Source organism: Comamonas sp. MYb69 (assembly GCF_037479315.1).
GTDB lineage: Bacteria > Pseudomonadota > Gammaproteobacteria > Burkholderiales > Burkholderiaceae_C > Comamonas.
In genome coordinates, this window is the sequence record NZ_JBBGZG010000002.1 from 430,891 (window position 1) to 486,995 (window position 56,105).

Here is a 56,105-nt window from a genome sequence, read left to right on the forward strand (position 1 = left end):
GCGTGAGCCAACCTGCAATGGTGGGGTTGCTGGAGCCCGCCTGGGTCAAGCCGGGGAACCAGGCTGCCGCGTACTGGCGCGCAGCCACAACTTCGATCGCAACCAGGCTGGAGAAGGCGATCAGGGTGATGAACCCCATCATGTAGCCGAGCAAGGGGCCGTGCGAATACACCGGGTAGCGCACCACACCTCCGGCACGTGGAAGCGCTGCGCCCAGCTCGCAATACACAATGCCCAGCAGCAGCACCGCGAACCCACCCAGCAGCCAGGAAAAAATCCCCGCAGGGCCGGCGATGGCCGATACATGGCTGGCAGCGAACAGCCAGCCCGAGCCGAATATGGCCCCCAAACCGATGAAGGTCAGGTCTGTGAGCGACAGCTGTTTTTTGAATTTTCCATTTCTCAGCATAGTGTCTCCTTCTGTGATTTGTGCTTGCGCCGGATGGAGCTGCAATGAACGATCCGCTGCACAATCCTCGCCCCCACGGGACGGATCCGAACCGACCGGGTTCCTATTCAGCCCAGCGCAGGGAGTTTTGGACAGACTTCTTCAGGCGCCATGTGGCGGGTAATGCATGCGGAGTAACTCTTCTCCATATGAAAATAGAATTTGATCATTTGATATTCAAATGCCTTTTGGCGCTAAAGGCATTTAGACATTGCGAGCGGACAGAGGCTGTTTAAAATCAAAACCTGGTATTAACCCTGAGGATTGATGCATGGAGGGTTTGCTGAATTATTCAGTGAGATGGCCCGGTCGTGCTTGATGGTTATGCATCTGAAATATGACGAAATTGGCATAGTCAAAGGCATGTTCGCACATGCGCTATGGCCTGGTAGAGCTTGTCCATGGCGGATTGTGGGTGCGTGTACGCATTGACCTGGCGAGCATAGACCGCGCATAATTTCGCTGCATGGCAGGCAACCGATAACGAGAGCGCTTCATGCAGAAAATCATCGACATGCTGGGTGGTGAGGCTATTTCTCAGCGATCCGAAAATATCGAGCAGATGGTTTTAAACCTGCTGCCGTTTTTGCCTGTGCTGGATGCGGTGCCGAATGCTGTGATATTCATCAAAGATACCCAGGCGCGTTATCTTTTGGCCAACCGCACCTTGGTGCAACGCTGCGGTCTCAAGCAATTGGCACGCTTGATTGGTAAAACCAGCGCTGAGGTTTTTCCCGCACAAATGGGGCCCGGGTACACCCAGCAGGACACCCGTGTCCTGAAGCAGGGAGCCATTCTGGAAAATCAACTGGAGCTGCATCTTTTCAGCAGCCGGGAGCCCGGTTGGTGCCTGACGTCCAAAAGACCGCTGCGCAATGGCCAGGACGAGATCATCGGCTTGATGGGGATTTCGATGGATTTGCCATCAGCCAGCGGGTCGCACCCGGCCTACCAGCGGTTGGTTGCTGTTGATGAGCACATTCGCAAGCATTTCAGTGACGCGGTGAGCATGAAGGAGCTGACAGGCATTGCCGGTATGTCGGTTGCCCAACTGGAGCGCTACTGCAAGCGCGTCTTTCATCTGACCCCAAGGCAGATGATCCACAAAGCCCGCTTGGAGCACGCACATGGGCTATTGAACACCGCGCTGCCAATCACGGACATCGCTTTGCAGTGCGGCTACACCGACCACAGTGCATTTACACGGCAGTTCAAAATGCTGACAGGGCAGACGCCCCGGCAATACCGAGAGAACCGTGGGCGCAACGCAGCTGCGTAGGCGCAGGCCATGGTTTTGCGCACTGGACGCGCAACCCAATGGCTGAGTACTTATCCGGGTAGCCGTCTTGATGGGCGGTATCTCACCCGGCCCCAAATTCCGAAGGGTTGTCGGCTGAGCACGCGCGAATGCTTGCTACGCAGGCTGACACCAGCCCTGGTCTGTCGATGCCTTGCCAGTTGGGAAGGGGCCAAAACAAAGCCGCCTGGGCAATTTGCGCAGGCGGCTTGCGTGCTTGTGGAGCAGAGTTTTTAACCTACAACGCTCTTTTTGCAGTGGATGCTGTTACCAACAGCAACCATCACACATCAATATTCCCCGCCCGCAGCGCGTTGGTCTCGATAAAGTCGCGGCGTGGCTCGACCTCGTCGCCCATCAGCATCGTGAAGACGCGGTCGGCTTCGATGGCGTCGCCGACCTTGACCTGCAGCAGGCTGCGGACTTGGGGGTCCATCGTGGTTTCCCACAGCTGCTCGGGGTTCATCTCGCCCAGGCCCTTGTAGCGCTGGCGGGCGGTGGTGCGTTCGGCTTCGCTGATGAGCCACTGCATGGCCTGGCGGAAGTCGGTCACTTTTTCCATCTTGGCTTTTTCGCCTTCGCCACGGGTGACCTTGGCGCCTTCGGCGAGCAGACCGTGGAAGTTCTGGGCTTCGGCGGCCAGCGCCGCGTAGTCCTGGCCTTCGACAAACTCCTGCGTCAGGATGGAGCTCTTGATGTTGCCGTGGTGGTGGCGGCTGATGCGCAGGATCGGCTTTTCGGTGTGCGGGTCCAGCTCGCCGGTGACCTCGGCGGGCACGCCGGTCGTGGTCAGCTCGCGCAGCTTGGCTTCGAGCACCGGGGCACAGACCATGGCGTCGTCCAGCGTGTCGAGGCGAATCTGCACGCCGTCGGCGATGGCGCGCAGCGCTTCGGCGTCCAGGTAGGACGAGAGGCGGTCGATGACGGTTTCGGCGGCCAGGTGCATGCCGGCCAGGCGGCCCAGCTCTTCCCCATCGATGGTGCGCGGGTTGGCACCGCCGGTGCTAACGCTCGCGCCTTGCAGCGCCACGCGCAGCAGGAACTGGTTGAGGGCAGGGCCGTCCTTGAGGTACAGCTCTTCCTTGCCGTTCTTGACCTTGTACAGCGGCGGCTGCGCAATGTAGATGTGGCCGGCTTCGACCAGATCGGGCATCTGGCGGTAGAAGAAGGTCAGCAGCAGGGTGCGGATGTGGGCGCCGTCGACGTCCGCATCGGTCATGATGATGATGCGGTGGTAGCGCAGCTTGGCGAGGTTGTAGTCGTCGGTGCTGCTCTTGCCCGAGTCTTCGCTCACCTTGCCGATGCCGGTGCCCAGCGCGGTGATCAGGGTGACGATTTCGCTGCTGGAGAGCAGCTTTTCGTAGCGGGCTTTTTCCACGTTCAGGATCTTGCCGCGCAGCGGCAGGATGGCCTGGAACTTGCGGTCACGCCCTTGCTTGGCCGAGCCGCCTGCGGAGTCACCCTCGACGATGTAGATTTCAGACAGCGCCGGGTCTTTTTCCTGGCAGTCGGCCAGCTTGCCGGGCAGGCCCATGCCGTCAAGCACGCCTTTGCGGCGCGTCATTTCGCGGGCCTTGCGGGCGGCTTCACGGGCGCGGGCTGCTTCAACGATCTTGTTGCAGATGATCTTGGCGTCGTTGGGCTTTTCTTCGAGGTACTCGGTCAGCAGCTTGCCGACGATGTCCTCAACCGGTGCGCGCACTTCGCTGGAGACCAGCTTGTCCTTGGTCTGGCTGCTGAACTTGGGCTCGGGCACCTTGACGCTGAGCACCGCGCACAGGCCTTCGCGCATGTCGTCGCCGGTGACTTCGACCTTGGCCTTCTTGGCCAGGTCATGGTCGGCGATGTACTTGCCGATGACGCGGGTCATCGCCGCACGCAGGCCGGTCAAATGGGTGCCGCCATCGCGCTGGGGGATGTTGTTGGTAAAGCACAGCACCTGCTCGTTGTAGCCGTCGTTCCACTGCATGGCCACTTCGACACCGATCTCGGTGCCAGGAATGCCGCCATAGGTCTCGGCCGGGCGGCTGCCTTCGGCGTGGAACACGGTGGGGTGCAGCACTTTCTTGGTGCCGTTGATGAACTCGACAAAGCCCTGCACGCCGCCGGCGCCGGAGAAGTCGTCGTCCTTGCCGTCGCGCTCGTCCTTGAGGCGGATGCGCACGCCATTGTTCAGGAAGGACAGCTCGCGCAGGCGCTTGGCCAGGATCTCGTAGCGGAACTCGTAGTTTTCCTTGAAGATTTCCTGGTCGGGCAGGAAGTGCACTTCGGTGCCGCGCTTCTCGGTGGCCCCCACAATGCGCATCGGCGAGACTTCGACGCCTTCGACCACTTCAATCAGGCGGTTTTGCACAAAGCCGCGCGAGAAGTCGATCTGGTGCACCTGGCCTTCGCGGCGCACGATGAGCTTGAGCTTGATGGACAGCGCGTTCACGCAGGACACGCCCACGCCGTGCAGACCGCCCGAGACCTTGTAGCTGTTCTGGTTGAACTTGCCGCCGGCGTGCAGCTCGGTCAGCGCGATTTCAGCGGCCGAGCGCTTGGGCTCGTGCTTGTCGTCCATCTTCACGCCGGTGGGAATGCCGCGGCCGTTGTCCACCACCGACAGCGAGCCGTCGGCATGGATGGTCACCAGGATGTCGTCGCAATAGCCGGCCAGCGCCTCGTCGATGGAGTTGTCCACCACTTCGAACACCAGGTGGTGCAGGCCGGTGCCGTCCGAGGTATCGCCGATGTACATGCCCGGGCGTTTGCGCACAGCCTCCAGCCCTTCCAGGATCTGGATGGCGCCTTCGCCATAGCCGCTGGCATCGGGGCCTGGCGTGCTGGGGGATTGTTCCGGCTGGTTTTCTGCGGTCATGAAGCTGCCTTGGTACTGCACTGGCGGGCGCGGCGCCCTGCCATGTCTTTGAATCAAATAAATCTCGGTGCTGCGCCGGCCTGCTGCTGCAAACCGGCGCGCGGGTCGTCTGCGTGGCTTACATGCGCATCGGCATGACCACGTACTTGAAGGTGTCGTTTTCCGGGTTGGTGATCAGCGCCGAGTTGTTGTTGTCGGCAAAGTCGATGCGCACCATGTCCTGGCCCATGTTGGAGAGCACATCGATCAGGTAGGTGACGTTGAAGCCGACTTCAACGGCCGGGCCGCCGTAGTCGATATCGAGCTCATCCACCGCCTCTTCCTGCTCGGCGTTGTTGGCTGCAATGCGCAAGGTGCCGGGCTCGATGGTCAGGCGCACACCCTTGAACTTGTCGCTGGTCATGATGGCCGTGCGCTGCATGCTGGCCAGCAGTGGTGCGCGGCCCAGCGTGATGCTGTTGGGGTGGTTGCGCGGGATGACGCGGTTGTAGTCGGGGAACTTGCCCTCGACCAACTTGGTGACGAACTCCATGCCGGCAAAGGTGAAGCGCGCCTGGTTGCTGGCGAACTGCATCTCGATGACGGGCTGGTTGTCGCCGCTGGCGTCCGACAGCAGGCGCTGGAGTTCCAGCACGGTCTTGCGCGGCAGAATCACTTCCTGCTTGGGCACTTCCACATCCAGGGTAGCACTGGCAAAGGCCAGGCGGTGGCCGTCGGTGGCCACCAGGCTCAGCGTGTTGCCTTCGGCCACGAACAGGATGCCGTTCAGGTAGTAACGGATATCCTGCACGGCCATCGCGAACGAGACCTGGCCCATCAGATCCTTGAGCACCTTTTGCGGCACGCTGAACACGGGGCCGAACGAGGGCGCCTCCTGCACCAGCGGGAAGTCTTCCGCAGGCAGGGTCTGCAAGGTAAAGCGGCTCTTGCCGCCCTTGAGGATCATCTTGGACTGCTGCGTCTCCAGGCTCACGGTCTGGTCGCTGGGCATGGTCTTCAAGATGTCGATCAGCTTGCGGGCGCCCACGGTGGTGGTGAAGTCACCCATGTCACCACCCAGCTCGGCCGTGGTGCGGATCTGGATTTCCAGGTCGCTGGTGGTCAGCTGCAGCGCATTGCCGGTCTTGCGGATCAGCACGTTGGCCAGGATCGGCAAAGTGTGGCGCCGCTCGACAATACCGGCGACCGACTGCAGTACTGCGATGACTTTGTCTTGTGTGGCCTTCAGAACAATCATTTCAACCTCTTGTCAAATTGCGGTGTTGTTGTGGACGGCAGTTGTGCACGGAGCCCCCTCTGCACCTGTCCCATTTGCCATTGTGCCTGCGGCAGGCAGGCAATTGGCGAAATCAAAAAATTCCATCGGCTAGCCCTTGAGGGTCTGCTCAAGCACGTGCAATTGCTGGTTCAGCTCGGTCAATTGCTGGCGCTCGCCGCCGATCTTGCGCACCGCGTGCAGCACGGTGGTGTGGTCGCGGCCGCCAAACAGCTCGCCGATTTCCGGCAGGCTTTTCTGGGTCAGCTCCTTGGCCAGGTACATGGCAATCTGGCGCGGGCGGGCAATGCTGGCCGGGCGCTTTTTGCTGTACATGTCGGCGACCTTGATCTTGTAGTAGTCCGCCACGGTCTTTTGGATGTTCTCCACACTGATCTGGCGGTTCTGGATCGACAGCAGATCGCGCAGCGCCTCGCGCGCCAGCTGGATGGAGATTTCCTTCTGGTTGAAGCGCGAGTAGGCCAGGATCTTGCGCAGCGCGCCTTCGAGCTCGCGCACATTGGAGCGCACGTTCTTGGCCACGAAGAAGGCCACTTCCTCGGGCATCTCGGTGCCTTCAACGCGCGACTTGTTGATCAGAATCGCGACGCGCATCTCCAGCTCGGGCGGCTCGATGGCCACCGTCAGGCCCGAGTCAAAGCGCGAGACCAGGCGCTCGTGGATATTGGCCAGACCCTTGGGATAGGTGTCGGAGGTCATCACGATGTGGCTCTTCTTGGCCAGCAACGCTTCAAAGGCGTTGAAGAACTCTTCCTGCGTGCGGTCCTTGTTGGCGAAAAACTGCACATCGTCGATCAGCAGCAGATCGAGCGAGTGGTAGCGCTCCTTGAACTCGTCAAAGGTGCGGCGCTGGTAGGACTTGACCACATCCGAGACGAACTGCTCGGCATGGATGTAGAGAACTTTGGCGTCCGGGTTGTCGGCCAGCAGCTTGTTGCCCACGGCATGCACCAGGTGGGTCTTACCCAGACCGACGCCGCCGTAGATGAACAAGGGGTTGTACAGATGTCCGGGCGAGGCCGCCACATGCATGGCCGCCGAGCGCGCCATGCGGTTGGCGGTACCTTCGACCAGCGTGTCAAATGTGAGCACCGGGTTCAGGCGGTTGCGGAAGTTGCCGCTGGCATTGCCGGTATCGCCCTCGGCGCTGCTGGCCTGAGCCGCATGGGGCGCGGGGCTGGCGTCGCTGATCTGGATGCTGTTGCGGTACTGCTCGGCCGCGTTGGCGGCAGCCTGGCCGGGGTTGCGGCTCGCTGGCCCGTAGGACGGCCCCAGGCCCATGCCCGACGAGGTACCGCTGCCCTGGGCAGATGCGGCCAGCGCCCCCCCGCTGCGCACCGGCGGGCGCACGACGGTGCGCACAGCGGCATCGCGCTGGGCAATGGCCAACTCGATGGCCACGGGTTGTCCGTAGGTTTCCTCCAGCATGGCGGCCAGGCGGCCGGTGTATTGGGCGCGAATCCAGTCAAGCTTGAAACGGTTGGCCACATAGAGCGTGACCTTGGACAAGTCGTCCGACACGACAGCGGTCAGCGGCTTGATCCAGGTGTTGAACTGTTGCTCGGGCATTTCTTGGGCGAGTTGCTCTACAACTGCACGCCACAAACCTTGGCCCAGGCTGGCTTCATCCATTGTTATCCCACGGAAAGATTCATCCCCCACGCTATTGTTGTTGTGGATAAGGGGGAAGGTTGATCGGCTGCCTATTGTAGCTTGTGCAAAAGTTATCCACACAACGGACTGGTCTGCACAAACCCCATGCTCGGGTTTCCTCGATGGGCTGGCCGCAGACTTGGCAAAAGTCTGCGCATATTACAGAAAAAACCGAGGACAAAGCCAAGTAATTGCCAAGGACAGTAAACACTGCGATAATTTGCGGTTTCCCTGCATGTCAGGGCGAATTTTACGCGCGTGTCCGTCCGCGCTGGCAGCAGGCCTTGTGCCCTTGCCATGGGGGTGGTCCGCACTATTTCACCGGTGTTGCGCTTGAGCAGGGCTTGAGCTTGGTTGCTTTTGTGTTCATTTATGGATGCAAGCGGCCAACAAACCGGAACCAAGCCTCTCTAGGAATTGCATCATGAAACGTACTTACCAACCTTCCAAAGTTCGCCGCGCCCGTACCCACGGTTTCCTCGTCCGCATGAAGACCAAGGGTGGCCGCGCTGTTATCAACGCACGCCGCGCCAAGGGCCGCAAGCGTCTGGGCCTGTAAGGCTGACAGGGTGACGGGCACCTTCCGGGTGCCAGGTAGTGCACCAGTGGGTGACACTTATGCATCGCCTTAAGACTCGCCCTCAATTCCAAGCCGCCATGGCAGGCGGCACCATCGCCCGTACAGCGCACTTTGCGCTGCACAGGCTGGTGTTGTCTGCCGACGCCTCGGGCAGCGCCGCTGCCCCATCAGGGCCTGGTGACCCACCTGCAAAGGTTGGGGCACAGGCTCTTTTTGCGTTGGAGGCGGCCTGGCTGGGTGCCATGGTGCCCAAGCGCTGGGCGCGCCGCGCGGTCACCCGCAACGCCATCAAGCGGCAGATCTATGCCGTCGCCGCCTTGCATGAGGCGCAGCTGCCTGCCGCCGCCCATGTGGTGCGCCTGCGCAGCACGTTCGACCGCAAGCAGTTCATCAGCCCCAGCTCCGACCTGCTCAAGCAGGCGGTGCGGGCCGAGCTGATGCAGCTGTTTGCCCGGGCGCACAAGAACAGCCAGCCGGCCAAAGCCGAGCGCGGCGAAGGCGCCAAGGCGCTTAGCGTATGATGCAACGCTTGCTCATGGGTTTGGTGCGCGGCTACAGGCTGCTGCTGAGCCCTTGGCTAGGTTCTGCCTGCCGGTTCGAGCCCACGTGCTCTGCCTATTCATTGCAGGCGCTGGAACAGCACGGTGCTGCCATGGGCAGCTATTTGACGGTGCGCCGCCTGGTGCGCTGCCATCCCTGGTGCGAGGGCGGCCATGACCCGGTCCCCGCGCATCCGCGCTGGTTCAGTCGTCTGGTGACTCCCGCCGATTCATCCTCTTCCCCCTCTGAGAAGTCTTCATGAACGATATTCGCCGCACCATCTTGTGGGTGATATTTGGTTTCTCCCTGGTCCTGCTCTGGGACAAGTGGCAAATCCACAATGGTCGCAAACCCACATTCTTCCCCACACCTGAGGTGACGGCCCAGGCGCCTGCAGATGCAGTCAGCACCGACAACGGTCTGCCCGCTGCCAGCGCCGCCAGCCCTGCGGCTGCTGCGAACGCCAGCAACGTGCCCGGCACGGCTGCTGCAGATGCGGCAGCCCCTGCTGCGGCACGCGAGAAGCTGACCGTGGCCTCCGACCTGCTGCGCCTGACCTTCGACAGCGAAGGCGCATCCTTGGTGGGTGCCGAGCTGCTCAAGTACGCCGACCAGGACGACAAGACCAAGCCTGTGAAGCTGCTCGACGAGAGCGCCAACCGCGTCTACGTGGCCCAGACCGGTCTGATCGGTGGCAACTTCCCGACCCACAAGACGGCGATGACCCTCAAGCCCGGTCCGCGCGAGCTGGCCGAGGGCCAGAACGAGCTGAACGTGGTGTTCGAGTCGCCGGATCTGGGCGGCGTCAAGCTGGTCAAGACCTGGACCCTCAAGCGCGGCGACTACGCCATTGGCCTGAAGCAAGAGGTGGTGAACACCGGCTCGGCCGCAGTCAACCCCCAGCTGTACCTGCAGCTGACGCGTGATGGCAACAAGCCCGCTGGCGAATCCTCGTTCTACTCGACCTTTACCGGCCCGGCCGTCTACACCGAAGCCAAGAAGTACCACAAGGTCGACTTCAAGGACATCGAAAACGGCAAGACCGACAGCGTGGACAAGGCAGCGGACAACGGCTATGTGGCCATGGTGCAGCACTACTTTGCCAGCGCCTGGCTGCTGCCCCAGGGCACGCAGCGCGACATCTATGTGCGCAAGGCCGGCACCAACCTGTACTCGGTTGGCGAAATCACCCACCTGGGCGAGATCGCTCCCGGCCAGAGCAAGGCCATCGATGCGCGCCTGTTCGTGGGCCCACAGATCGAAAAGACGCTGGAAGCCATCGCCCCTGGCCTGGAACTGGTCAAGGACTACGGCTGGGTGACGATTCTGGCCAAGCCGCTGTACTGGCTGCTCGACAAGCTGCACGGCTTCATCGGCAACTGGGGCTGGTCGATTGTGGCCCTGGTGATGCTGCTGAAGATCGCGTTCTACTGGCTCAATGCCAAGGCCTACGCATCGATGGCCAAGATGAAGGCGATCAACCCCCGCATCATGGAGATGCGTGAGCGCCTCAAGGACAAGCCCCAGCAGATGCAGCAGGAGATGATGCGCATCTACCGCGAAGAGAAGGTCAACCCCATGGGCGGTTGCTTCCCGATCGTGATCCAGATCCCCGTGTTCATCGCGCTGTACTGGGTGCTGCTGTCGTCGGTGGAAATCCGCAACGCGCCCTGGATCGGCTGGATCCATGACCTGTCGGTGCCCGATCCGTTCTTCATCCTGCCTGTGCTGATGACCCTGTCGTCGCTGCTGCAGACGGCGCTGAACCCCGCACCACCCGATCCGATGCAAGCCAAGATGATGTGGATCATGCCGCTGATGTTCAGCGTGATGTTCTTCTTCTTCCCGGCCGGTCTGGTGCTGTACTGGCTGACCAACAACTTGCTGTCGATTGCCCAGCAGTGGATCATCAATACCCGCATGGGTGTGCCACCGCAGTTCAATCTGCCGAAGTTCAAGTAGCCAGCATTTGTCAATGCAGGGATTGCCTAGGCGGGCATTCCCGGATACACCTCCCAAACGGTCGCATTAGCGACCGTTTTTTCGTTAGCATGAGTTGTTTGAAAATGTGTTCAACAAAATAGGGGTTCAGGTATGGCGAAAGTATCGGTTTTTCGACCTAGCGCGCTGGCGCTGGCAGTGTTGGTCTGTGCAGGCGCGGCCCAGGCGGCCACCTTGCGCTGGGCAGGTGCCAACGACATCCTGACCCTGGACCCCCACGCACAGAACCACCAGACCACCCATGCTTTCCTGCAGCAGGTCTATGAGCCGCTGGTGCGCTATGGCAAGGATTTCCAGCTGGAGCCCGCACTGGCCACCAAGTGGACCGAGGTGAGCCCCACCCAGTGGCGCTTTGAGCTGCGCAAGGGCGTTAAATTCCACGACGGCGCAGCCTTCACTGCCGATGACGTGGTGTTCTCGCTGACCCGCATCATGACCCCGCCATCGAACATGATGAGCGCCACCCAGAGCATCAAGGAAGTCAAGAAGGTCGATGACTTCACCGTCGATCTGATCCTCAAGGGCCCCAACCCCATCCTGCTGCGCGAGCTGACCGAGGCGCGCATCATGAACAAGGCCTGGGCCGAGAAGAACAACGCCGTCAAGACCCAGGACTACGCCGGCAAGGAAGAAAGCTACTCCAGCCGCAATACCAATGGCACCGGCTCCTTTGTCGCCGTCAGCTGGCAGCCCGATGTCAAGCTGACCCTGAAGAAGAACGCCGCCTGGTGGGACAAGCCCACCGGCAACGTCGACGAGATCGTCTTCACCCCCATCAAGTCGGCCGCCACCCGCACCGCGGCACTGATCTCCAACCAGGTCGACTTCATGGTCGACCCGCCGCCGCAAGACCAGGACCGCATCAAGAAGACCGCCGAGTTGAAGCTGCTCGAGGGCACCGAGAACCGCACCATCTACCTGGGTCTGGACATCTTCCGCGACGAGCTGCCAGGCGCTGGCACCCCGGGCAAGAACCCGATGAAGGATGTGCGCGTGCGCAAGGCCATGTACATGGCCATCGACACCGACGGCCTGCACAAGCGCACGATGCGCGGCATGTCGATCACCGCCGGCACGATGGTGGCACCGATGGTGCACGGCTGGAGCAAGGAGCTCGAAGAGCGTGCCGCCAAGTACGACGTCGAAGGCGCCAAGAAGCTGCTGGCCGAAGCGGGTTACCCCAATGGCTTCAACCTCAAGCTCGAATGCCCGAACGACCGCTATGTGAACGACGAGGCGATCTGCCAGGCCGTCACCGCGATGTGGACCCGCATCGGCATCAAGACCAGCCTGCAGGCGACGCCGATGGCGCAGTTCGTGACCCGCGTGATGAACTCCGACCCGAACGCCTACCTGTTCGGCTGGGGTGTGGCGACCTTTGATGCGCTCTACTCGCTCGACGCGCTGATCCACAGCAAGGGCGCAGCGGGCGGCGGCGTCTACAACGGCGGCCGCATTGCCGACAAGGAGCTGGACGCCAAGATCGACGCGATGAAGACCGAGACCGACACGGCCAAGCGCGATGCCTTGATCAACGACGCCTTGAAGATGACCAAGGACAACTTCTACACAATCCCCGTGCACCACCAGATCTTCCCCTGGGCGATGCGCAAGGGTATCGAGACCGTCTACCGCGCCGATGCGCGCCCCATCCCCGCCTGGACCACGGTCAAGTAAGCGTCTCGCTGCACACTCCAACCACCCCAAAGCCTGCGCCAGCAGGCTTTTTTCATGGGGCGGTGCGAAGTGCGGTGAACCAGGCCAATAGCCTGGCGGGCATGCCGCCGGCCTGGTCGCCCGATAATGTGGGGCTTGCTCCACTCGCGCCAAAGACCTGCCCATGCTTGCACGCCACCACGATCCGATTGTTGCCATTGCCACTGCCCCCGGGCGCGGAGCGGTGGGCATTGTGCGCGTATCGGGCAAGGCGATTGCGCCGCTGGTCGAGCGCCTCTGCGGCAAGGCTTTGAAGCCGCGCGAAGCCACCTACCTGCCCTTTAAAGCAGCAGACGGGCAGGCCATTGACCAGGGGCTGGCGCTGTACTTTCCCGCGCCGCACAGCTACACCGGTGAGGATGTGCTGGAGCTGCAGGCCCACGGCGGCCCGGTGGTGCTGCAGCTGCTGCTGGCCCGCTGCCTGGAAGCCGCGCAAGCGGAGGCTGATAGTGGCCGGCCGCTGCTGCCCGGCCTGCGCCTGGCCGAGCCGGGGGAGTTCACCGAGCGCGCGTTTCTGAACGACAAGATCGACCTGGCCCAGGCTGAGGCGATTGCCGATTTGATCGACGCCAGCACCGAGGCGGCCGCGCGCAGCGCCAGCCGCTCGCTGACCGGCGCCTTCTCGCAAGAGGTGCACCGCCTGCGCGATGCGCTGGTGCACCTGCGCATGCTGGTTGAGGCCACCCTGGATTTCCCCGAGGAGGAAATCGACTTTCTGCAAAAAGCCGATGCCTATGGCCAGCTGGACCAGCTGCGCGCCACCGTGCAGGCCGTCATGCAGCGCACCCGCCAGGGCGCCTTGCTGCGCGAGGGCATCAAGGTGGTGATCGCCGGCCAGCCCAATGCCGGCAAAAGCTCCTTGCTCAATGCGCTCGCTGGCGCCGAGCTGGCCATCGTCACCCCCATTGCCGGCACCACGCGCGACAAGGTCACGCAAACCATCCAGATCGAAGGCGTGCCCCTGCATGTGATCGACACCGCCGGCCTGCGCGAGAGCAGCGACGAGGTCGAGCGCATCGGCATTGCCCGCGCCTGGGAAGAAATCGCCGCCGCCGACGCCGTACTCTTCTTGCACGACCTGACCCGCATGGCCCAGGCCGACTATGCCCAGGCCGACCGCGAGATTGCCGCCACCTTGCAGCAGCAGCTGCCTGCCAATGTGCCCGTGCTGCAGGTCTGGAACAAGGCCGATGCGCTGACCCCCGACGAGGCGCACCGCCAAAGCGCCGAGGCCGCCGCCCAGTTCAGCACCCCGGCTGCTGCCGCTGCGGGCGAGCAGGCCCCGCTGGTGCTGTCAGCCAAAACCGGCGTGGGCCTCGACACCCTGCGCCAGCAACTGCTGGCCATGGCCGGCTGGCAGCCAGCCGCCGAAGGCACCTACATCGCCCGCGCCCGCCATGTGCAGGCGCTGCAGCAGGTCGAAGAGCACCTCGATATCGCCCATGCCCAGCTGCATGTGGACAGCCCCGCGCTCGACCTGCTGGCCGAAGAGCTGCGCCTGGCGCAGCAATCACTCAATGCGATCACCGGCGAGTTCACATCGGATGATTTGCTGGGGGTGATTTTTTCGAGCTTTTGTATTGGCAAATAAGCCAGCTCGCCCGCCTAGTGCGGTGCGCTAGCGGTGCTTTCTGCAGCAGCCCCCCGAGGCAGCACCAGCACCGCCTCCAACCCGCCCCCATCCGCCTCGCGCAGCAACAGCTCGCCCCCATGGGCCTGCGCCACCGTCTGCGCAATCGATAGCCCCAGCCCCACGCCGCCGGATGCGGCATTGCGGGAGGGCTCCATGCGGTAATAGGGCTCCAGCACCCTTTCGCGCTGTGCGGCGGGGATGCCGGGGCCATGGTCGCGCACGTGGATGCGCAGCTGCTGGCCATCGTCGTCGATGTGCAACTGCGCATCGCCGGCATAGCGCAGCGCGTTCTCCACCAGGTTCTGCAGGCCCCGGCGCAGGCTTTGGGCGTAGCCGGTGTAGGGCTGCAGCGCCCGGCCGCTGACGGGGACCGGCAGGCCGCTGGACTCGTGCATGTCCTGGGCCACGCCATGGACCAAAGCATGGATGTCCATGGTCTGGCGCGGGCCGCTGGCATGGGCGCCGGTGAGCATGTCCAGGGTGGAGGCGACCATGTGCTCCATCTCTTCGAGGTCCTTGCGGAACTTGGCGCGCAGGGCGTCGGGTTCGAGCATTTCGGCGCGCAGGCGCAGCCGGGTGATGGGCGAGCGCAGGTCATGCGATACAGCGGCCAAAAAGCGCGTGCGCTCGGCCAGACCTTCGTTGATCTTTTGCTGCATCGCGTTGAAGGCCTGGGCCGCCTGCTGCACTTCGCGCGGGCCCCGCGCATCCATCGGCGGGCTGTGCAGGTTGCGGCCCAGTGCCTCGGCGGCGGCAGCCAGGCGCTGCAGGGGGCGCATGGCCAAGCGCACCGCAATGAGGGCGACGGCCACAATCACCAGGCTGCGCAGCAGGTAGACGCGCAGCACATAGTCGGCCAGCGCCTGCAGCGGCTGCACCGGCTGGCCGATTTCGCCTTCCTGCGCGTCGATCTGCAGCCACTGGCCATCCTGCATTTGCAGCAGCAGGCGCAGATGGGCTTCGGGCTGGTCGGCCAGCAGCACCGGGTGGCGGCGGCCGTCTGCGTGGCGCTCGCCCAGTAGCGCGAGCTGCTGCAACTGCAAGGGCACGGGCTGGCCCAGGCGCTCGCTGATGACCTGGGCCACCAGGGCTTGGGCTTCGGGGTAGGGCGAGGGCGCGGTGGTGGCGCCTGCGCCGTCTACCAGCTGCAGCTGGTAGCGGCTGCCCTGCCACTGCGCAACCAGCGCGGCACGCTGCTCCGGCGGGCTGGCCTGCAGCAAGGCCAGCGTATCGGCAGCGCGTGCCGCCACCAGGCGCAGGGGCACTTCCAGCAGTTGGCTGCGGCGCATCTCCCACCAGATAGTGCCGGTCATCGCCTGGGCGGCCAGCATGCCGATGACCAGGATGGCGGCGATGCGGCCGGACAGGGTCTGCGGCCACAGCCGCGCCAGCCACGATAGCCCGTTGGGACGCCAGCGGCCCTGGCCTGGGGTGGCAGCGGCGGTGTTCACGCCAGCGTCTCGACCTCGCAGGCGAGCACATAGCCGGCATTGCGCACGGTGCGCAGCAGCTGGGCCTGGCGCGGCTGGGGCTCCAGGTGCTGGCGCAGGCGGCTGATGCAGACATCGACGGCGCGGTCCAGCGCCTGGCGCTCGCGGCCAAAGGTGTACTCGGCCAGGTAGTCGCGGCTCAGGGTGCGCTGCGGGTTCTGCGCCAGCGCGCAGAGCACGCGGTAGTCCGACTGGGCCAGGCTGATCAGCAGGCCATCGGGGTCATGCAGGCTGCGGCTTTGCATGTTCAAGGTCCAGCCGGCAAAGCGCAGGGTGGCCAGGTGCTCGGGCTCGTGCATCGATGCGGGCACCTGGCGCGTGCGCCGCAGCACGCCAGTGATGCGGGCCAGCAGCTCGCGCGGGTCAAAGGGCTTGGGCAGGTAGTCGTCGGCGCCCATCTCCAGCGCCAGGATGCGGTCCATCAGCGCGCCACGCGCCGTCAGCATCACCACGGCGATGGGGGTGCGCTCGCGCAGGCTGCGGCACAGCGCCAGGCCATCGACGCCGGGCAGCATCAGGTCCAGCACCACCAGGTCAGCGCTGTGGCGGGCCAGCCAGTCCCACATGCCCTGGCCATCGGCCACGGCAGCCGCCTGCATGCCCTGGGCGCGCAGGTAGTCGCAGAGCAGCTCGCGGATCTCGGGGTCGTCATCGACCACCAGGATGCGGGCCTTGCCGGGCAGGCTGGCGGGGGGCGGGGGCGTCACGGTTTTCTCCGGATAAGTAATGGATTGTGTTGGAGGGCGGGGCGACAACATGGCATTGCAAATCAGGCGGGCGGTGGCAGCTGGGCAGCTGCCGCGCTGATTAGAGTGGCGGCTCACTGATCAATAAGAACGATTTTCATTCTAGTTTGTTGTGACCATGACCGCATTGAAGCTCTCCCCGGCACTGCCAGGTGCAGGTGCATCCGCTGCCCGGATTCCGCCCCGTTTTTGTACTGCTGCGCAAGCGGGCATGCGCCTGCGCGCGCTGGGATTGGCGCTGGGCTTGGGCCTGGCCACCAGCCTGGCGCTGGCTGCCCCAGCGCAGCCTGCAGCAGAGGCCGCAGCCGTGCAGGGCACGACGGTGGTGGATATCGTTGGCCGCACCGTGCAGATCCCCGCCAAGGTGGACCATATTCTGCTGGGCGAGGGCCGCTTTCTGTATGCGCTGGCGCTGATGGAGGGCGCTGAGCCCTTGAAGCGCATTGTGGGCTGGCAAGGCGAGCTGGCCTTTGCCGACCCCAATGGCTGGGCGGCCTACCAGCAGCGTTTTGCGCAGATCACGCAGATTCCGCTGATCGGGCGCACGTCGGAGGACAGCGTCAGCTATGAAAAATCGGTCTCGACCCAGCCCGATATCGCCATTTTTGGCCTGGGTGGCCATGGCCCGGGCCGCCAAAGCAGCCTGGTGCAGGCGCTGGAGAAAGCCGGCGTGCCGGTGGTGTTCATCGACTTCCGCGCCCAGCCGGTGCGCAATACCGCCAAGAGCATCCGCATTCTGGGCCGGGCGGTGCAGCGCGAGGCGCAGGCCAATGCCTATGCCGATTTCTACGAGACGCATTTGCAGCGCGTGCAATCCCGCGTCAAGGACATCCCGGCGCAGCAGCGCCCGCTGGTGTTTGCCGAGCTGCTGGCCGGTGTCTGGGATGGCTGCTGCCACACTGCCGGCAAGGGCAATGTGGGCGAGTTCATTGACGCCGCTGGCGGCATCAACATCGCGGCAGGCAAGATCCCCGGCGCGATTGGCGATCTGAACCAGGAGGCGCTGATCGCGCAGGACCCGGCCGTTTACATCGCCACTGGCAGCCGGCCCCAGGGCAGCCGCCCCATGGTGCGGGCGGGTGAAGGGGTGAGTGCCGCGCAACTGGGCAGCAGCCTGCGCGAGCTGACCCAGCGCCCCGGCTTTGAGATGCTGAGCGCCGTGCGCGCGGGCCGCGCCCATGGCCTGTGGCACAACTTCTACGATGCGCCCACCAATATCCTGGCGATCGAGGCCATGGCCAAGTGGTTCTACCCCGAGCGCTTTGCCGATGTGGACCCGCAGGCGACGATGGCCGAGATCAACCAGCGCTTCTTGCCGGCGCTGCCGATGCAAGGCGCGTACTGGGGGGATATCGCCCCGCTGAAGGCCAAGCCATGAGCGTGGCTGTGCCGCCGCTGGCCACAGGCGCGGCAGGGCTGGCAGGCGCTGCCAGCCCTGGTGTCGATGCGGCCCAGGCCGGCCAGCGCGCCCAGGCCTACCGCCGCTTGACGGGCTGGCGCCTTTTGGTGCTGGCGCTGCTGGCCGGCGCGATTGTCGCGGCCTTGCTGTTTGACTTCACCACCGGCCCCTCGGGCCTGGCGCTGCCGCAGCTGCTGCGGACCTTGTACACGCCCGATGCCGCGCCGCCAGCGCTGCGCGTGATTGTCTGGGACATTCGCCTGCCCTACGCCTTGATGGCAGTCGCCGTCGGCCTGGCGCTGGGCCTGGCGGGTGCCGAGATGCAGACCGTGCTGGCCAATCCGCTGGCCAGCCCTTTTACCTTGGGGCTGTCGTCGGCCGCTGCCTTTGGCGCAGCGCTGGCGATTGTGCTGGACTGGAGCCTGCCGGGCGTGCCCGCATCCTGGGCGGTGCCGGCCAATGCCTTTGTGTTTGCAATGGCCTCGGCCTTGCTGCTCGATCTGGTGGCCCGCTGGGGCGGCATGAGCGCCACCGGCGTGGTGCTGTTTGGCATTGCGCTGGTGTTCAGCTTCAATGCGCTGGTGTCCTTGCTGCAGTTTGTGGCCACGGCCGAGGCCTTGCAGGGCCTGGTGTTCTGGACCATGGGCAGCCTCTCGCGCGCGACTTGGCCCAAGCTGGGTGCGCTGGCCTTGGCCCTGGTGGTCGTGCTGCCGCTGTCGATGCGCAATGCCTGGCGGCTGACCGCGCTGCGCCTGGGGGAAGACCGCGCGGCCAGCTTTGGCGTGGATGTGCGGCGCCTGCGCCTGGGTGCGCTGCTGCGCATCAGCCTGCTGGCCGCCCTGTCGGTGGCCTTTGTCGGCAGCATCGGCTTTATTGGCCTGGTCGCGCCCCATATTGCGCGCCGGCTCGTGGGCGATGACCACCGCTTTTACCTGCCGGCCTCGGCCTTGACCGGCGCGCTGGTGCTGTCGCTGGCCTCCGTCGCTTCCAAGGCGCTGGTGCCGGGCGTCATCGTGCCGGTGGGCATTGTCACCTCGCTGGTGGGCATTCCCTTCTTTTTGGCCATTGTGCTGCGCACCCGGGGACGGGCATGAGCGCGGGCGGTTTGCAGATCAGCGGACTGCAGGTGGCCTATGGCCGGCGCGTGGTCATCCCCTCCTTGTCGCTGGCCGATCTGCAGCCGGGCCAGGTCACCGTGGTGCTGGGCCCCAATGGCAGCGGCAAATCGACCTTGTTGCGGGCGCTGGCGGGCCTGACCCGTGCCAGCGGCCAGGTGCGCCTGCACGGTGAAGCGCTGGACCAGGCCAGCCTGGCCGAGCGCGCCCGGCGCGTGGTCTACCAGCCCCAGGCCTTGCCGGCGGCCGTGCATTTGCGCGTGATCGAATCGCTGATGGCCGCGCGCAAGGCCTCGCCCCACAGCCTGCAGGCGGGTGCGGAGCCGGCCCAGGATGCGGTGCTGCAGTGCGCGGCGCTGCTGCAACTGCTGGGCATTGACCACCTGGCCATGCGCCACCTCGATGAGCTATCGGGCGGGCAGGCGCAACTGGCCGGTCTGGCGCAGGCGCTGATCCGCCAGCCCCAGGTGCTGATGCTCGATGAGCCGCTGTCGGCGCTGGATTTGAACCACCAGTTCCATGTGATGGAACTGGTGGGCGAGCAGACCCGCCGCTGCGGCATGGTCACGCTGGTGGTCCTGCATGACCTGGGCCTGGCGCTGCGCCATGCCGACCGCGTGCTGGTGCTGAAAAACGGCGAGCTGCAGGCCGATGGCCTGCCCAGCGACGCGATCAACCCCGAGCTGCTGGCCCGTGTCTATGGCGTGCGGGCCCGTGTCGAGCCCTGCTCGCGCGGCATTCCGCAGGTGATGGTGGATGGCCTGCTGCGCTGAGCGGCCAGAGGGATCCACCGCCTGCTTCTTCTTTCTCAACCACCCAAGCGATCCACCATGACATTTTCCTTGCACCATCTTGCCCTTTGCGCCGCCATCCTGGGCGCCAGCAGCGCTGCCTTCGCACAGCCCGCCACGCCCGCCACGGCGCCGGCCCCGGTCTGTGAGGCCCATGTACAAGGCCAGCCGGGCAAAAAGTTTGACCTGACCGAGCTGCGCGTGAGCAAGCGCTGCGCGCAGTTCACCGTGCACCTGCTGCACACCGGCAAAAAGCCCTGGCAGGAAGCGGGCCACAACTGGGTGCTGACGCGCAGCCAGGACACCGAGGCGGTGATCCGCGAAGGCCAGCGCTCAGGCCCCGAGCGCGCCTGGCTCAGCCGGGGCGATGCCCGCGTACTGGCTGCCACGCAGATGCTGTCGGGCGGCGAGCATGCCTCCGTGAGCTTCCCGGTCGAGCGCCTGCGCCAGGGCGAGGACTACACCTATTTCTGCTCCTTCCCCACCCATGCCGAGCCGATGCGCGGCAAGCTGGTCGTCATCGACTAAGAGCCGTTAACACAACCCTTGATACGTCGTTGCCCTGCCTTGTCGTACTACAGTACTGCCTGCGGCAGGACGCCTAGTCGGGGGCGCCTAGTCTCAACCGCAAACCTTCGGTTTGCTGGATCGTGTTACCGGCTCTAAACCGCTGAACCAGCGGCCCAGCCTCAGCTGGGCATGCGGTAGGCCAGCACCTTGAGCGCCCGGTCGGGCGAGACATCGGCAAAGATCGCCGGGTTGGCCACCTGCTCGATGAACTCCAGCTCCGGCGCCAGCGCGGCCATCTGGTCTTGCAAGAAGGCCAGCGGCAGCTCGGGGGCGTTGAGGCAGAGCAGCGCAAAGCCGCCGGGCGCCAGCAGATCGGGCAGGCGCTTGATCAGGCGCGCGTAATCCTTGGTGGCGACAAAGCTGCCCTTTTGGTAGCTGGGCGGGTCCATGATCACCAGCTGGTAAGGCCCGGTGCGGGTGATCTTGCCCCAGCTGCTGAAAATGTCATGGCCCCAGAACTGGCCACCTGCGAGCTGGTTGAGGCGGTGGTTCTGCTGGCCGCTGGCCAAGGCCGCCTTGCTCATGTCGATATTGACCACCTGGCCGGCACCCGCCTGCAGCGCCGCCACCGAAAAGGCGCAGGTATAGGCAAACAGGTTGAGCACGGTGCAGCGCTCGGGATCGGGCTGGCGCGCGATGAACTGGCGCACCCAGCGCCGGCCCTCGGCCATGTCCAGAAACAGACCATGGTTTTGCCCGCGCAGCACATGCACCAGGTAGCGGGCATCGTCTTCCTGCACCGTATGGGGCTCGGGCAGGCTGCCCTGGACCAGGCGGGTCTCGGCCGCGCCCAGCGCCCGGCATTGGTAGACCCAGGTCAGCGCCTCGCCCGTGTAGAGCTGCTGCCAGCGCTGCTGCAGCGCATCGCCCACGCTTTGCAGCGCCTCGTCGGCCAGCGGCGCAAAGCTGGTCAGCACCACCGCCGGTGGGTACAGGTCCAGCGACAGGTGTTCGCAACCGGGAAACAGGCCGCCCCGGCCGTGGAAGAGGCGTTGCGCCTGCTGGCTTGCGGGCATGGTGGCGATGGCCTCTAGTAATGCATGCATGGAATCTGAAAAACGTCTAGGAGAGAAGGTGGGAGGCGGCGTGCTTGGTCAGGAATTGTGGGCTGGGCGATACTTCTTACAAATTTTTGCCCCGCCGCCCAGCCATTGTGCAGCCACTCGGTTAGATTTCTTGGATTAGGAATTTCGATAGATCACTGGTGGATCCACCGCCAGGATTGCGGAGGAGGATTTCATGTTCAGTAGCGCCAATGACATCAAGCCCCTGGTAACAGCCATTAACAACTGCCAGGATGAGGAAAGCATGATCAACCCGCTGACGGCTGCGCAGTGGGAGATCCTGGCCCCGTACCTGACGCAGACCCAGCTGGCGGCATCGCAGGTGCTGTTTCAGCAAGGCACGCAGGAGCGCACCCTGTTTTTCATCGAAAGCGGCAGCCTCAGCGTGCATTTCGAGGACGAAAAGCAGCGCATTCGCCTGGCGATCGTCGGCGCGGGCTCCATTGTCGGCGAAGGCGCGTTCTTCTCGCACCAGCCGCGCAATGCCACTGTGCAGGCGGTGGCCGGTTGCCGCCTCTGGGGGCTGTCGAGCATCCGCTTCACCGAGCTGTGCAACCGCCAGCCCACGGTGGCCGTCGCGCTGGCGATGGCGGCCGGATCGGTGCTGGCCAAGCGCCTGGGCAACCGAAAACGCCGCGTCGCCGCAACATAAAAGCTTGGCATTGGTCAAATCGCGCGCGCTTTTCTGACCAGGGTATGCAATACTCCTTCCTACAATTACAAACGCCTGTTGCGTGATGAAACGGGTGACCATAAGAGAGTCGCGGATGCAGACGCAGCCAACCCCAGGTTTGCGGGCCTGCAAGGCGGGATGCGGCCAGCCAGGCCATATCCCCCAAGGCCTGTGTCTGCGGCTCAAATTCTGATCAGGGTAGGGAGTGGCATGTCTATATTTGCCAAATGGTTCAGTCGACCAGAAAAAAAATCGGCTTTTGCGCCCCTGGGGCCGCAAACCATGTTTGCCGAACCGCTGGGTGTGAGCCAGCACGATATGCTGGCCGCCCAGAGCCCCTTGGTGGCCGCCAAGCCCATGGCTGCGGCACCGCAGCACGACAGCGCAGCGCCCCGCCCCGGAGAGCGCTCGGCCCGCCGGGAGATGGTGTATTCGGCCGTGCGCGAATCCATGGTGCGCTCGGGCATTCTGTCGGCAGGTTACAAATTCAAGGTGCTGGCGCTGGACAAGCGTGCCACGCAGTTCATCGTGATGGTGGACCTGGCCCAGCAGCACTGCGCCTCGCCCGACAAGCTCACCCAGATCGAGGCCTTGATCGCCTACTCGGCCAAGACCCGTTTCGAGATCGTGATCACCTCGGTCTACTGGCGCCTCAATGCCCAGCTGGGTGCCACCAGCTCCAAGGCCCCCAGTGTGGTCACCGCGCCCCAGCCGGCCGTGGTGCCGGTGCCGCTGGGCATGGACCCGGTCGATGAGGCGGAGATTGCCGCCTTCAAGAAAGCCTTGCTCGAGGCGGCGCTGAACCCGGTGCCTGCGCTCGACGGTGCATCGGCTGCAAACCGCGCTGCCACTAGCGCAGCGCCCCGGCCCGCGCCCATCGTGCCGCCTGCGCGCAGCGCCGCACACAATGCCCAGATCGCCCGGGAGGCCGCGCAGCGCGGCGGTGCGCCCGCGCCCACGGCCGACACCAGCTTTGGCGGCCTGAGCAATACCCAGTACGGCGATCTGCACTGAGAAGATATTCGCAGCCTCTGGCGCGGCGCGAAGAGACTTTGCGCGGGTCCTTGGCCGCTCTTTGCTGAGGTGCGAAGGCCGGATGGCCGCAGTCAGTGCCCCGCAAAATCCACCAGCGTGAACAGCGGCAGACCCGCGTCGGTCAGCCGCTTGGAGCCGCCCAGCTCCGGCAGGTCGACAATCGCTGCGCCCTCCATCACCTGGGCGCCCAGCTTTTCCAGCAGCTTCTTGCCGGCCATCATCGTGCCGCCAGTGGCAATCAGGTCGTCGACCAGCAACACCTTGTCGCCGGGCTTGACCGCATCGGCATGCAGCTCCACGGTGGCGCTGCCGTATTCGAGCTCATAGGTTTCTTCGACCGTGGTGAAGGGCAGCTTGCCCTTTTTGCGGATCGGCACAAAGCCCACCTTGAGCTGGTAGGCGATGACCGCGCCGAGGATGAAGCCGCGCGCATCGAGCCCGGCCACCACATCGGGGCGCATGTCGCGTGACATGTAGCGGTGCACAAAGGCATCGATCAGCACATGGAAGACCTGCGGGTTCTGCAGCAGCGGGGTGATGTCCCGGAACTGCACGCCCGGCGCTGGCCAATCGGGAACGGTGCGGATATGGTGACGCAAAAAGGCGTTGACGTCGGGAGCGTGCATGGTGGGCGGGCAGAAAAGGGGAGGAGCCGCCATGGTAGTCCAACTGCGGCAGCAGCAACCGGCGCCCGGCGCAGGTTAAGCATGTTTGGCAATGACCTGCGCCCGCCGGGGCGCGGGCGCTCCGATAAAATCAGCCTCCATGAGCACCCTACAGCCCAAGCGCCCCGTGGAAGCGGCGCAGATTCTGCGCCTGGCGGCGTCTACCTTTGCGATCGAGGCCGAGGCCATAGCGGCACTGGCGCAGCGCCTGGACGACAACTTTGTCCAGGTCGTGCAGCGCATGCTGGACATTCCCGGGCGTGTGGTGGTCACCGGCATGGGCAAGAGCGGGCATGTGGGGCGCAAGATTGCCGCCACCTTGGCATCGACCGGAACGCCAGCATTCTTTGTGCACCCGGGCGAGGCCAGCCATGGCGATCTGGGCATGGTCACGGGCCAGGACCTGGTGCTGGCCATCTCCAACAGCGGCGAGAGTGGCGAGATTTCCGTGCTGCTGCCGGTGCTCAAGCGCCTGGGCGTGCCCGTGGTGGCGATGACGGGCAACCTGCAGTCCTCGATGGCGCGCCATGCCGACTGGGTGCTCAACACCCAGGTCGACAAGGAAGCCTGCCCGCTGAACCTGGCCCCCACGGCGAGCACAACGGCGCAAATGGCGATGGGCGATGCACTGGCCGTGGCGCTGCTGGATGCGCGCGGCTTCAAGGCCGAGGATTTTGCCCGCTCCCACCCCGGTGGCGCGCTGGGCCGCCGCCTGCTCACCCATGTGGCCGATGTGATGCGCACGGGCGATGCGCTGCCCACCGTGCTGCCCAGCGCCAGCTTCAGCGACCTGATGCGCGAGATGAGTGCCAAGGGCATGGGGGCCGCTGCCATCGTCGATGCGCATGGCCTGCTGCAGGGCGTGTTCACCGATGGCGATCTGCGCCGCCGCATTGAGGCCGGTGCCGATTTGCGCGGGCTGACGGCCGCTGAGGTGATGCATGCCACGCCGCGCCAGATATCGGCCGACGCACTGGCGGCCGACGCTGCCGCGATGATGGAGGCCCACCGCATCACCAGCGTGCTGGTGACCGATGCGGCCCAGCGCCTGGTGGGCATCGTGCATGTGGGCGATCTGATGCGGGCCAAGGTGATCTGATGGCCAGCACATTCACCTTGCCCGCCATCACCCCCGCCCAGCACTGGCCCGCTGAGCTGCTGCTGCGCGCCCAGGGCATCAAGATCGTGTTTTTCGATGTGGATGGCGTGCTCACCGATGGGGGCCTGTACATCAGCGAGCAGGGCGAGACGCTCAAGCGCTTCCACACGCTCGACGGCCATGGCCTCAAGATGCTGCGTGAGGCCGGCATTGTGCCGGCCGTCATCACCGGGCGCGATTCGGCACCGCTGCGCCACCGCCTGGCGGCGCTGGGCATCGCGCAGGTGCGCTATGGCACCGAGGACAAGCTGCCCGCCGCCCAGGCCATGCTCGAGGCGCTGGGCCTGGACTGGCACCAGGCGGCTGCGATTGGCGATGACTGGCCGGATCTGCCGGTGCTGCGCCGCTGCCGGCTGGCCTGCGCCCCCGCCAATGCCCACCCCGAAGTGCTGGGCGTGGCACACTGGGTAACCACCCGCCAAGGCGGCGCCGGTGCCGCGCGCGAGCTCTGCGACGCCGTGCTGGCCGCCTGCGGTGCCTATGTCAACCTGCTCGATCGGTACGGACAATGAAATCTCGCCTGCGACGCCTTATCGACCTGTCGTCCATCTACCTGCCGGTGATCCTGATGGGCCTGCTGGCGCTGGGCACCTGGTGGCTGGTGCGCAATGCCCCCAAGCCCCAGAGCGTGCGCGAGCAGGTGGTGGCCGGCCACGAGGTGGATTACTACATGAACGACTTTTCGGTGCGCAGCTTTGACGGCACCGGCGTGCTGACCAGCGAGATCCAGGGCAAGAAGATGCGCCATTACATGGACACCGACACGCTGGAGATCGACACGGCCACGATGCGTGCCATCCGCCAGGATGGCTCCACCACGGTGGCCACCGCCAACCGCGCGCTGTCCAATGCCGATGGCTCCGAAGTGCAGCTGTTTGGCAATGCCAAGGTGGTGCGCAGCAGCAACAAGCCCGGTGCGCCGCAGATGGAGTTCCGGGGCGAGTTTCTGCACGCCTTTGTCAATGAAGAGCGGGTGAGCTCGAACAAGCCCGTCGAGATCATCCGGGGCCAGGACCGGTTCACGGCCGACTCGATGGTCTTCAACAACATCACCCAGGTCGCAGAGCTCAAGGGCCGGGTCAAGGGCGTTCTGCAGCCCGCACGCTGAGCGCCGCATGTCCACCCCCCTGAGCGACGCACCGCTGGTGCTGATCACCGGCGCCTCCAGCGGCATCGGCCAGGCGCTGGCCTGGCGCTACTACCAGGCCGGTTACCGCCTGGCCTTGGTGGCCCGCCGTACCGCGCTGATTGCGGACTGGGCCCAGGCGCAGGCGATGGACGCCAGCCGCTACGCCATCTATGGCGCGGATGTGGCCGACCAGGACCAGACCATTGCTGCCTGCATGCAATGCCTGCAGCAGCAGGGCCTGCCCGATGTGGTGGTGGCCAATGCCGGGGTGAGCTACGGCATCGACACGGCCGAGCGCGAGGACCTGGAGGTCATGGCCCAGACTTATGCGACCAATGTGATTGGCATGGCCGCGACCTTCCATGCCTTTGTGCGGCCCATGCAGGCGCGCGGCAGCGGCAAGCTGGTCGGTATTGCCAGCGTGGCCGGCATACGCGGCCTGCCTGGCCATGGCGCCTACTGCGCCAGCAAGGCGGCGGTCATCAGCTACTGCGAGAGCCTGCGGGTGGAACTACAGCGCAGCGGCGTGCAGGTGGTCACCATCTGCCCGGGCTTTGTCGCCACGCCGCTCACCAGCCACAACCGCTATGGCATGCCCTTCCTGATGCAGCCCGAGGCCTTTGCCGACCAGGCCTTTGCGGTGATTGCCAAGGCGCGCAGCTATGCCGTCATCCCCTGGCAGATGGGCTGGGTGGCCAAGCTGTTGCGCTGCCTGCCCAATGCCCTCTATGACCGCGCGCTGGCCAACCGCCCGCGCAAGCACCGCCACCGCGAGCGGGTGCAAGAGGCGCCACCGGGTCAAGACTGAAAGCAGGTCCTGAGCCGGGCATGAAAAAAGCCCCTGGCGGGGCTTTGTCGTTGCGGTGCGGCACAGCGCCGGGCTGTGCCTGCAGGCATCAATAGTCGTCGTTGTTGTCGTAGCCTTGGTTGCCGCCGCGGTTGCGCGAACCATTGCCGTAGGGGCTGCGGAAGCCGCCATCGCGCTCACCGCCACGATCGCCACCACCAAAGTCGCGGTCATTGCCGCCACGGCCGCCATCGCGACCACCGCGGTCGCCATAACCACCGCCGCCACCGCCGCCGCCGTAGCCGCCGCGATCACCGCCGCCGCCACCGCCGTAACCACCACCACCGCCGCCGCCGTAGCCACCGCCACCACCGCCGCCGTAGCCACCGCCGCCGCCGTAGCCACCGCCACCACCGCCGCCGTAGCCACCACCGCCGCCAAAGCCGCCACGGTTACCGCCGCCGCCGCCAAAGCCACCACCGCGTGGGCCGCCAAAACCACCACCGCCGCTGCGGGGAGGACGGGGCTCCATGGGGCGTGCTTCGTTCACGACCAGATTGCGACCGCCCAGGGGCTGACCGTTCAGACCGTTGACCGCAGCTTGGGCTTCTTCATCGCTGCCCATTTCTACAAAACCGAAACCCTTGGAGCGACCCGTGTCGCGTTCCATCATCACCTTGGCGCTGGTTACGCTGCCAAACTGACCAAAGGCCTGTTCCAGATCGTTGTCGCGAACCTGGTATGGCAAATTACCGACGTAAAGCTTGTTGCCCATTTGAGGGACTCCTGATAACTCTTAAATAATGCGATCGCGCCCTGTAGAACACCGGTCATCTATCGCAGTAGCCCAATGGAGGAATGCTCCATCCTTTATTTTCTGGCATAAAAACCGAGAATGGCATAGTTGTGCCCCTCAGTTGTGGCGCAGAAGCTGCAACCAGATGCAAAAAAGGCCTCAAAGAGGCCTTTTTTCCGGGAAAACCCGTCATCTCACTGTCAAAACCTCTCAGAGGTTTTGGATGCGATGTGCTTAGTAGCTGCCGCCACCGTAGCCACCACGGCCACCGCCGCCGAAGCCACCGCGATCACCACCGCCGCCGAAGCCGCCGCGATCACCACCGCCGAAACCACGGCCACCACCACCGCCGCCGAAGCCGCCGCTGCGTGGAGGACGTGCTTCCATTGGACGTGCTTCGTTCACGACCAGGTTACGACCGCCAAAGCCTTGGCCGTTCACGCCTTCGATAGCAGCTTGTGCTTCAGCGTCCGAACCCATTTCCACAAAGCCGAAGCCCTTGGAACGGCCGGTGTCACGTTCCATCATGACCTTGGCGCTGGAGACGGTACCGAATTGGCTGAAAGTGCTTTCCAGATCGCTGTCACGGAAAGAGTAAGGCAGGTTGCCCACGTAAAGTTTGTTGCCCATTTGAGGACTCCGAAAAAAGTAAAAAAAGCGATGGAGCCTGATGCAATCAACAAACCTGTGACAACTTCCAAGACGGATCACCGCGCGCTCTAGTGTACCCGGGGGCACATTGAGCTTCACCATTATGGGTGAATCGCCTTACGCTGTGTTGACAGTTCCCGCAACCAGCCCTTGGTATTTTCCCTGGCGGGCGTAGGTGTTGCGGCGCAACATCGCTTTTGGGCGTATGATGCGCCAGTCTTTGGGGAGTAGCCTGCTGGGCGCGCGATGCGCCGCAGAGTGTGCGTCAACAAACTTGGGCCTTCGCGGCCTATGGCGTACACGGCATCTGGTGATGAGGATGCTGGGCGAGACCATTGACCACGTTGCGATCCAATGCCGGAGTCGCGATGCGGTCAATGCTGTCTTGCTATATCCGGCTGCAATAACGATCCCCACTCCATGGAAGCCTTTCTCCTCTCGACCGCTGTCGTTGCCCTTGCCGAAATGGGCGACAAGACACAGCTGCTGTCCCTTGTCCTCGCTGCCAAATACCGCAAACCCTGGCTCATTGTGCTGGGCATCTTTGTCTCGACGCTGGTCAACCATGCGCTGGCCGGTGCCGTTGGCGCCTGGATCACCACGATGCTGGGCCCCGATGTGCTGCGCTGGATTCTGGGCGTGTCCTTTATCCTGATGGCCGGCTGGATGCTGATCCCCGACAAGATCGACGAGGACGAAGCGGGCAAGAGCAGCGGCCGCTGGGGCGTGTTCGGCACCACGGTGCTGCTGTTCTTCCTGGCCGAGATGGGCGACAAGACCCAGCTGGCCACCGTGGGCCTGGCCGCCAAGTACCCCGCTTCTTATTACTGGGTGGTTGCTGGCACCACGATCGGCATGATGCTGGCCAATGCGCCGGTGGTCTGGTTTGGCGACAAGATCACCAAGAAACTGCCGATCCGCTGGATCCACCGCGTCTGCGCGGTGATCTTCCTGGTGCTGGGGGTGGCCGCGCTGTTCACGACGATGGACTGATAGCGCTGGCGGCGCTTGCAACACTGCAACGCCCTAACTAAATAAATAAAAGGGCTGGGGATCTTGCGATCTCGAGCCCTTTTTTGATGGGGCTACGCCCCAAGCTTCAGCCTCAGTCCAAGGTCATCAAGCTGGCATTGCCGCCGGCCGCTGCGGTGTTGATGCTGATGGCATGCTCGGCCAGCAGGCGGAACAGCGGCACGCTGCCATCGGCGGCCTGGGCGGTGATCGGCACGATGGCGCCGGCGCGGCCGGCCAGGCGGCTGGCCGTGGGCAGCCAGCCGCTGGCCGCATCGACGATCAGCGCATCAAAGGCTTCGGACTGCACAAAGGCCTGCTCGCTGTGCGCAGACAATTGCACCGAGGCACGCACCGAGGTAGGCAGCTGGGCCAGCAGGCTGGCGTGGCTGCTGCCCGCGGGCCACACGGCGGAGGAGCCAGCAGCGAGCACGGCAGCGAGCTGGGCCAGCAGCAGGCTGCTAGTGCTGGCTACGCAGCCCACGCGCGCACGGCCGCTCAGCACATACAGATTGCGCTCCCCGGTGGGGCCGGGCAGCTCGGCCGCAAAACCGTTGCCGGTATGGGCGGCATAGCGCTGGCACAGCGCTGCCAGATCGCCCTGGCCTTGCTGGCTGGCCCAGCTTTGCAGCGCCTCCAGCGCAGCGGCGGGGGCGGCATCGGCCTGTTCCAGGCCGTGGGCATTGCCGCGCTGGCCGGCGCGGGCGGCCGGGGCCTCGCTACCGGCCATGCGCGGCAGGTGGGCCAGCGCATCCACGGTGGCCGTGGCCGGCATGCGGCTGAGCAGGCGCAGCATGTACAGCGGGCCGCCGGCCTTGGGGCCCGTGCCCGACAGGCCTTCGCCACCAAAGGGCTGCACGCCGACGACGGCGCCGACGATGTTGCGGTTCACATAGATATTGCCGGCATGCGCGGCATTGACCACCTGGTTGATGGTCTCGTCAATGCGGGTGTGCAGGCCCAGGGTGAGCGCGTAGCCGGTGGCATTGATGTCGGCCAGCAGCTGGGGCAGGTTCTCGCGGCGGTAGCGCAGCACATGCAGCACCGGGCCAAAGACCTCGCGCTTGAGCTCGGAGAGCTGGCCGATGGCGATCACCGTGGGCGGCACAAAGGTGCCTTGCGCGCTGGCGCCGCTGTTTTGCCAGACCTGGTGGCCAGCGGCCTGCATGCGGGCAATGTGCTGGTCGATGACGCCCTTGGCCTCGGCGTCGATCACGGGGCCGACATCGGTCTTGAGCTGGCAGGGGTTGCCCAGCTGGAGCTCCTGCATCGCGCCGCGCAGCATGTGCAGCAGGCGGTCGGCCGCTTCTTCCTGCACGCAGAGCACACGCAGCGCCGAGCAGCGCTGGCCGGCCGAGTCAAAGGCCGAGGACAGCACATCGACCACGACCTGCTCGGCCAGCGCGGACGAATCCACGATCATCGCGTTCTGGCCGCCGGTCTCGGCCACCAGGGTGACGGGCTGGCCTTGGGCATCGAGGCGCTGGGCCAGCGTCTTTTGCAGAATGCGAGCCACCTCGGTCGAGCCGGTGAACATGACGGCCTGCACGCGGTGGTCGCCCACCAGGCGGGCACCCACGGTCTCGCCGGTGCCCGGCAGCAGCTGCAACACATCGCGCGGCACGCCGGCCTGCCACAGCGCCTGCACGGCGGCAGCGGCGATCAGCGGGGTCTGCTCGGCTGGCTTGGCCAGCACGGTGTTGCCGGCGGCCAGCGCGGCGGCAATCTGGCCGCTGAAGATGGCCAGCGGGAAGTTCCAGGGGCTGATGCAGACCACCGGGCCCAGCGCCTGGTAATCCGCCTGGCCCCAGCTGCGCACCTGGGCGGCGTAAAAGCGCAGAAAGTCCACGGCCTCGCGCACCTCGGCAATCGCGTTGGCGCAGGTCTTGCCGGCCTCGCGCACCAGCACACCCATCAGGGTGGGCATATGGGCTTCAAGCAGGTCACCGGCCTGGGCGAGGCAATCGGCGCGCTGGGCGGGCGGGGTGGCCTGCCAGCGGGCGGCGGCGGCCTGGGCGGCGGCCAGTGCAAACTCCACCTGCTCGGTCGATGCCTGCGTGACCGTGCCGACCTGGTCGCTGTGGTCGGCCGGGTTCAGCACCGGTTCGCTGGCCTGGGTGGAGGCGGGCGCGCCATCGGCCAGCATCGGCTGGGCATGCCAGGCCATCTGGGCGCTGGCTTGCAGGTCTTGCTGCAGCGCACGCAGGCGGTTGTCGTTGGACAGGTCGAGCCCTGCCGAATTGCTGCGGCTTGCGCCATACAGCGCGCGCGGCTGGGCAATGTGCGGGTTGGGCAGGCCCAGCTGGCCTTCGCTCTGCGCCCATTGCTGGGCGGTGGTCACGGGGTTTTCCACCAGCTTGGCCAGGGGGATGTCCTGGTCGGCAATGCGGTTCACAAAGCTGGTGTTGGCACCGTTCTCCAGCAGGCGGCGCACCAGGTAGGCCAGCAGGGTTTCATGCGTGCCCACCGGGGCATAGATGCGGCAGGGGCGGCCCAGGTTTTCGCTGGCGTTGCGGCCCACGACCTGCTCGTACAGCGGCTCGCCCATGCCGTGCAGGCACTGGAACTCATACTGGCCGGGCTGGTAGCGGGCCGGGTCGGCCAGGTGGTAGATGGTGGCCAAGGTGTGGGCGTTGTGCGTGGCGAACTGGGGGTAGACCGCATCGGGCGCGGCCAGCAGTTGGCGTGCGCAGGCCAGGTAGGACACATCGGTATAGGCCTTGCGGGTGTAGACCGGGTAGCCTTCCAGGCCGTCGATCTGGGCGCGCTTGATCTCGCTGTCCCAGTAGGCGCCCTTGACCAGGCGCACCATCAGCCGGTGCTGGCTGCGGCGGGCCAGGTCGATGATGAAGGCCAGCACATAGGGGCAGCGCTTTTGGTAGGCCTGCACGACAAAACCGATACCGGCAAAACCGGCCAGCTCGGGCGCAAAGCAGAGCTTTTCCAGCAGGTCCAGCGACAGCTCCAGGCGGTCGGCTTCTTCGGCATCGATATTGAGACCGATGTTGTAGCCCTTGGCCAGCACGGCCAGCTGCAGCACCACGGGGTAGAGCTCGGCCATCACGCGGTCGTACTGGGCGCGGCTGTAGCGCGGGTGCAGGGCCGACAGCTTGATCGAGATGCCGGGGCCTTCGTACACGCCCCGGCCATGGCTGGCCTTGCCGATCGCATGGATGGCGTTTTCATAGTCGCACAGGTAGCGCTTGGCGTCGTCGCTGGTCATCGCCGCTTCGCCCAGCATGTCGTAGGAGTAGCGGAAGCCCTTGGCCTCCAGGCGCTCGGCGTTCTTCAGCGCCTCGCCAATCGTCTCGCCGGTGACGAACTGCTCGCCCATCATGCGCATGGCCATGTCCACGCCCTTGCGGATCAGCGGCTCGCCGCCCCGGCCAATGAGGCGGGTGAGCGACTGGCCCAGCGAGCCTTCGCTGTGCGTGGCCACCAGCTTGCCGGTCAGCACCAGGCCCCAGGCAGCGGCATTGACGAACATCGACGGGCTCTTGCCCACGTGGGCCTTCCACTGGCCGTGGGCGATCTTGTCGCGGATCAGCACATCGCGGGTGGCCGTGTCGGGGATGCGCAGCAGCGCCTCGGCCAGGCACATCAGCGCAATGCCTTCTTGCGACGACAGCGCAAACTCCTGCAGCAGGCCTTGCACCAGGCCAGCGCGGCCGCTGTCGGCCTTGCGCTCGCGCAGGGTGCGGGCCAGTTGCAGCGCCAGCGCATCACCCGCCTGGGCAATGGCGGCGGGCGGCGTGGCCTGGGGCAGCAGTGCTTGCAGCGCTTCGGTCTCGGGCTTGCGGTAGGCGGCGGTAATGGCCGCGCGCAGCGCCGAGGCGGGCTGCAAGGCCGATACCAGCTCATTAAAAACAGGAGCGCTTGCGCCAGATGGGCTGCTTTCTGCGGCCGAAAATGGCGAGGTGGTGGAGGGCTGGTTGTCAACAACGGCGTTGGCAGTCATGGCGGGCTCGGTTAGCAAGTAAATAGTGAATGCCGCCAGTGTGATCGTTTGTGGTTTGAATTTCTCTCCATAATAGGCCCCATTCATAGTGAAAAATTCAGCCCATGACCGCCATCATCGACCCGCCGGAGGACCTGGATCGCATCGATCTGCGCATTCTGGCCGTGCTGCAGCGCGATGGCCGCATCTCCAACCTGAAGCTGGCCGAGGCGGTGTCGCTGTCGGCCACGGCCGTGCTGGCCCGCGTGCAGCGCCTGACCAAGGAAGGCTATATCACCGGCTACGAGGCGCGCTTGAACCCGCAAAAGCTGGGCGCGGCGATGCTGGTCTTCATCGAGGTGCTGCTGGACCGCACCACCCCCAATGTATTTGACGAGTTCAAGGCGGCGGTGCAGGTGCGGCCCGAGATCATGGAGTGCCATATGGTGGCCGGCGGCTTTGACTACCTGGTCAAGATCCGCGTAGCCGATATGAACCACTACCGCCACTTTGCCGGTGAGGTTTTGTGGCAGCTGCCCGGCGTGCGCGAGACCCGCACCTACGCGGTGATGGAAGAGGTCAAAAGCTCCAACCGGCTCTACCTGGGCGGCAGCTGATGCAGCACATCTGCGGCCGATTTGCAGTACACTGAGATTTCACGGCGCCGATTTGCTTCAGCTTGCGGGCGCTTTATAAATCCAGCTAAAGACTCGGTAGGCGACTGCATTCCATCGACCCGGCCTCGTTTTTAGCGTTGCCGGGTTTTTTATGTCATTCGTTGCGACACCCCAATCAATGCATTTCCCGGAGGCGCTTCCGCTCCAAAGTGGCGCCTCCATCCGCGACTACCACCTGGCCTACGAGACCTACGGCCAGCTCAACGCCGACCGCTCCAACGCCATCCTGGTCTGCCATGCGCTCAACGCCTCGCACCATGTGGCCGGCCACTACGAGGGCCAGCCCAAGAGCGAGGGCTGGTGGGACAACATGATCGGCCCGGGCAAGCCGGTCGATACCAACCAGTTCTTTGTCATCGGCGTCAACAACCTGGGCTCCTGCTTTGGCTCCACCGGGCCCATGCACCGCAATCCGGATGCAGACAAGGACACGGACCAGGTCTATGGCGCCGATTTCCCCGTCGTCACGGTGGAGGACTGGGTCAATGCCCAGGCACTGCTGCTCGACCGCCTGGGCATCACGCAACTGGCCGCCGTGCTCGGCGGCAGCCTGGGCGGCATGCAGGCGCTGTCCTGGACCTTGCAGTACCCCGACCGCATGCGCCATGCGGTGGTGGTGGCCAGCGCGCCTTGCCTGTCGGCCGAGAACATTGCCTTCAACGAGGTGGCGCGCCGCGCCATCGTGACCGACCCGGATTTCCACGGCGGCCACTTCTACCGCGAGGGCGTGATCCCCAAGCGCGGCCTGCGCATTGCCCGCATGATCGGCCACATCACCTACCTGAGCGACGATGTGATGAACCAGAAGTTCGGCCGCCAGCTGCGCGAAGGCATGGACCTCAAATACAGCACCCAGGATGTGGAGTTCCAGATCGAGAGCTATCTGCGCTACCAGGGCGACAAGTTCAGCGACTACTTTGATGCGAATACCTATTTGCTGATCACCCGTGCGCTCGACTACTTTGACCCGGCCAAGCCCTTTGGCGGCGACCTGACCCAGGCGCTGGCCGGCGCCAAGGCGCGCTTCATGCTGGTGAGCTTCAGCACCGATTGGCGCTTTTCGCCGGCGCGCAGCCGCGAGATCGTCAAGGCCTTGCTCGACAACCGCCGCACTGTCAGCTACGCCGAGATCGACGCGCCCCATGGGCATGACGCCTTCTTGCTGGATGACGCGCGCTACATGGGCGTGATGCGCTCCTATTTTGAAAACATGGCCCGCGAACTGAGCGCCGGCCAGCCCAGCGCCCAGGAGGCCGCATGACCGAAGCTTCTTCCACCTTTCAGGCGATTGCCAACCTGGTGCCTCTGGGCGCACGCGTGCTGGACCTGGGCTGCGGCGATGGCAGCTTGCTGGCCTACCTGCAGCGCGAGCGCCAGTGCAGCGGCTATGGCATCGAGTTTGACGACAGCAATGTGCTGGCCTGCGTGCGCCGGGGCGTGAATGTGCTGCAGCTGAACCTGGAAGACGGCCTGGCCATCTTCGAGGACAACAGCTTTGATATGGTGCTGCAGATCGACACCTTGCAGCATCTGCGCAATGCCGAGGTGATGCTGCGCGAGACCGCGCGCATCGGCAAGCAGGGCGTCGTCGCCTTCCCCAACTTTGCGCACTGGCCCAACCGCCTGTCCATCCTGCAAGGCCGCATGCCGGTGACCAAGCGCCTGCCCTACCAGTGGTACGACACGCCCAATATCCGCGTGGGCACCTTCAAGGATTTCGAGGTGCTGGCGCTCAAGAACAAGCTGCGCATTCTGGACAGCTTTGGCCTGCAGAACGGCGAAGTGCGGCGCTGGCTGCCGAATGCCCGCGCGGGCACGGCGGTGTTCCACTTCGAGCACGCCTGACCCCCACTGCGGGCGCTGCCCGCCGGGGCCCTGCGCTGGATGACGGCAGCAGGGCTTTGCCCGAGGCGATAGCCGGGCGGCGCTGGCGCTGGTACGCTTATGCCTGCGGCTGCCCTTGTCGTGGCAGCACCTCCAGGAGATTCACCCATGAACGCCCGCCTAGACGCCGCCCATCTGCAAGCCGATGCGGCCTTGAGCCACATCAGCCAGCAGTGGGACCGCGATATCCTTCGCCAGCTGACCGACTACATCGCCATCCCCGCCAAGTCGCCGGGCTTTGATGGCAACTGGGAGCAGCATGGTTTCATCGACACGGTGGTGCGCAATGCCGCGAGCTGGATCGAGGCGCAGAAGGTCGAGGGGCTGACCCTGGAGGTGGTGCGCGTGCCGGGCCGCACGCCGGTGCTGTTCTTTGAAGTGCCTGCCACCCAGGCGCAGAGCACGCAGACCGTGCTGATGTACGGCCACCTGGACAAGCAGCCCGAGTTCTCCGGCTGGCGCAATGACCTGGGCCCCTGGACCCCCAAATACGAAGACGGCAAGCTCTATGGCCGGGGCGGCGCCGATGACGGCTATGCCACCTATGCCAGCGTGGCCGCCATCCAGGAGCTCAAGCGCCAGAATGTGCCGCACCCGCGTATCGTCGGCCTGATCGAGACCTGCGAGGAAAGCGGCTCGGGCGACCTGCCGGTCTATATCGACATGCTCAAGCCCCGCCTGGGCGATGTGGGCCTGGTCATCTGCCTCGATAGCGGCGCGGGCAACTACGACCAGCTGTGGCTGACCACCAGCCTGCGCGGCATGGTCGCAGGCACCTTGAAGGTGGAGATCCTCACCGAAGGCGTGCATTCGGGCGATGCCTCGGGTGTCGTGCCCTCGTCCTTCCGCATCATGCGCCAGGTGCTCGACCGCCTCGAAGACAGCAAGACCGGCCGCCTGCTGCCCGAGAGCTTTCACTGCGCGGTGCCCGCTGAGCGCCTGGCCCAGGCGCAGGCCACCGCCGGCATTCTGGGCGATGAGCTGTACAAGCGCTTCCCCTGGGCGCATTTTGACTGCAATGGCTCGAGCCTGTTTGCGCTGCCCACCACCACCGACCCCACGCAGGCGCTGCTCAAGCGCACCTGGGAGCCGACCTTGTCCGTTACCGGCGCCGAAGGCCTGCCCGCGCTGCAGGATGCCGGCAATGTGCTGCGCCCCTATACCGCGTTCAAGCTGAGCCTGCGCCTGCCCCCGCTGGTCGATGCCACGCAGTGCATGCAAGAGCTCAAGACCTTGCTCGAAGACAATGCGCCCTACCAGGCCAAGGTCACCTGGGAAGGGGCCAGCGGCGCCAATGGCTGGAATGCGCCCAACACCAGCGACTGGTTCCTGAACGCGCTCAACCAATCGAGCCGCGCGCACTTTGGCGCCGACTGCGGCTTTATCGGCCAGGGCGGCTCGATCCCGCTGATGGGGATGCTCAGCGCCGGCTTCCCCAAGGCGCAGATGATGGTCTGCGGCGTGCTGGGCCCCAAGAGCAATGCACACGGGCCCAATGAGTTCCTGCATGTGCCCTATGCCAAGAAGCTGACCGCCGCCGTGGCCCAGGTGATTGCCAGCATGCCGACCACGGCTGCCAGCGCATAAATACAGCCAGCCCCCGGGCAGCCGCCGCGTGCCGATGTGCATGGGGCGGCTGCCTTTTCTTTTTGACGACAACGACAAAGACAGCGCGCCCGCCATGACCGAGCCCACCACCCCCACGATCTTGTTTGACGGCACCGAACCCCTCGGTGCCAGCGCCGAGCTACAGGACAACGGCAAGCCCTTTTTCTTTCAGCTGCCCAATGGCCAGAAGGCCTTTGTGATCCGCTGGCAGGGCCAACTGCACGGCTGGATCAATGAGTGCCAGCACGCCAGCGTGCCCATGGATTTTGATGGCGACATTCTGGAGAGCGGCCGCCAGTTCATCCTCTGCCCCTACCACGGCGCCATCTACCAGCCCGATACCGGCAAATGCGTTGGCGGCCCCTGCCGGGGAGCTAGCCTGGATGCAGTGGCGGTGGAAGAGCGCGATGGCGCGGTGTGGCTGAAGCAGGGCTGAACGCCAGCCGGTTCAGCATGCCCAAGCGCCGGCCCCAGGCATCGCTTTGGCGCGATACTGGCGGGCTTGAAAAATAAGCGGCCACTCCTGCCCGGCCGCTTGCGCAGCGCCCCGCCATGAAATCCCCGATCCGAATTGTTGATGTTGACCGCCTGGAGACCTGGACCAAGTACAAGGCCGGGCTCTGCGACAGCTGCGCGGCCAATTGCTGCACGATGCCGCTGGAGGTGCAGCTGCCCGATCTGGTGCGCCTGGGTCTGGTGGACGCCTTTGAGGTGGACAATATCGCGCACAAGCTGATCGCCAAGCGCCTGCTCAAGGCCCGGCTGATCGACCATTACAACCCCAAGCACAATATCTTCACGATGGCGCGCCGCGCCAGTGGCGACTGCCAGTTTCTTGACCCGGTGGCGCGCCGCTGCACCGTGTATGAAAAACGGCCCGAAACCTGCCGCCTGCATCCCAAAAAAGGGCCCAAGCCGGGATTTTGTGCCTATGGGCACAAAGATTTGCAATAAATCCTGCGCCGATTATCGGGGGCTGCTCTGGCCGAGCTGTTGGCTCAGCGCCCCGAGCGCTTTATACAGAGGGTAAATAGTCCTCTAGAATGGCTCGCGCACCTGCTGCAGGTGTGGTCCGGGCCCTGCAAACGCAAGGCGAGGGCATTTTCTCAAGCCAACTAGCCGATGCAAAAATCAAAAATTTTCTGGTCGTTGGGCGTGCTGGCGCTCCTGGCCGCCGTCCTCACGATTTATGGCCTGGGCCTGCACAACGGCCTGGTGTTCGACGATGGCCGGCTGTCGGACGGCACCATTTTTGGCCGCTATGGCAGCTTACTCGAGCCCAAGGTGCGCATGCTGTCCTATGGCAGCTTTGTCTGGGTGCAGTCGCTCTTTGGCGAGAGTATGGCCGTGCAGCGGGTCATCAATATCGTGCTGCACCTGGCCACTTGCTATGCGATATGGCTGCTGGTGTCGGCACTGTTCAAACACACCCAGTTTTCGGACGAGGCGCGGGCAGAGCCGGGTTTTGACACCAATATTCGGATAGCGATATTTGCCGCAGTGGCGCTGTTTGCCGTGCACCCGGTGGGCGTATATGCCGTCGGTTATCTGATCCAGCGCAGCATGGTGATGATGACCTTGTTTTCCGCGCTGGCCTGCTGGGCGTATATCCGCGCCTTGGCGGGGGCGGGGCTGCAGTGGGCGGCGCTGGCCGTGGTTTTCCTGCTCTGCGCCTTGATGAGCAAAGAGCATGCGGTGGTGCTGCCGGCGCTGGCCTTGCCGCTGTATGTGTTTGTCAAATGGCCGTCGTGGAAGAAGCTGCTGGCGATCGCCGTGGCGATTGCCGTGCTGATCGGCCTGTTCACCGCACTGCTGTGGACGCAGCTGGGCGCCTTTGTCGGCGCTGTCGCCACCGATGACACCTCCTGGGCCTATGTGCGCCAGCTCGAGCAGCTCTACCCCGGCATCACCTCGTCAATTTATCCGCTGAGCCTGCTCAACCAGGGCAAGCTGTTTTTCCAGTACGGCCTGCTGTGGTTCCTGCCCAATGTGCAGTGGATGGCGCTGGACCTGCGCCCGGTCTTTCCGCTGAGCTTTGGCAGTCTGCCCCATCTGCTGGGCGGCCTGGGCTATGTGGCACTGGTGGTGGGCAGCGCGGTCCTGCTGCTGCGCAAACGCGATGCCTGGGGTCTGGTGGGCCTGGTGCTGCTGTGCACGGCGCTGCTGTTCAGCACCGAGTTTGTCACCAGCTGGTTGCAAGACCCCTTTGTGCTCTACCGCAGCTATATCTGGGCGATGCTGCTGCCGGCTTTGCTGGCCCTGGTGCTGCTGCTGTTTCCGCGCAAGCTGATGGTAGCCATCGCCTGCGCCGCCGGGCTGGTGCTGACGGCTCTGGCCACGGAGCGCAGCCTGAGCCTCAAGTCTGAGTACAGCGCCTGGAGCGATGCCGCCCAGAAGGTGGACGAGCAGGCCCCCTTCAACGCCTTTGGCCGCTGGCGCCCCTTTATCAACCGGGGTGCGTCGCTGCTGGAAAACCTGATCTACGAGCAGGCGCTGCAGGACTTTGAGAAAGCCGTTGCGCTGCAAGAACCGCTGGGCTCGGCCCAGTTCAACCGGGGCATGACCCTGGAGCTGCTCAAGCGCTACCCCGAGGCGCTGGCCGCGTTTGACAGCGCCCAAAAGCAAGGCTTTGACAATGCGGCGCTGGCCTACCACCAGGCCACGGCCTACAAGATGACGCAGCAGATGGAGCCGGCGTTCCAAAGCTATGCCAAGGCCCTGGCAATGAAGCCCGAAGACGTCTTGCTGCCCAAGATCTTGCTGGAGCAGGCCGAGGTCGCCATCCCCTCCGGCCACTACGACGTGGCCATTGCGAACTACCAGCGCCTGCTGCAGATGTCGCCGGGCAACACCCGCCTGGAGGTGGGCCTGGGCATTGCGTTCATTGGCAAGCGCGATTTTGCGCAGGCCTTGCAGATCTTTGACGCATCGCTCTCGCGCCAGCCCAACCCCCCCGCCTACTACGGCAAGGCCCTGGCCTACCGCGAGCAGGGCGACCGGGCCCAGGCCATTGCCAACCTGCAACGCGCCAGCGCCATGGACCCGGCCAACCCGGTCTACCAGCGCCTGCTGCAGCAACTGCAAGGCGGCCAATAACATGCTGCGCGATTGGCTGGGCCGGCCCCAGGCTGCGCCCTTGCATGCCCAGGCGGGCGATGCGCCGCAGCGCGTGCTGCATGTGGGCAAGTTCTACCCGCCTTACCGGGGCGGCATGGAATCGTTTCTGGCCGATCTGATCGAGCAGCAGCGCGCCAATGGCATTGACGCCCGCGCGGTGGTGCATGGCGATCCGCTGCCCGATGACCCGCCCTGGCTCATCCGTGTGCCGGTGCAGATCACCCTGGTGTTCGCGCCGATTGCGCTGGGTTTTCCGCTGGCGCTGCACCGGGCCATCCGCGACTTTGCGCCCGATGTTCTGCATCTGCACATGCCCAACAATGCGGCATTTTGGGCGCTCATCATGCCCGCCGCGCGCCGGGTGGCCTGGGTCACGCACTGGCATTCGGATGTGCTGATTTCCAAATGGGACAGCCTGCTGCAGCTGTGCTACCAGGTCTACCGGCCCTTCGAGACCAAGCTGCTGCGGCAAAGCGCGGCCATCCTGGCCACCTCGCCGCCCTACATGGCCGCCAGCGTTCCGCTGCAGCGCTGGCTGTTCAAGACCTTGGCGATCCCGCTGGGCCTGAAGCCGCTGGGCCAGGGTGTGCTGGAGCAGGCCCAGGCCGAGGCCCCGCAGCTGCAGCTCTGGGGCGATGCCCGGCTGCGCGTGCTGTCGGTTGGCCGGCTCACCTACTACAAGGGTTTTGACACGCTGGTCTCGGCCGTGGCCGGCTTTGCCGATGTGCAGCTGATCATTGCCGGCGAAGGCGAGCAGCGCAAGGAACTCGAAGCGCTGATTGCGCGCGAGCGCGCCCAGCAAGGCTGTGCCAACGTGCAGCTGCTCGGCCAGGTCAGTGAGGCGCAAAAGCATGCGCTGTTCAACAGCTGCGATATCTTTGCGCTGGCCTCGCGCGAGCGCACCGAGGCCTTTGGCCTGGTGCTGATCGAAGCCATGCAGCATGGCAAGCCCTGCATTGCCTCTGACTTGGATGGCTCGGGCATGTCCTGGGTGGTGGGGCAGTCGGGCAGCGGCCAGTGCTATGCCCCCGACCAGGTGCAGGCCTGGAAAGAGGCCATCCGCCAGGCCCTGGCCGCCAAGGCGCAGCTGGCCGAGCGCGGCTTGGCAGCGCAGCAGGCGGCCGACGCCTATTTCACCATTGGCCAGTGCGAGCGGCGCATTGCCGAGGTCTACGACAGCATCCTGCCCGCCAGCGAGTGGGCACCTGCCCAGGCTGCGGCAGCGGCCAGGCCCTTGCAGGTTGCGGTGGTGCAGCAGGCCGCGCAGTGGCCGCTGCTGCAGCACTGGCAGGCGGCCCACCCCGAGAGCCTGCTGCTCTGCGTCGATGCCAGCGGCCAGCGCCGTGTGGATCCGCAGGCCCTGGGCGGCCTGGCGCAGGTGTCGCTGGCCGACCTGGGCTGGTCCGAGGTGATCGCGCTGGTCCAGCGGCTCGCTGCTGAGCAACCGCTCAGCGCCTTGTCCATCCGCTCTGCCGCCGATCTGCTGAACGAGACGGGCAGCGAGCCATTGCCGGCGCCGCCTGCGGGCTGGTGGCAGCGCTGGCTGGCGCGGCGCGGGGTTCGCCACCTGCAGCTGGGCCGCCATGCCTTGCTCTTGCGGGGCGATGAGATGGCTGCCTGGGCCGGTGCACGCCACGCCCTGGTGGGTGGGCATTTGTTCATGCGCAGCGCCTAGCCAGCGCTTGTCTAGCGCGTAAATTCTTGCCAGGGCGGCTGGCTCAGCAGCCCAGCAGCATGGGCGGGCGCACCACCGCCAGCACGCTGGCGGCCATGCCCGCGCCCAGCAGCAAGCCCCGGCGCCAGTGCGGCCAGTGGCGGGTGACATGCTCCATGCCCAGTGCCGCAGGCGCGGCGGCAAAGAAGATGCCGTAGTTCAGCACGCGCAGCATCCAGTTGGTGTCCAGCAGCCACCACGACGCGGCAACGGCCAGCAGGCCCAGCAGCGCAATGCCCGCAAGCACGCAGACCAGAAAACGGGCCATGCCCGGATCGATCCGCTGCTGGTGAAAGCCCCCCAGCCAGCGCCCGGCACCCACCAGCAAAAAGCCGGCAAGCAGCAGGTTGCCGGACTGGAACAGCAGGAAGCGGATCCAGGAGCCGCCGTACGGTTCCCAGGCCTCTGGTGGCAGCAGATAGGCCTGCATCGTGAGCACCAGCAGCGCAGCGATGCACAGCGACCATCCGGCAGCACGCTGGTGGCGCAGCAAGCCGGCCAGGGCGGCCGCCGGCCAGCGGATGTCGCCATGCCACCAGCGGCGGCTGGCCCAGGCGACGGCGGCCACGGCCACCAGCAGGGCCAGGGAGGCTGGCAGGCTCAGCGGCCAGTGCCGGAAATGGGCCTGGCGCAGGTCGCGCAGCATATCGGTGTAAGGCCCGCCGGGCCAGGCATAGACCGCAAAGCTGGCAAGGCACAGCAGCGCAATGGCCAGGTGGCGCAGGCTCCAGCGGCGCTGGGCAATGCCATGGGCCGCTACCAGCACCAGGCAGAGAAAGACCAGCACCGCATGGCTCAGGATATGGGTAAAGGCGACGGCAGGCAGCGCCAGGAAAAAGGCCAGACCGCCCCGGTGCTGCAACCAGCGCCAGGCCGAGATGGTGCCCAAAAATACCGCCAGCTGCCCCCATTGCTGCGGGCGTGCCTCCAGCAAGGGTGCCCAGAAATAGCTCGACAGCGCCAGCGTTGCAAACACCGGCACCAAGGTCTTGAGCCCCAGGCGGTAGTAGCCCCAGCTCAGGCCCCCGACGACGATAAACACGCCGCAGACCCCCATCCAGGGCATCACCTCGGCGTGGCTGGAGCCGGTCACCCAGGCCGCCTGGCGCAGCGTGTTGACAAAGGCAGGCCCCGAGACCGGCCAGGCCACGCCCTGGTCCAGCTGCTGGGCGATGCCGATCCAGTTCTTCTCGTCGTTGACGCACAGGGGGTAGTTCAGCAGCATGCGCATGGCGCAGGCCAGCAGCGCAAACAGCGCAGCCCATGCCAGCAGTGACAAGACCCGTGTGCGCAGCGCCAGGTAGGGCAGCGGTATCGCGGGCGCAGGCGGTGCGAACGGGGGCATCGTAGGCAAGGACATCAGCGCTGGAGTGTAGAGGGCCTCAAGCAATATGGGAGAAATCTGGGCGTTTTTGTTGCATTAATTGGTACAGCGCCTGGGCCGCCACCGACAGCTGCGGCTCGCGCCTGCGCACCAGGTAGATCTGGCGGTCCATGCCGGGCAGATGCAGCGGCCGGGTGACCAGGCCAGGCTGCGCAAAGTGAAACAAGCTGAGGGCCGGCACCACGCTGATGCCCAGCCCGGCCTTGACCAGGCCCATCACGGTGGCGAGCTGCTCGACCTCCACCAGGGTCTGCATGGCCTGCGGGAAAAAGGCGGCATCCAGGTACTGGCGCACGCTGCTGTGCCGGGCCAGGTGCACAAAGGGCCAGGCCGCCAGGTCGGACAGCAGCACCTCGTCCAGCGCGGCCAGCGGGTGGTCGGCCGGGCAGACCAGGTGAAAGCGGTCACTGCAAAAGGGCTCGGCGCGCAAATCGGGCGTGTCGGCGCGGATGGCGGCCAGCGCAAAGTCGGCATCGCCATTGGCCACCGCGGCAATGCAGGGCTCGGACAGCACATCGAAGACCTGCAGCTGCACCCCGGGGTGCTGGCCGGCAAAGCTGCGCAGCACCGGCGGCAGCCAGCCCGCGGCCAGCGACGGCAGCAGCGCAACGGCGACCCGGCCCTGGACGAGCTGGGCGGTAGCGCGCATCGCTTTTTCGCAGGCAGCAAATTCGGCCGCAATGCGCTGGGCCGACAGCAGAAACTGCTCGCCCTCGGGCGTCAGCAGCACATGCCGGGTGCTGCGCTCGAACAGGCGCAGGCCCACCGTGGTCTCCAGCGCGCGGATGAGGGCGCTGAAAGCCGGCTGGGACAGGTGGCAGAGGCTGGCGGCCCGGGTGAAGTTCTTCTGGCTGGCCAGCGCCAGAAAGGCCTGGATGTCGCGTTGGGATAGATTCATTTGTCGTGCAGATTAATCGATCTTAATTATCTATTTCACAACATAGAACCTCTTTTCTATAGTGGGCTGCAGGAGATGCTATGCAGACAGACAAGACAGCGCCCGCAGCCATGCTGATTGGCTGCGCGGCTGGTTTTTCAGGCGACCGGGTGGATGCGGCAGCGCCGGTGGTGCAGGCCCTGGTGGCCTTGCAACAGCCCGCGTTTCTGATTTTTGAAACGCTGGCCGAGCGCACCCTGGCGCTGGCCCAGCTGGCCCGGCGCGACGACCCGGAGGCCGGCTACGAGCCCTTGCTGCTCGAGCTGCTGCGCCCGGTGCTGGCCGACTGCCTGGCGCACCGCATCCGCATCGTCAGCAATTTTGGCGCGGCCAACCCGCAAGGCGCCGCCCGTGCCATTGCCGCGCTGGCGCGCAGCCTGGGCCTGCGCGCGCCCCGTATTGCCGTGGTGCAGGGCGATGACCTGAGCGGCCCGGCCCACCGGCCCATGCTGGCCCAGGCGCTGGGTGCGCAGATGCCCGAGCAGCCGCTGGTCAGCGCCAATGCCTATATTGGTGCGCGGCCGATTGCCGAGGCGCTGCAGGCAGGCGCCGATATCGTGGTCTGCGGCCGGGTGGCCGACCCCTCGCTGGTGCTGGGCCCGGCGATGGCGCATTTTGGCTGGGCCTGGGACGACTGGGACCGCCTGGCCCGCGCGACGATGGCCGGCCACCTGCTCGAATGCGGCACCCAGGTCAGCGGCGGCTATTTTGCCGACCCCGGCTACAAGGACGTGCCAGGCATGGACCGGCTGGGCTACCCGATCGCCGAGATCGACGACAGCGGCAACTGCAGCATCTTCAAACCCGAGGGCACGGGCGGCTGCATCACGCCGGCCACGGTCAAGGAGCAGCTGCTCTATGAGATCCACGACCCCCGCTGCTACCTGACCCCCGATGTGGTGGCCGACATCAGCCAGGCCCAGGTGCGGGCCGAGGGCGAGAACCGCGTGCGCCTGGAGGGCGTCATCGGCCACCCGCGCCCCGAGGCGCTCAAGGTCAACACCTGCTATGCCTCGGGCTGGTTTGCCGAGGCCGAGATTTCCTACGCCGGGCCCCGTGCGGCGGAGCGCGCGCGCCTGGCGGCGCAGACCGTTGCCCAGCGCCTTGAGGGCATTGCGCCGCTGCGCAGTGATCTGATCGGCGTCACCAGCGTCTGGGGCAACGATGCCAGCGACTGGCTGGCCGGTGCTGACCTGTCTGCCGCATCGCAGGATGTGCGCCTGCGCATGGCCTGGCAGCATGCCGACAAGGCCACCGCAGCGCGCCTGCCGCGCGAGATCAATGCGCTGTACTGCTGCGGGCCCGCCGGTGGCGGTGGCGTGCGCAGCCATATGCGCCAGCGCCTGGGCATGGTGTCCTGCCTGGTGCCCCAAGCCTTGATTGCCACCGGCTTTACCTGGGCTGCGCAAGAGGAGGCTGCTGCATGACGGACACGATCACCACCCCGCTGTACCGCCTGGCCCATGGGCGCACCGGTGACAAGGGCAACCGCTCCAACATCAGCGTGATTGCCTGGCATCCCGCGCTGTGGGAGGTCATCTGTGCGCAAGTCACCGAAGTGGCCGTGGCCGCGCTGTTTGCCGACCGCCAGCCGAGCCAGGTGCAGCGCTACCTGCTGCCCCAGCTGCAGGCGATGAACCTGGTGCTCGACGAGGTGCTGGACGGCGGCGTCAACGACGCGCTGAACCTCGACAGCCATGGCAAGACCCTGTGCTTTCGCGTGCTGCAAATGCCGATCGCGCTGCCGCTGCATTTGCAGGCCCATCTGGTGGGCCCGCCTGATGCGGATCCCCCATCCATCCCTGAATAAGAAACCAACCGGAGACAAGAGATGACATTTTCCACCCGCCGCCACCTGCTGGCCTGCGCCACGGCGCTGGCCATCAGCCCCCTGGCCTTTGCGCAGGGCGACTACCCGTCCAAGCCCATCACCTTTGTCGTGCCCTTTGCCGCAGGCAGCGCCACCGACCAGCTGGCGCGTGCGCTGGGCCAGGCGGTGACCGAGCAGACGCGCCAGCCGGTGATCGTCGAGAACAAGGCCGGTGCCAGCGGCATGATTGCCGCGCAGGCGGTGGCCAAGGCCCCGGCCGATGGCTACACGGTGCTGATCACCACCAACACCACGCATGCGGCCAATATCCACCTCTACCGCAAGCTGTCCTATGACCCGGTCAAGGACTTCACGCCGATCACCGGCCTGGGCAAGGGCGGCCAGGTGCTGGTGGTGCCGGCTAATGCGCCTTACCAGTCGGTGGGCGAGCTGCTGGCCTATGCCAAGGCCAACCCGGGCAAGCTCAGCTTTGGCAGCGGCAGCTCGTCGAGCCGCGTGGCCGGCGAGATGCTCAAGCAGCTGGCCAACGTGGACATCCTGCATGTGCCCTACAAGAGCAACCCCTTGGCGATCACCGACCTGCTGGGCGGCCAGATCAACCTGATGATCACCGACGTCTCCACCGGCGTGCCGCAGATCAAGGCCGGCAAGCTGCGCGCACTGGGCTATTCCACGCAAAAGCGCAGCGCCCAGCTGCCCGATGTGCCCACCATTGCCGAGGCCGGCGTGAAGGGCTATGACATGGGCTACTGGTTTGCCGCCTACGCCCCTGCCAATGTGCCCGCTGCCGTCAGCGCCAAGCTCAACCAGCTGCTGGGCCAGGCCGTCGGCAGTGCCGCTGCCAAGTCCTTCTTCGAGATGTCGGGCTCCGACCCCTGGACGACGAGCCCGGCCGAACTGGCGCAGTTCCAGGCGGCCGAGACCACCAAGTGGGGGCAGGTGATCAAGGCGGCGGGCATTACTCCGGAATAAAGCGCTGCTTAAAGGATCCAGCGTTTGGGCAGCATGCGCTTGATCTCCGCCTTGGCCAGGTCGATGAAGGGCTTGAGCACCAGGGTGGAGGCGTGGCGGTTGGAGACCACCATCGAGTACTCGCAAGGCACGGCGGGCTCGAACAGCACAAACTTCACATCGGGCCCGTGGTAGCTGCAGGCCGTCAGCGGATCGATGATCGCCAGGCCGGCGCCGGCCTCGACCAGCTTGATGGCGGCGTACGAGATCTGGGTCTCGATGTTCACGCGGCGCTGCACGCGGTTGACGAGGAACAGGCTGTCGAGCTTGGCGCGGGTCTCCATCATCGTGGGCAGCGACACCAGGGGCTCATCGACAAAGTCGATGGGTGACAGGCTGGTCTTGCGCGCCAGCTTGTGGCCGGCGGGCACGGCGACGACCAATTTGCCGATCACCAAGGTCTCCAGGCCCTTGAAGCGGGTGTGGTCGGGCGAGAGCATCACAAAGCCGATATCGCAGCGCTCGGCCTGCACCATGTCCAGCGCGGCCGGCGAGGCCTGCATGTGCAAGGTGACCAGGGTCTCGGGGAACTGGGCGCTGAACTTGGCAATGGCGCTGGGCAGGAACGAGGTGGCCATCGCCGGCGCGGCCGTCACCTCCAGCCGCTGCAGACGCCGAAAGCGCACGTTCTCGGAGATGTTGCGGATACGCTCGATGCCCATCAAGGCTTGGTGCACGTCTTCGAGCAGCAAGGTGGCGGCTGACGTCGGCTGCAGCCGGCTTTTGACCCGCTCGAACAGCGGCATGCCGATGCGCGCCTCGAATTCGGCGATCAGCCGTGTCACCACCGGCTGGGTCACCTCCAGCGACTGGGCCGCTGCGGTGACCGAGCGGCGCAGCATCAGCGCCCGAAAGGCTTCGAGATGGCGCAGTGTGATCTTCTTATCCATGTTGTAAAGACATGAGTTAATGGCCTAATGCAATCGAATAGTCTACAAAATTACTAATTTCGTAGTTATTTCAATGTCTTATCGATTGAGAAATTTCCATCCCATAAAGGCATTGAAGCAGGAATTCACCGATTCAATTTTGCCTGCAGATGCCTATCATTGGCTACCAGACAGATTGAATTCCACTTGGTTCCACGCTACTTTCTGGAGGTAATTCCGATGACCGTATCCCGTCTGGCTCTCTCCCTGGCCGCTGCCTTTGCTGCCACTGCTGGCATTGCCCATGCTGAAGACATCTATGTCGGTGGCTATGGCGGCTCGACCGAGACCGCTTTCAAGCAAAAGATCATTCCGGCCTATGAGAAGCTGACCGGCAACAAGGTCATCTACGTGCCTGGCAACTCCACCGACACCCTGGCCAAGCTGCAGGCCGAAAAGAACAACCCCCAGTACGACGTGGCGCTGATGGACGACGGTCCGATGGAGCAGGCGGTGCAGTTCGGTTTCTGCGGCGATATCGAAGCCGCACCGGTCTACAACGACCTCTACCCCATGGCTAAGACGGCGGGCAACAAGTCGCTGAACCTGGGCGTCATCGCCACCGGCCTGTTCTACAACGAAGAGGCCTTCAAGAAGGCCGGCTGGGCCGCTCCCACGTCGTGGAATGACCTGAAAGACAAGAAGTTCAAGAGCAAGACCGTGATCCCGCCGATCAACAACGGCTACGGTCTGCAGACCCTGCTGATGTTTGCCGAGATGAACGGCGGCGGCGCGAGCAATATCGACCCTGGCTTCCAGGCGCTGATCAAGGACGTGGGCCCCAATGTGCTGGCCTGGGAGCCGTCGCCCGGCAAGATGACCGAGCTGTTCCAGAACGGCGATGCTGTCATCGGTGTCTGGGGCAGCGGCCGCGTCAAGGCGCTGGCCGATACCGGCTTTCCCGTGAAGTTCGTCTACCCCAAGGAAGGCGCGTTTGCGCTGTTCACCTCCGTCTGCCCCGTTGCCAAGAAGCAGCCCAAGGCCGGCGCGCAGAAGTTCGTGCAGTTCCTCTACACGCCTGAGTCGCAAACGGCGCTCGCCGAGACCCAGGCATGGGGCCCCATGAACAGCAAGGTCAAGTTGGATGAGAAGGTCGCCAAGCAAGTGCCTTATGGCCCCGAGCAGATCGCCCAGCTGAAGACCGTGGACTACAAGATCGTCAACGTCAAGCGTTCCGAATGGACCAATCGCTGGAACCGCACCGTCGAGCGTTAAGAGTCACTCACACAAGCCTTGATACTTCGTTGCAAAGCCTTGTCGTACCTCTTGTACTGCCTGCGGCTTTGCGCCTCGTCTCAAGGGCCGTGTGAGCGCCTCTCATTCATCCCTGGCCTCCTTACCAGGACGCCAGGGATAGGCGTTAACACGCCAGCCGCCCTACACAGGCCTGCCGCGCCGCCCCACGCGGGCCGCAGGCCCCGGAGTTTCATATGAGTTTTCTACGTATCGAGGGCCTCGCCAAGAGGTTCGGGGATTTTGTTGCCGTCAAGGACTTCCACCTGGATGTCCAGCGCGGTGAGTTCGTGTCGCTGCTGGGCCCTTCGGGCTGCGGCAAGACAACCACCTTGCAGATGATCGCCGGCTTTCTGGACCCCAGCCAGGGCCGCATTGTGCTGGACGGCAAGGACATCACCCAGCTGCGCCCCGAGCAGCGTGGCATGGGCGTGGTGTTCCAGAGCTATGCGCTCTTTCCCCACATGACGGTGGAGCAGAACATCTCCTTTGGCCTGGAGATGCGCAAGCTCAGCCGCGATGTCGTGCAGCAGCGGATTCAGGATGCGCTGGCGCTGGTGCGCCTGCATGGGCTCGGTGCCCGTTACCCGCGTGAACTCTCCGGTGGCCAGCGCCAGCGCGTGGCCATTGCCCGCGCCTTGGCAATCCAGCCCGAAGTGCTGCTGCTCGATGAACCCATGTCCAACCTGGACGCCAAGCTGCGCCAGGAAATGCACGTCGAGATGCGCGCCATCCAGCGCCAGCTGGGCATCACCACCATCTTGGTGACGCACGACCAGGTCGAGGCGATGACGATGAGCGACCGCATCGCGGTGATGCACAACGGCCAGATCGCCCAGGTCGATTCGCCCCAGCAGATCTACGACAAGCCCAGCTGCGACTTTGCCTCGGTGTTCCTGGGCAAGACCAACCGCTTCGAAGGCCAGGCCCAAAGCCGCGAGACCGTGAAGATTGGCGACATGGTGCTGGGCGCGCCCAGCCCCGTGGCCAGCGGCCCGGTGGTGGTCTACCTGCGGCCCGAACGCATCGGGGTGGCCCCGGCCGGCCAGGGCGGCCTGCCCGGCACGATCAAGACCTTGCTGTTCCTGGGCAGCCAGTGGGTGGTCAATGTCAGCACCGCGCTGGGCGATATCCATATCAGCCTGCCCAATGCACGGCGCGCTGCGCTGCATGAGGGCGATGAGGTCACGCTGAACTGGGCCCCCGACGATGTGCGCGTGCTGACCCAGCAGGAGGCCAGCCGTGGATAGCAAGAACCGCTGGAAACCCTGGGCCATGTCCGGCCCCGGCCTGCTGGTCTTTGTGACCATGCTGCTGGCGCCGCTGGCCTTGACCGCCATCCTGTCGCTCAATGTCTTCAACGGCATGGAAGGCATCCAGAACGTCTACTCGCTGAAGAACTACCTGGAGATCTTCAGCGACAGCTACTACCTGGAGATCTTTGGCCGCACCGCCCTCATGTCGGCCATCGTCACCGTGCTCTGCGTGGTGCTGGGTGTGCCTGAGACCATCATCATCTCCCGCATGCGCGGCCGCTGGCGCGGTGTGTTTCTGCTGATCATCCTGGCGCCCCTGCTGATCTCGGTGGTGGTGCGTACCTTGGGCTGGTCCATCCTGATGGGCAACAACGGCCTCATCAACAAGGGCCTGATGCTGTTCCACATCATCGATGAGCCGCTGCGCCTGGCCTTCACGATGACGGGCGTGACGATTGCCATGGTGCATGTGATGGTGCCCTTCATGGTGATCTCCGTCTGGGCCTCGCTGCAAAAGCTCGACCCCCAGGTCGAGAACGCCGGCCTGTCCCTGGGTGCCAGCCAGCGCACCGTGTTCCGCCGTGTCGTGCTGCCCCAGCTGCTGCCGGGCATCCTCTCGGGTAGCATCATCGTCTTCGCGCTGTCGGCATCGGCCTTTGCCACGCCAGCGCTGCTGGGCGGACGGCGCCTCAAGGTGGTCGCCACGGCCGCCTACGACGAGTTCCTCAACACCCTGAACTGGCCGCTGGGCGCTGCCATTGCCGTGGTGCTGCTGGTTGCCAATATCGTCATCATCGTCGGCTGCAATCGCTGGATCGAGCGCCGCTTCAAAGCTGTTTTCGAGGGTTGAGCCATGCAAAAAAACAGTCCTCTGGCGCTGGTCTTCCACGCGCTGTTCATCAGCTTCATCCTGGCGCCGCTGGTCGTGGTGGTGGCGGTGGCCTTTACCGACAAGGGCTTCATCTCCTTCCCTACCGATGGCCTGTCGCTGCGCTGGTTCCGCGCCATCCTCGATGCGATGGAGATCAAGTCGGCCTTCTGGTTCTCGGCCAAGCTGGGCCTGGCCTCGGCCTCGATCGCCATCGCGCTGGCCGTGCCGGCCGCGCTGGCCATCACCCGCTACCGCTTTGCCGGCCGCGAGGTGCTGATGGCCTTCTTCATGTCGCCGCTGATGATTCCCCACGTGGTGCTGGGCGCGGCCTTCCTGCGCTTTTTCAACATCGCGGGGCTGTCCGGTTCGTTCTTCTGGCTCATGTTCACCCATGTGATCTGCATCATGCCCTATGCCTTGCGCATGGTGCTGGCCGCAGCCACCGGCATGAACCGCGAGATCGAGCATGCCGGCCTGTCGCTGGGCGCATCGCGCAGCACCGTCTTCATGCGCATCACCGTGCCCATGCTGATGGCCGGTATCGCCGGCGGCTGGATGCTGTCCTTCATCCAGAGCTTTGACGAGCTGACGATGACGGTGTTTGTGGCCACCCCCGGCACGATGACCTTGCCGGTCGCCATGTACAACCACATCGCCCAGACCATCGACCCGCTGGTGACCTCGGTCTCCACCGTGCTGATCGTCGGCACCCTGGTGCTGATGGTCATCCTGGACAAGCTGGTCGGCCTGGAGAAGGTCCTGATTGGCAAAGGTTGAGAGCAAAAAATGAATAACAACACACATAGCAGCGATGTCATTGTGATCGGGGGAGGCTTGGTCGGCAGTTCCGTGGCTTACGGGCTGCTGCGCCAGGGCCTGTCGGTCACGGTCATCGATGGCGCGGACGACACGATTCGCCCTTCACGCGGCAACTTCGGCCTGGTCTGGGTGCAGGGCAAGGGCTACGGCATGGCGGACTACGCCCGCTGGAGCCTGGGCTCGGCCCGCCAGTGGCCTGCGCTGCGCGATGAGCTGCAGGCGCAGACTGGCATCGACGTCGAGCTGATGCAGCCCGGCGGCCTGCACATCTGCCTGAGCGAGGAAGAGATGGCCCAGCGCCTGGCCAAGCTGCAGTGGCTGGAGTCCGAGGTGGGCGACCCCGCCTACCGCACCACGGTGCTGAGCCGTGATGAGGCCGCCCGGCAGCTACCGGGCCTGGGCCCCGAGGTGGTGGGCGCCACCTACTCGGCGATGGACGGCCACTGCAACCCCTTGAAGCTGCTGCGGGCGCTCTACAGCGCCAACATCGCCAAGGGCGCGCGCATCCACAACCGCATGCAGGTCGATGCGATCCGCAAGGAAGGCGGCATCTTCCACGTCAGCGCAGGCGAGCGCGCCTGGCAGGCGCCGCGCATCGTGATTGCCGCCGGCCATGCGACGCAGCAGCTGTCGGCCATGGTGGGCATGTTTGTGCCGGTGCGGCCCAACAAGGGCCAGGTCTTCATCACCGAGCGGGTGCAGCCCTTTTTGCCGCACCCCACCAACTATGTGCGCCAGACCGATGAGGGCACGGTGCAGATCGGCGACTCGATGGAAGAGCTGGGCTTTGACGACATGGTGCGTGTGCCGGTCAGCGCCAAGATTGCGGCGCGCGCGGTCAAGTGCTTCCCGGTGCTGGCCAACGCCCGCGTGGTGCGCACCTGGGCGGCGCTGCGGGTGATGTCGCCCGATGGCTTTCCGATGTACCAGGAGTCGGCCAGCCACCCCGGCGCCTTTGCGGTGACCTGCCACAGCGGCGTCACGCTGGCGGCCCAGCACGTCTTTTGTATCGCCCCCTGGGTGGCCACGGGCCTGCGGCCGGCCGCCATCGAGGCATTCCCCGCGACACGATTTACGCCGGAAACGGAAGTGAAACCCTATGGCATCTAAAGCCCTTTTCAAATACCTCCCTGGCCACCAGGCCGGGGCCGCTGGCACGGTGTCGGTGCTGGTCAACGGCGCCGTGGTGCGCATGTCGCCCGCCGCCAGCCTGGCCGCTGGCCTGCTGGCAGCCGGCATCACGGCCGTGCGCGTCTCGCCCGTGGGCCAGGGCGCCCGCGCGCCTTACTGCATGATGGGCGTGTGCTTTGAGTGCATGGTCGGCGTCAACGGCCGGCCCAACCAGCAGGCCTGCCTGATCACCCCCGAAGACGGCATGGAAGTGACCACCATGCAAGCGGCGCCCAGCCTGCTGGATGCGCAGGAGGCCAAGCATGTCTAAGCCCGCTATCCCTTTGAACGACGCGCCCAGCCAGCTGCGTGACCTGGTCGTGATTGGCGCAGGCCCGGCCGGCATGGCAGCGGCCCTGGCGGCCAAACGGCGCGGCTTGGATGTGCTGCTGCTCGACGAGCAACCCCAGGTGGGCGGCCAGATCTACCGCAGCATCACCGAGACCGATGCCCAGCGCGAGCGCATCCTCGGCGCGGACTATGTCTACGGCAAATCGCTGGCCGAGCAGATCCGCGCCAGTGGCCTGACCCACTGGGCGGGCGCCTCGGTCTGGCAGATCGACCCCGACAAGACCGTGCATGTGCTACGCAACGACCGCACCACCCGCATCGAAACCAAGTCGCTGGTGATCGCCACCGGCGCGATGGAGCGGCCTTTCCCCGTGCCGGGCTGGACCCTGCCCGGTGTGATGACCGCCGGTGCTGGCCAAATTTTGCTGAAGAACGCTGCCGTGGTGCCCCAGGTACCGGTGGTGCTGGCGGGCTGCGGCCCCTTGCTCTATTTGCTGGCGGCGCAGTACCTGCGCGCCGGTGTGGATATCCGCGCGGTGCTCGATACCTCGGCGGGTACCGACTGGCGCCTGGCGATCAGCCATGCCTCGTCGCTGCTGGCCGGCTGGGGCTATGTGCGCAAGGGCCTGGGCCTGCTGCGCGAGATCAAGTCGGCCGGCATTCCGTTTTTCAAGGATGTGGGTGGCTTGCGCATCGAGGGCGAAGACGCCGTGCGCCAGGTGCGCTTTAGCAGCGCGGGCCGGGCCCAGCAGATCGACTGCGAGCTGGTGCTGGTGCACCAGGGCGTGGTGCCCAACACCCAGGTGTCCTGGTCCTTGCGCGCCGAGCACCATTGGGACGATGAGCAGCTGTGCTGGGTGCCCGTGCTCGACAGCTGGGGCCAGACCAGCCTGCCAGGCATTTATATCGCCGGTGACGGTGCCGGCATTGGCGGCGCACTGGTAGCCGAGATGCAGGGTGCGCTCGCCGGTATTGGCGTGGCCAACAGCCTGGGCTTTGGCGCGAGCGAAGACGGTGCCCAGCAGCGCGCCCAGATCGCGCAGCATCTGCGCATCCGCCCCTTCCTGAACCAGCAGTACCGGCCCAAGGACGAGTTCCGCATTCCGGCCGACGAGGTCGTGGTCTGCCGCTGCGAAGAGGTGACTGCCGGCGCGATCCGCGAGCAGGTGCAGCTGGGCTGTGTGGGCCCGAACCAGACCAAGTCCTTCAGCCGCTGCGGCATGGGCCCCTGCCAGGGCCGCCAATGTGGTTTGACGGTGACCGAGATCATCGCCAAGGAAGCTAATTTGCCGCCGCAGGACGTGGGCTACTACCGCATCCGGCCGCCGCTCAAGTCACTGTCGCTGGCCCAGCTGGCCGCAGGTGTGTGACATGGCCCGCATAGCCAGCCCGGCATGGGGCAGCAGCGATGTGCTGGTGATCGGGGGCGGGCTGCAGGGCCTGTCCAGCGCCTTCCAGCTGGCCAAGGCAGGCCTCAGCGTGCGCCTGCTGGAGGCCGAGTACTGCGGCCGCCATGCCTCGGGCGTCAATGCCGGTGGCGTGCGCACCCTGGGCCGCCATGTGGCCGAGATTCCGCTGGCGCTGGCGGCACGCGAGCAGCTCTGGCATGGCCTGGCCGACATCATCGGCAGCGACGGCGGTTTTGTGCCCTCGGGCCAGCTGCAGGTGGCCGAGAATGAGGCCGATGAGATCAAGGCCAAGGCGCGCGTGGCCATGCTCAACGGCCTGGGTTTTTTCCATGAGCAATGGGTGGACCAGCAGCAAGTGCGCGCGTTGGTGCCCAGCATCTCGCCCCATGTGGTGGGCGGCATCTGGGCCGACCGCGATGGCTATGCGCTGCCCTACAAGGTGGCCACCGCCTACCGCCTGGCGGCAGAGAAGCTGGGCGTGCAGATCGTCGAGCAGGCGCCTGTGCTGCGGGTCGACCACCAAAGCGGCATGTGGCAGGCCAGCACCGCGCAGGGCGTGTTCCATGCGCCCTGGCTGGTCAACACCGCAGGCGCCTGGGCGGCCGATTTTGCCGCGCAGGTGGGCGACCCGGTGCCGATGGTGGCCGGCGGCCTGATGCTGATGGTGACCCAGCGCGTGGCGCCCTTTGTCAAACCGGTGCTGGGCGCGATGGGCCGGCCGCTGTCGTTCAAGCAGTTCGACAATGGCACGGTGGTGATTGGTGGCGGCCTGCGCTGTGAGGCCGATGCCAGCCAGCGCCATGCGATGGTCGACCTCAACCGCATGCCCAAGAGCGCGCAGACCGTCATCGACCTGTTCCCGCATCTGCGCGATGTGAGCATTGCACGGGCCTGGACCGGTATCGAGGGCTTTATGCCTGACGAGATTCCGGTCATCAGCCC

Annotated in this window: 49 protein-coding genes, 2 pseudogenes and 1 riboswitch (2 of these 52 only partly in view); of the genes and pseudogenes, 37 read left to right on the forward strand and 14 right to left on the reverse strand. The window is 65.1% G+C overall.

Going from position 1 to position 56,105, the window contains the following annotated elements; all coding sequences use genetic code 11:
* Positions 1-409: pseudogene (locus WH303_RS04000) on the reverse strand (APC family permease); its annotated part reaches 1,154 nt to the left of the window's first position; the annotation flags it as partial.
* Positions 410-944: 535 nt separating this feature from the next.
* Between WH303_RS04000 and WH303_RS04005 the strand changes: the two are divergent.
* Positions 945-1,727 (forward strand): AraC family transcriptional regulator, encoded by a 783-nt coding sequence (locus WH303_RS04005; RefSeq protein WP_339517093.1) that lies wholly within the window; start codon positions 945-947, stop codon positions 1,725-1,727.
* A gap of 301 nt (positions 1,728-2,028) precedes the next feature.
* Here WH303_RS04005 and gyrB read toward each other — a convergent pair whose 3' ends face one another.
* From gyrB to dnaA, 3 genes are all read right to left on the reverse strand, one after another.
* The gene (gyrB, locus tag WH303_RS04010; RefSeq protein WP_339517094.1) at positions 2,029-4,605 is read right to left on the reverse strand and encodes a DNA topoisomerase (ATP-hydrolyzing) subunit B; all 2,577 of its coding nucleotides are present in this window, start codon (positions 4,603-4,605) and stop codon (positions 2,029-2,031) included.
* Between the two features lie 118 nt (positions 4,606-4,723).
* Entirely contained in the window at positions 4,724-5,842 is a 1,119-nt protein-coding gene (dnaN, locus tag WH303_RS04015; RefSeq protein ID WP_116925466.1) for a DNA polymerase III subunit beta, read from the reverse strand.
* A 129-nt stretch (positions 5,843-5,971) separates the two neighbouring features.
* Positions 5,972-7,513, reverse strand: a complete 1,542-nt coding sequence (gene dnaA, locus WH303_RS04020) for a chromosomal replication initiator protein DnaA (protein WP_339517095.1) — start codon at positions 7,511-7,513, stop codon at positions 5,972-5,974.
* A 445-nt stretch (positions 7,514-7,958) separates the two neighbouring features.
* On the opposite strand from dnaA, the gene rpmH reads away from it, so the two are divergent.
* From rpmH to mnmE, 6 genes are all read left to right on the forward strand, one after another.
* Entirely contained in the window at positions 7,959-8,093 is a 135-nt protein-coding gene (rpmH, locus tag WH303_RS04025; RefSeq protein ID WP_084635723.1) for a 50S ribosomal protein L34, read from the forward strand.
* A gap of 59 nt (positions 8,094-8,152) precedes the next feature.
* Positions 8,153-8,635, forward strand: coding sequence for a ribonuclease P protein component (locus tag WH303_RS04030; RefSeq protein WP_339517096.1), 483 nt, complete (start codon positions 8,153-8,155; stop codon positions 8,633-8,635).
* Positions 8,632-8,916 (forward strand): membrane protein insertion efficiency factor YidD, encoded by a 285-nt coding sequence (gene yidD / locus WH303_RS04035; protein WP_084635722.1) that lies wholly within the window; start codon positions 8,632-8,634, stop codon positions 8,914-8,916. The genes WH303_RS04030 and yidD overlap by 4 nt, the downstream gene beginning before the upstream one ends.
* A complete protein-coding gene (yidC, locus tag WH303_RS04040) occupies positions 8,913-10,616 on the forward strand; it encodes a membrane protein insertase YidC (RefSeq protein WP_312987925.1) in 1,704 nt (567 codons plus the stop codon). The genes yidD and yidC overlap by 4 nt, the downstream gene beginning before the upstream one ends.
* Positions 10,617-10,748: 132 nt before the next feature.
* Positions 10,749-12,332, forward strand: a complete 1,584-nt coding sequence (locus WH303_RS04045) for an ABC transporter substrate-binding protein (RefSeq protein ID WP_021025799.1) — start codon at positions 10,749-10,751, stop codon at positions 12,330-12,332.
* A gap of 163 nt (positions 12,333-12,495) precedes the next feature.
* Positions 12,496-13,962, forward strand: coding sequence for a tRNA uridine-5-carboxymethylaminomethyl(34) synthesis GTPase MnmE (mnmE, locus tag WH303_RS04050; RefSeq protein WP_339517097.1), 1,467 nt, complete (start codon positions 12,496-12,498; stop codon positions 13,960-13,962).
* Positions 13,963-13,976: 14 nt separating this feature from the next.
* Here mnmE and WH303_RS04055 read toward each other — a convergent pair whose 3' ends face one another.
* Positions 13,977-15,455 carry an ATP-binding protein gene (locus tag WH303_RS04055; protein WP_339517098.1) on the reverse strand — a complete coding sequence of 493 codons (1,479 nt, stop codon included), beginning with the start codon at positions 15,453-15,455 and terminating at the stop codon, positions 13,977-13,979.
* Positions 15,452-16,201 (reverse strand): response regulator, encoded by a 750-nt coding sequence (locus tag WH303_RS04060; RefSeq protein ID WP_339517099.1) that lies wholly within the window; start codon positions 16,199-16,201, stop codon positions 15,452-15,454. The genes WH303_RS04055 and WH303_RS04060 overlap by 4 nt, the downstream gene beginning before the upstream one ends.
* 250 nt (positions 16,202-16,451) lie before the next feature.
* On the opposite strand from WH303_RS04060, the gene WH303_RS04065 reads away from it, so the two are divergent.
* From WH303_RS04065 to azu, 4 genes are read left to right on the forward strand one after another with little or no spacing between them, the layout of a single operon-like run.
* Positions 16,452-17,618 carry an ABC transporter substrate-binding protein gene (locus tag WH303_RS04065; protein ID WP_445228253.1) on the forward strand — a complete coding sequence of 389 codons (1,167 nt, stop codon included), beginning with the start codon at positions 16,452-16,454 and terminating at the stop codon, positions 17,616-17,618.
* On the forward strand, positions 17,615-18,733 hold the full coding sequence (locus tag WH303_RS04070) for a FecCD family ABC transporter permease (protein WP_339517101.1): 1,119 nt from the start codon (positions 17,615-17,617) through the stop codon (positions 18,731-18,733). Before WH303_RS04065 ends, WH303_RS04070 begins: the two co-directional genes overlap by 4 nt.
* Entirely contained in the window at positions 18,730-19,527 is a 798-nt protein-coding gene (locus WH303_RS04075) for an ABC transporter ATP-binding protein (protein ID WP_339517102.1), read from the forward strand. Before WH303_RS04070 ends, WH303_RS04075 begins: the two co-directional genes overlap by 4 nt.
* 57 nt (positions 19,528-19,584) lie before the next feature.
* A complete protein-coding gene (gene azu, locus WH303_RS04080) occupies positions 19,585-20,073 on the forward strand; it encodes an azurin (protein ID WP_339517103.1) in 489 nt (162 codons plus the stop codon).
* 161 nt (positions 20,074-20,234) lie between these two features.
* Here the strand turns inward: azu and WH303_RS04085 are convergent, their stop codons facing one another.
* The gene (locus WH303_RS04085) at positions 20,235-21,161 is read right to left on the reverse strand and encodes a class I SAM-dependent methyltransferase (RefSeq protein WP_339517104.1); all 927 of its coding nucleotides are present in this window, start codon (positions 21,159-21,161) and stop codon (positions 20,235-20,237) included.
* A 193-nt stretch (positions 21,162-21,354) separates the two neighbouring features.
* On the opposite strand from WH303_RS04085, the gene WH303_RS04090 reads away from it, so the two are divergent.
* Both WH303_RS04090 and WH303_RS04095 read left to right on the forward strand, forming a co-directional pair.
* Positions 21,355-21,831: a Crp/Fnr family transcriptional regulator gene (locus tag WH303_RS04090; protein WP_339517105.1), complete on the forward strand. Its 477-nt coding sequence runs from the start codon at positions 21,355-21,357 to the stop codon at positions 21,829-21,831.
* Positions 21,832-22,134: 303 nt separating this feature from the next.
* Positions 22,135-22,866 (forward strand): hypothetical protein, encoded by a 732-nt coding sequence (locus WH303_RS04095; RefSeq protein ID WP_339517106.1) that lies wholly within the window; start codon positions 22,135-22,137, stop codon positions 22,864-22,866.
* 92 nt (positions 22,867-22,958) lie between these two features.
* On the opposite strand, the gene WH303_RS04100 is transcribed toward WH303_RS04095, so the two are convergent.
* On the reverse strand, positions 22,959-23,513 hold the full coding sequence (locus tag WH303_RS04100) for an adenine phosphoribosyltransferase (protein ID WP_021025692.1): 555 nt from the start codon (positions 23,511-23,513) through the stop codon (positions 22,959-22,961).
* A gap of 139 nt (positions 23,514-23,652) precedes the next feature.
* Between WH303_RS04100 and WH303_RS04105 the strand changes: the two genes are divergently transcribed.
* The 4 genes from WH303_RS04105 to WH303_RS04120 are packed head-to-tail and all read left to right on the forward strand — an operon-like array spanning position 23,653 to position 26,648.
* Positions 23,653-24,651: a KpsF/GutQ family sugar-phosphate isomerase gene (locus tag WH303_RS04105; protein ID WP_339517107.1), complete on the forward strand. Its 999-nt coding sequence runs from the start codon at positions 23,653-23,655 to the stop codon at positions 24,649-24,651.
* Positions 24,651-25,223 (forward strand): KdsC family phosphatase, encoded by a 573-nt coding sequence (locus tag WH303_RS04110; RefSeq protein ID WP_339517108.1) that lies wholly within the window; start codon positions 24,651-24,653, stop codon positions 25,221-25,223. Before WH303_RS04105 ends, WH303_RS04110 begins: the two co-directional genes overlap by 1 nt.
* Entirely contained in the window at positions 25,220-25,819 is a 600-nt protein-coding gene (lptC, locus tag WH303_RS04115; protein ID WP_339517109.1) for an LPS export ABC transporter periplasmic protein LptC, read from the forward strand. The genes WH303_RS04110 and lptC overlap by 4 nt, the downstream gene beginning before the upstream one ends.
* A gap of 7 nt (positions 25,820-25,826) precedes the next feature.
* Complete coding sequence (locus tag WH303_RS04120) at positions 25,827-26,648, forward strand: SDR family oxidoreductase (RefSeq protein ID WP_339517110.1); 822 nt, start codon at positions 25,827-25,829, stop codon at positions 26,646-26,648.
* Positions 26,649-26,856: 208 nt separating this feature from the next.
* Here WH303_RS04120 and WH303_RS04125 read toward each other — a convergent pair.
* Positions 26,857-27,402: pseudogene (locus WH303_RS04125) on the reverse strand (RNA recognition motif domain-containing protein); the annotation flags it as partial.
* Between the two features lie 255 nt (positions 27,403-27,657).
* Positions 27,658-28,053 (reverse strand): RNA recognition motif domain-containing protein, encoded by a 396-nt coding sequence (locus WH303_RS04130; protein ID WP_021025438.1) that lies wholly within the window; start codon positions 28,051-28,053, stop codon positions 27,658-27,660.
* 231 nt (positions 28,054-28,284) lie between these two features.
* A riboswitch (yybP-ykoY riboswitch) is annotated at positions 28,285-28,398 on the forward strand.
* A gap of 96 nt (positions 28,399-28,494) precedes the next feature.
* On the opposite strand from WH303_RS04130, the gene WH303_RS04135 reads away from it, so the two are divergent.
* On the forward strand, positions 28,495-29,067 hold the full coding sequence (locus WH303_RS04135) for a TMEM165/GDT1 family protein (protein WP_339517111.1): 573 nt from the start codon (positions 28,495-28,497) through the stop codon (positions 29,065-29,067).
* A 112-nt stretch (positions 29,068-29,179) separates the two neighbouring features.
* Here the strand turns inward: WH303_RS04135 and putA are convergent, their stop codons facing one another.
* Positions 29,180-33,043, reverse strand: a complete 3,864-nt coding sequence (gene putA, locus WH303_RS04140) for a trifunctional transcriptional regulator/proline dehydrogenase/L-glutamate gamma-semialdehyde dehydrogenase (RefSeq protein ID WP_339517112.1) — start codon at positions 33,041-33,043, stop codon at positions 29,180-29,182.
* Between the two features lie 104 nt (positions 33,044-33,147).
* Between putA and WH303_RS04145 the strand changes: the two genes are divergently transcribed.
* The 8 genes from WH303_RS04145 (at position 33,148) to WH303_RS04180 (ending at position 41,983) form a co-directional block, all read left to right on the forward strand.
* The gene (locus WH303_RS04145) at positions 33,148-33,639 is read left to right on the forward strand and encodes an Lrp/AsnC ligand binding domain-containing protein (RefSeq protein WP_021025653.1); all 492 of its coding nucleotides are present in this window, start codon (positions 33,148-33,150) and stop codon (positions 33,637-33,639) included.
* A 151-nt stretch (positions 33,640-33,790) separates the two neighbouring features.
* Entirely contained in the window at positions 33,791-34,960 is a 1,170-nt protein-coding gene (metX, locus tag WH303_RS04150; protein WP_339517113.1) for a homoserine O-succinyltransferase MetX, read from the forward strand.
* On the forward strand, positions 34,957-35,544 hold the full coding sequence (gene metW, locus WH303_RS04155) for a methionine biosynthesis protein MetW (RefSeq protein ID WP_339517114.1): 588 nt from the start codon (positions 34,957-34,959) through the stop codon (positions 35,542-35,544). The genes metX and metW overlap by 4 nt, the downstream gene beginning before the upstream one ends.
* A gap of 147 nt (positions 35,545-35,691) precedes the next feature.
* Positions 35,692-37,170, forward strand: a complete 1,479-nt coding sequence (locus tag WH303_RS04160) for a M20 family metallopeptidase (protein ID WP_339517115.1) — start codon at positions 35,692-35,694, stop codon at positions 37,168-37,170.
* A gap of 94 nt (positions 37,171-37,264) precedes the next feature.
* A complete protein-coding gene (locus WH303_RS04165) occupies positions 37,265-37,627 on the forward strand; it encodes a Rieske (2Fe-2S) protein (protein WP_339517116.1) in 363 nt (120 codons plus the stop codon).
* A gap of 116 nt (positions 37,628-37,743) precedes the next feature.
* Entirely contained in the window at positions 37,744-38,145 is a 402-nt protein-coding gene (locus WH303_RS04170) for a YkgJ family cysteine cluster protein (RefSeq protein WP_021025658.1), read from the forward strand.
* Positions 38,146-38,313: 168 nt separating this feature from the next.
* Positions 38,314-40,287: a tetratricopeptide repeat protein gene (locus WH303_RS04175; RefSeq protein ID WP_339517117.1), complete on the forward strand. Its 1,974-nt coding sequence runs from the start codon at positions 38,314-38,316 to the stop codon at positions 40,285-40,287.
* Position 40,288: 1 nt separating this feature from the next.
* Positions 40,289-41,983, forward strand: coding sequence for a glycosyltransferase (locus WH303_RS04180; protein ID WP_339517118.1), 1,695 nt, complete (start codon positions 40,289-40,291; stop codon positions 41,981-41,983).
* A 43-nt stretch (positions 41,984-42,026) separates the two neighbouring features.
* Here WH303_RS04180 and WH303_RS04185 read toward each other — a convergent pair whose 3' ends face one another.
* A complete protein-coding gene (locus WH303_RS04185; protein ID WP_339517119.1) occupies positions 42,027-43,367 on the reverse strand; it encodes a hypothetical protein in 1,341 nt (446 codons plus the stop codon).
* A gap of 37 nt (positions 43,368-43,404) precedes the next feature.
* Positions 43,405-44,304 carry a LysR family transcriptional regulator gene (locus WH303_RS04190; RefSeq protein ID WP_339517120.1) on the reverse strand — a complete coding sequence of 300 codons (900 nt, stop codon included), beginning with the start codon at positions 44,302-44,304 and terminating at the stop codon, positions 43,405-43,407.
* 80 nt (positions 44,305-44,384) lie between these two features.
* Between WH303_RS04190 and WH303_RS04195 the strand changes: the two genes are divergently transcribed.
* The 3 genes from WH303_RS04195 to WH303_RS04205 are packed head-to-tail and all read left to right on the forward strand — an operon-like array spanning position 44,385 to position 47,146.
* Positions 44,385-45,770 (forward strand): acyclic terpene utilization AtuA family protein, encoded by a 1,386-nt coding sequence (locus WH303_RS04195; RefSeq protein ID WP_339517121.1) that lies wholly within the window; start codon positions 44,385-44,387, stop codon positions 45,768-45,770.
* Complete coding sequence (locus tag WH303_RS04200) at positions 45,767-46,153, forward strand: AtuA-related protein (RefSeq protein ID WP_339517122.1); 387 nt, start codon at positions 45,767-45,769, stop codon at positions 46,151-46,153. Before WH303_RS04195 ends, WH303_RS04200 begins: the two co-directional genes overlap by 4 nt.
* A 21-nt stretch (positions 46,154-46,174) precedes the next feature.
* A complete protein-coding gene (locus WH303_RS04205) occupies positions 46,175-47,146 on the forward strand; it encodes a Bug family tripartite tricarboxylate transporter substrate binding protein (protein ID WP_339517123.1) in 972 nt (323 codons plus the stop codon).
* A gap of 8 nt (positions 47,147-47,154) precedes the next feature.
* On the opposite strand, the gene WH303_RS04210 is transcribed toward WH303_RS04205, so the two are convergent.
* On the reverse strand, positions 47,155-48,075 hold the full coding sequence (locus WH303_RS04210; RefSeq protein WP_339517124.1) for a LysR substrate-binding domain-containing protein: 921 nt from the start codon (positions 48,073-48,075) through the stop codon (positions 47,155-47,157).
* Between the two features lie 219 nt (positions 48,076-48,294).
* Here WH303_RS04210 and WH303_RS04215 point away from each other — a divergent pair, with 219 nt between their 5' ends.
* The 8 genes from WH303_RS04215 to WH303_RS04250 form a co-directional block, all read left to right on the forward strand.
* Positions 48,295-49,329 (forward strand): ABC transporter substrate-binding protein, encoded by a 1,035-nt coding sequence (locus WH303_RS04215; RefSeq protein WP_339517125.1) that lies wholly within the window; start codon positions 48,295-48,297, stop codon positions 49,327-49,329.
* 215 nt (positions 49,330-49,544) lie between these two features.
* Positions 49,545-50,597, forward strand: a complete 1,053-nt coding sequence (locus tag WH303_RS04220) for an ABC transporter ATP-binding protein (RefSeq protein WP_339517126.1) — start codon at positions 49,545-49,547, stop codon at positions 50,595-50,597.
* 25 nt (positions 50,598-50,622) lie between these two features.
* A complete protein-coding gene (locus WH303_RS04225) occupies positions 50,623-51,453 on the forward strand; it encodes an ABC transporter permease (protein ID WP_230780316.1) in 831 nt (276 codons plus the stop codon).
* A gap of 3 nt (positions 51,454-51,456) precedes the next feature.
* Positions 51,457-52,251, forward strand: coding sequence for an ABC transporter permease (locus WH303_RS04230; protein WP_339517127.1), 795 nt, complete (start codon positions 51,457-51,459; stop codon positions 52,249-52,251).
* Positions 52,252-52,260: 9 nt separating this feature from the next.
* On the forward strand, positions 52,261-53,403 hold the full coding sequence (locus WH303_RS04235; RefSeq protein WP_339517128.1) for an NAD(P)/FAD-dependent oxidoreductase: 1,143 nt from the start codon (positions 52,261-52,263) through the stop codon (positions 53,401-53,403).
* A complete protein-coding gene (locus WH303_RS04240) occupies positions 53,393-53,734 on the forward strand; it encodes a (2Fe-2S)-binding protein (RefSeq protein WP_339517129.1) in 342 nt (113 codons plus the stop codon). The genes WH303_RS04235 and WH303_RS04240 overlap by 11 nt, the downstream gene beginning before the upstream one ends.
* Positions 53,727-55,124 carry an FAD/NAD(P)-dependent oxidoreductase gene (locus WH303_RS04245; protein WP_339517130.1) on the forward strand — a complete coding sequence of 466 codons (1,398 nt, stop codon included), beginning with the start codon at positions 53,727-53,729 and terminating at the stop codon, positions 55,122-55,124. The genes WH303_RS04240 and WH303_RS04245 overlap by 8 nt, the downstream gene beginning before the upstream one ends.
* A gap of 1 nt (position 55,125) precedes the next feature.
* Positions 55,126-56,105, forward strand: partial view of an NAD(P)/FAD-dependent oxidoreductase gene (locus WH303_RS04250; protein WP_339517131.1) — the 5' portion only. It continues 160 nt past the right edge of the window; the window shows 980 of its 1,140 coding nt (coding positions 1-980); its start codon is at positions 55,126-55,128; the stop codon falls past the right edge of the window.

What these genes read in the sequence shown, in the direction of transcription:
- WH303_RS04005 (WP_339517093.1), top strand. Translation starts at nt 945, where the DNA reads ATGCAGAAAATCATCGACATGCTGGGTGGTGAGGCTATTTCTCAGCGA.
- gyrB (WP_339517094.1), bottom strand. Translation starts at nt 4,605, where the DNA reads ATGACCGCAGAAAACCAGCCGGAACAATCCCCCAGCACGCCAGGCCCC.
- dnaN (WP_116925466.1), bottom strand. Translation starts at nt 5,842, where the DNA reads ATGATTGTTCTGAAGGCCACACAAGACAAAGTCATCGCAGTACTGCAG.
- dnaA (WP_339517095.1), bottom strand. Translation starts at nt 7,513, where the DNA reads ATGGATGAAGCCAGCCTGGGCCAAGGTTTGTGGCGTGCAGTTGTAGAG.
- rpmH (WP_084635723.1), top strand. Translation starts at nt 7,959, where the DNA reads ATGAAACGTACTTACCAACCTTCCAAAGTTCGCCGCGCCCGTACCCAC.
- WH303_RS04030 (WP_339517096.1), top strand. Translation starts at nt 8,153, where the DNA reads ATGCATCGCCTTAAGACTCGCCCTCAATTCCAAGCCGCCATGGCAGGC.
- yidD (WP_084635722.1), top strand. Translation starts at nt 8,632, where the DNA reads ATGATGCAACGCTTGCTCATGGGTTTGGTGCGCGGCTACAGGCTGCTG.
- yidC (WP_312987925.1), top strand. Translation starts at nt 8,913, where the DNA reads ATGAACGATATTCGCCGCACCATCTTGTGGGTGATATTTGGTTTCTCC.
- WH303_RS04045 (WP_021025799.1), top strand. Translation starts at nt 10,749, where the DNA reads ATGGCGAAAGTATCGGTTTTTCGACCTAGCGCGCTGGCGCTGGCAGTG.
- mnmE (WP_339517097.1), top strand. Translation starts at nt 12,496, where the DNA reads ATGCTTGCACGCCACCACGATCCGATTGTTGCCATTGCCACTGCCCCC.
- WH303_RS04065 (WP_445228253.1), top strand. Translation starts at nt 16,452, where the DNA reads ATGCGCCTGCGCGCGCTGGGATTGGCGCTGGGCTTGGGCCTGGCCACC.
- WH303_RS04070 (WP_339517101.1), top strand. Translation starts at nt 17,615, where the DNA reads ATGAGCGTGGCTGTGCCGCCGCTGGCCACAGGCGCGGCAGGGCTGGCA.
- WH303_RS04075 (WP_339517102.1), top strand. Translation starts at nt 18,730, where the DNA reads ATGAGCGCGGGCGGTTTGCAGATCAGCGGACTGCAGGTGGCCTATGGC.
- azu (WP_339517103.1), top strand. Translation starts at nt 19,585, where the DNA reads ATGACATTTTCCTTGCACCATCTTGCCCTTTGCGCCGCCATCCTGGGC.
- WH303_RS04085 (WP_339517104.1), bottom strand. Translation starts at nt 21,161, where the DNA reads ATGCATGCATTACTAGAGGCCATCGCCACCATGCCCGCAAGCCAGCAG.
- WH303_RS04090 (WP_339517105.1), top strand. Translation starts at nt 21,355, where the DNA reads ATGTTCAGTAGCGCCAATGACATCAAGCCCCTGGTAACAGCCATTAAC.
- WH303_RS04095 (WP_339517106.1), top strand. Translation starts at nt 22,135, where the DNA reads ATGTTTGCCGAACCGCTGGGTGTGAGCCAGCACGATATGCTGGCCGCC.
- WH303_RS04100 (WP_021025692.1), bottom strand. Translation starts at nt 23,513, where the DNA reads ATGCACGCTCCCGACGTCAACGCCTTTTTGCGTCACCATATCCGCACC.
- WH303_RS04105 (WP_339517107.1), top strand. Translation starts at nt 23,653, where the DNA reads ATGAGCACCCTACAGCCCAAGCGCCCCGTGGAAGCGGCGCAGATTCTG.
- WH303_RS04110 (WP_339517108.1), top strand. Translation starts at nt 24,651, where the DNA reads ATGGCCAGCACATTCACCTTGCCCGCCATCACCCCCGCCCAGCACTGG.
- lptC (WP_339517109.1), top strand. Translation starts at nt 25,220, where the DNA reads ATGAAATCTCGCCTGCGACGCCTTATCGACCTGTCGTCCATCTACCTG.
- WH303_RS04120 (WP_339517110.1), top strand. Translation starts at nt 25,827, where the DNA reads ATGTCCACCCCCCTGAGCGACGCACCGCTGGTGCTGATCACCGGCGCC.
- WH303_RS04130 (WP_021025438.1), bottom strand. Translation starts at nt 28,053, where the DNA reads ATGGGCAACAAACTTTACGTGGGCAACCTGCCTTACTCTTTCCGTGAC.
- WH303_RS04135 (WP_339517111.1), top strand. Translation starts at nt 28,495, where the DNA reads ATGGAAGCCTTTCTCCTCTCGACCGCTGTCGTTGCCCTTGCCGAAATG.
- putA (WP_339517112.1), bottom strand. Translation starts at nt 33,043, where the DNA reads ATGACTGCCAACGCCGTTGTTGACAACCAGCCCTCCACCACCTCGCCA.
- WH303_RS04145 (WP_021025653.1), top strand. Translation starts at nt 33,148, where the DNA reads ATGACCGCCATCATCGACCCGCCGGAGGACCTGGATCGCATCGATCTG.
- metX (WP_339517113.1), top strand. Translation starts at nt 33,791, where the DNA reads ATGTCATTCGTTGCGACACCCCAATCAATGCATTTCCCGGAGGCGCTT.
- metW (WP_339517114.1), top strand. Translation starts at nt 34,957, where the DNA reads ATGACCGAAGCTTCTTCCACCTTTCAGGCGATTGCCAACCTGGTGCCT.
- WH303_RS04160 (WP_339517115.1), top strand. Translation starts at nt 35,692, where the DNA reads ATGAACGCCCGCCTAGACGCCGCCCATCTGCAAGCCGATGCGGCCTTG.
- WH303_RS04165 (WP_339517116.1), top strand. Translation starts at nt 37,265, where the DNA reads ATGACCGAGCCCACCACCCCCACGATCTTGTTTGACGGCACCGAACCC.
- WH303_RS04170 (WP_021025658.1), top strand. Translation starts at nt 37,744, where the DNA reads ATGAAATCCCCGATCCGAATTGTTGATGTTGACCGCCTGGAGACCTGG.
- WH303_RS04175 (WP_339517117.1), top strand. Translation starts at nt 38,314, where the DNA reads ATGCAAAAATCAAAAATTTTCTGGTCGTTGGGCGTGCTGGCGCTCCTG.
- WH303_RS04180 (WP_339517118.1), top strand. Translation starts at nt 40,289, where the DNA reads ATGCTGCGCGATTGGCTGGGCCGGCCCCAGGCTGCGCCCTTGCATGCC.
- WH303_RS04185 (WP_339517119.1), bottom strand. Translation starts at nt 43,367, where the DNA reads ATGCCCCCGTTCGCACCGCCTGCGCCCGCGATACCGCTGCCCTACCTG.
- WH303_RS04190 (WP_339517120.1), bottom strand. Translation starts at nt 44,304, where the DNA reads ATGAATCTATCCCAACGCGACATCCAGGCCTTTCTGGCGCTGGCCAGC.
- WH303_RS04195 (WP_339517121.1), top strand. Translation starts at nt 44,385, where the DNA reads ATGCAGACAGACAAGACAGCGCCCGCAGCCATGCTGATTGGCTGCGCG.
- WH303_RS04200 (WP_339517122.1), top strand. Translation starts at nt 45,767, where the DNA reads ATGACGGACACGATCACCACCCCGCTGTACCGCCTGGCCCATGGGCGC.
- WH303_RS04205 (WP_339517123.1), top strand. Translation starts at nt 46,175, where the DNA reads ATGACATTTTCCACCCGCCGCCACCTGCTGGCCTGCGCCACGGCGCTG.
- WH303_RS04210 (WP_339517124.1), bottom strand. Translation starts at nt 48,075, where the DNA reads ATGGATAAGAAGATCACACTGCGCCATCTCGAAGCCTTTCGGGCGCTG.
- WH303_RS04215 (WP_339517125.1), top strand. Translation starts at nt 48,295, where the DNA reads ATGACCGTATCCCGTCTGGCTCTCTCCCTGGCCGCTGCCTTTGCTGCC.
- WH303_RS04220 (WP_339517126.1), top strand. Translation starts at nt 49,545, where the DNA reads ATGAGTTTTCTACGTATCGAGGGCCTCGCCAAGAGGTTCGGGGATTTT.
- WH303_RS04225 (WP_230780316.1), top strand. Translation starts at nt 50,623, where the DNA reads ATGTCCGGCCCCGGCCTGCTGGTCTTTGTGACCATGCTGCTGGCGCCG.
- WH303_RS04230 (WP_339517127.1), top strand. Translation starts at nt 51,457, where the DNA reads ATGCAAAAAAACAGTCCTCTGGCGCTGGTCTTCCACGCGCTGTTCATC.
- WH303_RS04235 (WP_339517128.1), top strand. Translation starts at nt 52,261, where the DNA reads ATGAATAACAACACACATAGCAGCGATGTCATTGTGATCGGGGGAGGC.
- WH303_RS04240 (WP_339517129.1), top strand. Translation starts at nt 53,393, where the DNA reads ATGGCATCTAAAGCCCTTTTCAAATACCTCCCTGGCCACCAGGCCGGG.
- WH303_RS04245 (WP_339517130.1), top strand. Translation starts at nt 53,727, where the DNA reads ATGTCTAAGCCCGCTATCCCTTTGAACGACGCGCCCAGCCAGCTGCGT.